General features: G+C 55.8%; 52 protein-coding genes (2 of these 52 cut by a window edge). 15 read left to right on the forward strand and 37 right to left on the reverse strand.

Features of this window, described 5'->3' with window-relative positions:
* On the forward strand, positions 1-2,948 hold the 3' portion of the coding sequence (gene sbcC, locus RDN66_RS14580; RefSeq protein WP_308537946.1) for an exonuclease subunit SbcC. 193 nt of this gene lie to the left of the window's left edge; the window shows 2,948 of its 3,141 coding nt (coding positions 194-3,141); its start codon lies off the left edge, out of view; the stop codon is at positions 2,946-2,948.
* 104 nt (positions 2,949-3,052) lie between these two features.
* On the opposite strand, the gene mak is transcribed toward sbcC, so the two are convergent.
* Positions 3,053-3,955, reverse strand: a complete 903-nt coding sequence (gene mak / locus RDN66_RS14585) for a fructokinase (protein WP_035895641.1) — start codon at positions 3,953-3,955, stop codon at positions 3,053-3,055.
* Between the two features lie 87 nt (positions 3,956-4,042).
* Between mak and rdgC the strand changes: the two genes are divergently transcribed.
* Positions 4,043-4,954 (forward strand): recombination-associated protein RdgC, encoded by a 912-nt coding sequence (gene rdgC / locus RDN66_RS14590; protein ID WP_123649988.1) that lies wholly within the window; start codon positions 4,043-4,045, stop codon positions 4,952-4,954.
* A gap of 40 nt (positions 4,955-4,994) precedes the next feature.
* Here rdgC and ppnP read toward each other — a convergent pair whose 3' ends face one another.
* The 4 genes from ppnP to RDN66_RS14610 form a co-directional block, all read right to left on the reverse strand.
* Positions 4,995-5,279, reverse strand: a complete 285-nt coding sequence (ppnP, locus tag RDN66_RS14595) for a pyrimidine/purine nucleoside phosphorylase (protein WP_035895638.1) — start codon at positions 5,277-5,279, stop codon at positions 4,995-4,997.
* 78 nt (positions 5,280-5,357) lie between these two features.
* Positions 5,358-6,035, reverse strand: coding sequence for an AroM family protein (locus RDN66_RS14600; protein WP_202216357.1), 678 nt, complete (start codon positions 6,033-6,035; stop codon positions 5,358-5,360).
* A 293-nt stretch (positions 6,036-6,328) separates the two neighbouring features.
* Complete coding sequence (gene aroL, locus RDN66_RS14605; RefSeq protein ID WP_202216358.1) at positions 6,329-6,853, reverse strand: shikimate kinase AroL; 525 nt, start codon at positions 6,851-6,853, stop codon at positions 6,329-6,331.
* A gap of 273 nt (positions 6,854-7,126) precedes the next feature.
* The gene (locus RDN66_RS14610) at positions 7,127-7,579 is read right to left on the reverse strand and encodes a YaiI/YqxD family protein (protein ID WP_035895634.1); all 453 of its coding nucleotides are present in this window, start codon (positions 7,577-7,579) and stop codon (positions 7,127-7,129) included.
* A 157-nt stretch (positions 7,580-7,736) separates the two neighbouring features.
* Between RDN66_RS14610 and proC the strand changes: the two genes are divergently transcribed.
* Entirely contained in the window at positions 7,737-8,546 is an 810-nt protein-coding gene (gene proC, locus RDN66_RS14615) for a pyrroline-5-carboxylate reductase (RefSeq protein WP_035895632.1), read from the forward strand.
* Positions 8,547-8,614: 68 nt separating this feature from the next.
* Here the strand turns inward: proC and RDN66_RS14620 are convergent, their stop codons facing one another.
* The 4 genes from RDN66_RS14620 to RDN66_RS14635 all read right to left on the reverse strand — a co-directional run bounded on the left by RDN66_RS14620 (position 8,615) and on the right by RDN66_RS14635 (position 12,325).
* Positions 8,615-8,953, reverse strand: a complete 339-nt coding sequence (locus RDN66_RS14620; RefSeq protein WP_202216359.1) for a PsiF family protein — start codon at positions 8,951-8,953, stop codon at positions 8,615-8,617.
* A gap of 100 nt (positions 8,954-9,053) precedes the next feature.
* Entirely contained in the window at positions 9,054-10,463 is a 1,410-nt protein-coding gene (gene phoA, locus RDN66_RS14625; RefSeq protein ID WP_123649987.1) for an alkaline phosphatase, read from the reverse strand.
* Positions 10,464-10,562: 99 nt separating this feature from the next.
* Positions 10,563-10,823 carry a sigma-S stabilization anti-adapter protein IraP gene (locus RDN66_RS14630; RefSeq protein ID WP_035895625.1) on the reverse strand — a complete coding sequence of 87 codons (261 nt, stop codon included), beginning with the start codon at positions 10,821-10,823 and terminating at the stop codon, positions 10,563-10,565.
* A 302-nt stretch (positions 10,824-11,125) separates the two neighbouring features.
* On the reverse strand, positions 11,126-12,325 hold the full coding sequence (locus RDN66_RS14635) for a multidrug efflux MFS transporter (protein ID WP_035895623.1): 1,200 nt from the start codon (positions 12,323-12,325) through the stop codon (positions 11,126-11,128).
* Between the two features lie 275 nt (positions 12,326-12,600).
* Between RDN66_RS14635 and ddlA the strand changes: the two genes are divergently transcribed.
* Positions 12,601-13,701 carry a D-alanine--D-alanine ligase gene (ddlA, locus tag RDN66_RS14640; protein WP_035895622.1) on the forward strand — a complete coding sequence of 367 codons (1,101 nt, stop codon included), beginning with the start codon at positions 12,601-12,603 and terminating at the stop codon, positions 13,699-13,701.
* A gap of 61 nt (positions 13,702-13,762) precedes the next feature.
* Here the strand turns inward: ddlA and RDN66_RS14645 are convergent, their stop codons facing one another.
* On the reverse strand, positions 13,763-13,957 hold the full coding sequence (locus RDN66_RS14645) for a DUF2754 family protein (RefSeq protein ID WP_035895620.1): 195 nt from the start codon (positions 13,955-13,957) through the stop codon (positions 13,763-13,765).
* A 248-nt stretch (positions 13,958-14,205) separates the two neighbouring features.
* On the opposite strand from RDN66_RS14645, the gene RDN66_RS14650 reads away from it, so the two are divergent.
* A complete protein-coding gene (locus tag RDN66_RS14650; protein WP_035895618.1) occupies positions 14,206-14,508 on the forward strand; it encodes a DUF2755 family protein in 303 nt (100 codons plus the stop codon).
* Here the strand turns inward: RDN66_RS14650 and RDN66_RS14655 are convergent.
* Entirely contained in the window at positions 14,505-15,611 is a 1,107-nt protein-coding gene (locus tag RDN66_RS14655; RefSeq protein WP_035895616.1) for a DUF1615 domain-containing protein, read from the reverse strand. The two genes, RDN66_RS14650 and RDN66_RS14655, sit on opposite strands and share 4 nt — an antisense overlap.
* 25 nt (positions 15,612-15,636) lie before the next feature.
* Positions 15,637-16,866, reverse strand: a complete 1,230-nt coding sequence (sbmA, locus tag RDN66_RS14660; protein ID WP_123649985.1) for a peptide antibiotic transporter SbmA — start codon at positions 16,864-16,866, stop codon at positions 15,637-15,639.
* A gap of 330 nt (positions 16,867-17,196) precedes the next feature.
* Between sbmA and ampH the strand changes: the two genes are divergently transcribed.
* Positions 17,197-18,354, forward strand: coding sequence for a D-alanyl-D-alanine-carboxypeptidase/endopeptidase AmpH (gene ampH, locus RDN66_RS14665; RefSeq protein WP_202216362.1), 1,158 nt, complete (start codon positions 17,197-17,199; stop codon positions 18,352-18,354).
* On the opposite strand, the gene RDN66_RS14670 is transcribed toward ampH, so the two are convergent.
* Together RDN66_RS14670 and RDN66_RS14675 are read right to left on the reverse strand one after the other, a co-directional pair.
* Positions 18,351-18,977 carry a helix-turn-helix domain-containing protein gene (locus RDN66_RS14670; protein ID WP_202216363.1) on the reverse strand — a complete coding sequence of 209 codons (627 nt, stop codon included), beginning with the start codon at positions 18,975-18,977 and terminating at the stop codon, positions 18,351-18,353. The genes ampH and RDN66_RS14670 overlap by 4 nt on opposite strands.
* A 92-nt stretch (positions 18,978-19,069) precedes the next feature.
* Positions 19,070-21,922: an autotransporter outer membrane beta-barrel domain-containing protein gene (locus tag RDN66_RS14675; RefSeq protein ID WP_308537947.1), complete on the reverse strand. Its 2,853-nt coding sequence runs from the start codon at positions 21,920-21,922 to the stop codon at positions 19,070-19,072.
* Positions 21,923-22,451: 529 nt separating this feature from the next.
* Between RDN66_RS14675 and hemB the strand changes: the two genes are divergently transcribed.
* Complete coding sequence (gene hemB, locus RDN66_RS14680) at positions 22,452-23,426, forward strand: porphobilinogen synthase (protein WP_248537609.1); 975 nt, start codon at positions 22,452-22,454, stop codon at positions 23,424-23,426.
* Between the two features lie 159 nt (positions 23,427-23,585).
* Positions 23,586-25,292 carry a GNAT family N-acyltransferase gene (locus RDN66_RS14685; RefSeq protein WP_308537948.1) on the forward strand — a complete coding sequence of 569 codons (1,707 nt, stop codon included), beginning with the start codon at positions 23,586-23,588 and terminating at the stop codon, positions 25,290-25,292.
* 48 nt (positions 25,293-25,340) lie between these two features.
* Here the strand turns inward: RDN66_RS14685 and tauD are convergent, their stop codons facing one another.
* The 8 genes from tauD to RDN66_RS14725 form a co-directional block, all read right to left on the reverse strand.
* A complete protein-coding gene (tauD, locus tag RDN66_RS14690) occupies positions 25,341-26,192 on the reverse strand; it encodes a taurine dioxygenase (RefSeq protein ID WP_035895605.1) in 852 nt (283 codons plus the stop codon).
* Positions 26,189-27,016: a taurine ABC transporter permease TauC gene (tauC, locus tag RDN66_RS14695; RefSeq protein ID WP_035895603.1), complete on the reverse strand. Its 828-nt coding sequence runs from the start codon at positions 27,014-27,016 to the stop codon at positions 26,189-26,191. Before tauC ends, tauD begins: the two co-directional genes overlap by 4 nt.
* A complete protein-coding gene (tauB, locus tag RDN66_RS14700; protein WP_202218157.1) occupies positions 27,013-27,780 on the reverse strand; it encodes a taurine ABC transporter ATP-binding subunit in 768 nt (255 codons plus the stop codon). The genes tauC and tauB overlap by 4 nt, the downstream gene beginning before the upstream one ends.
* 10 nt (positions 27,781-27,790) lie before the next feature.
* On the reverse strand, positions 27,791-28,756 hold the full coding sequence (gene tauA, locus RDN66_RS14705) for a taurine ABC transporter substrate-binding protein (RefSeq protein WP_035896519.1): 966 nt from the start codon (positions 28,754-28,756) through the stop codon (positions 27,791-27,793).
* Between the two features lie 172 nt (positions 28,757-28,928).
* Positions 28,929-29,861: a homocysteine S-methyltransferase gene (mmuM, locus tag RDN66_RS14710; protein WP_035896520.1), complete on the reverse strand. Its 933-nt coding sequence runs from the start codon at positions 29,859-29,861 to the stop codon at positions 28,929-28,931.
* On the reverse strand, positions 29,848-31,257 hold the full coding sequence (gene mmuP / locus RDN66_RS14715) for an S-methylmethionine permease (RefSeq protein ID WP_202216367.1): 1,410 nt from the start codon (positions 31,255-31,257) through the stop codon (positions 29,848-29,850). The genes mmuM and mmuP overlap by 14 nt, the downstream gene beginning before the upstream one ends.
* Before the next feature lie 178 nt (positions 31,258-31,435).
* On the reverse strand, positions 31,436-32,557 hold the full coding sequence (locus RDN66_RS14720; protein ID WP_202216368.1) for a cupin domain-containing protein: 1,122 nt from the start codon (positions 32,555-32,557) through the stop codon (positions 31,436-31,438).
* A gap of 92 nt (positions 32,558-32,649) precedes the next feature.
* Positions 32,650-33,948 (reverse strand): diguanylate cyclase, encoded by a 1,299-nt coding sequence (locus RDN66_RS14725; protein WP_227675107.1) that lies wholly within the window; start codon positions 33,946-33,948, stop codon positions 32,650-32,652.
* Positions 33,949-34,113: 165 nt separating this feature from the next.
* Here RDN66_RS14725 and RDN66_RS14730 point away from each other — a divergent pair, with 165 nt between their 5' ends.
* Complete coding sequence (locus tag RDN66_RS14730) at positions 34,114-34,329, forward strand: hypothetical protein (protein ID WP_202216369.1); 216 nt, start codon at positions 34,114-34,116, stop codon at positions 34,327-34,329.
* 274 nt (positions 34,330-34,603) lie between these two features.
* Here the strand turns inward: RDN66_RS14730 and RDN66_RS14735 are convergent, their stop codons facing one another.
* The 10 genes from RDN66_RS14735 to hpaG all read right to left on the reverse strand — a co-directional run bounded on the left by RDN66_RS14735 (position 34,604) and on the right by hpaG (position 45,109).
* A complete protein-coding gene (locus RDN66_RS14735; RefSeq protein WP_035896532.1) occupies positions 34,604-35,119 on the reverse strand; it encodes a 4-hydroxyphenylacetate 3-monooxygenase reductase subunit in 516 nt (171 codons plus the stop codon).
* Positions 35,120-35,138: 19 nt separating this feature from the next.
* Complete coding sequence (hpaB, locus tag RDN66_RS14740; RefSeq protein ID WP_202216370.1) at positions 35,139-36,701, reverse strand: 4-hydroxyphenylacetate 3-monooxygenase, oxygenase component; 1,563 nt, start codon at positions 36,699-36,701, stop codon at positions 35,139-35,141.
* A gap of 289 nt (positions 36,702-36,990) precedes the next feature.
* A complete protein-coding gene (gene hpaA, locus RDN66_RS14745; protein ID WP_115074539.1) occupies positions 36,991-37,881 on the reverse strand; it encodes a 4-hydroxyphenylacetate catabolism regulatory protein HpaA in 891 nt (296 codons plus the stop codon).
* A gap of 12 nt (positions 37,882-37,893) precedes the next feature.
* Positions 37,894-39,270, reverse strand: coding sequence for a 4-hydroxyphenylacetate permease (hpaX, locus tag RDN66_RS14750; protein ID WP_035897848.1), 1,377 nt, complete (start codon positions 39,268-39,270; stop codon positions 37,894-37,896).
* Positions 39,271-39,381: 111 nt separating this feature from the next.
* A complete protein-coding gene (hpaI, locus tag RDN66_RS14755) occupies positions 39,382-40,173 on the reverse strand; it encodes a 4-hydroxy-2-oxoheptanedioate aldolase (protein WP_202218159.1) in 792 nt (263 codons plus the stop codon).
* A gap of 15 nt (positions 40,174-40,188) precedes the next feature.
* Positions 40,189-40,992 (reverse strand): 2-oxo-hept-4-ene-1,7-dioate hydratase, encoded by an 804-nt coding sequence (gene hpaH, locus RDN66_RS14760; protein ID WP_123649976.1) that lies wholly within the window; start codon positions 40,990-40,992, stop codon positions 40,189-40,191.
* A 133-nt stretch (positions 40,993-41,125) separates the two neighbouring features.
* Positions 41,126-41,506, reverse strand: a complete 381-nt coding sequence (locus RDN66_RS14765) for a 5-carboxymethyl-2-hydroxymuconate Delta-isomerase (protein ID WP_202216371.1) — start codon at positions 41,504-41,506, stop codon at positions 41,126-41,128.
* 9 nt (positions 41,507-41,515) lie between these two features.
* A complete protein-coding gene (gene hpaD, locus RDN66_RS14770) occupies positions 41,516-42,367 on the reverse strand; it encodes a 3,4-dihydroxyphenylacetate 2,3-dioxygenase (RefSeq protein WP_202216372.1) in 852 nt (283 codons plus the stop codon).
* A gap of 1 nt (position 42,368) precedes the next feature.
* Entirely contained in the window at positions 42,369-43,835 is a 1,467-nt protein-coding gene (hpaE, locus tag RDN66_RS14775) for a 5-carboxymethyl-2-hydroxymuconate semialdehyde dehydrogenase (RefSeq protein ID WP_035896718.1), read from the reverse strand.
* On the reverse strand, positions 43,832-45,109 hold the full coding sequence (hpaG, locus tag RDN66_RS14780; protein WP_202216373.1) for a 4-hydroxyphenylacetate degradation bifunctional isomerase/decarboxylase: 1,278 nt from the start codon (positions 45,107-45,109) through the stop codon (positions 43,832-43,834). Before hpaG ends, hpaE begins: the two co-directional genes overlap by 4 nt.
* 264 nt (positions 45,110-45,373) lie before the next feature.
* Between hpaG and hpaR the strand changes: the two genes are divergently transcribed.
* Both hpaR and RDN66_RS14790 read left to right on the forward strand, forming a co-directional pair.
* Complete coding sequence (gene hpaR / locus RDN66_RS14785; RefSeq protein WP_202216374.1) at positions 45,374-45,787, forward strand: homoprotocatechuate degradation operon regulator HpaR; 414 nt, start codon at positions 45,374-45,376, stop codon at positions 45,785-45,787.
* 400 nt (positions 45,788-46,187) lie between these two features.
* A complete protein-coding gene (locus tag RDN66_RS14790; RefSeq protein ID WP_035896722.1) occupies positions 46,188-47,456 on the forward strand; it encodes an MFS transporter in 1,269 nt (422 codons plus the stop codon).
* 90 nt (positions 47,457-47,546) lie between these two features.
* On the opposite strand, the gene nanQ is transcribed toward RDN66_RS14790, so the two are convergent.
* The 4 genes from nanQ to RDN66_RS14810 are packed head-to-tail and all read right to left on the reverse strand — an operon-like array spanning position 47,547 to position 51,115.
* A complete protein-coding gene (gene nanQ / locus RDN66_RS14795) occupies positions 47,547-48,014 on the reverse strand; it encodes an N-acetylneuraminate anomerase (RefSeq protein WP_202216375.1) in 468 nt (155 codons plus the stop codon).
* Positions 48,011-48,886 carry an N-acetylmannosamine kinase gene (locus RDN66_RS14800; RefSeq protein WP_202216376.1) on the reverse strand — a complete coding sequence of 292 codons (876 nt, stop codon included), beginning with the start codon at positions 48,884-48,886 and terminating at the stop codon, positions 48,011-48,013. Before RDN66_RS14800 ends, nanQ begins: the two co-directional genes overlap by 4 nt.
* The gene (locus tag RDN66_RS14805) at positions 48,883-49,572 is read right to left on the reverse strand and encodes an N-acetylmannosamine-6-phosphate 2-epimerase (RefSeq protein ID WP_035896727.1); all 690 of its coding nucleotides are present in this window, start codon (positions 49,570-49,572) and stop codon (positions 48,883-48,885) included. The genes RDN66_RS14800 and RDN66_RS14805 overlap by 4 nt, the downstream gene beginning before the upstream one ends.
* 52 nt (positions 49,573-49,624) lie before the next feature.
* Positions 49,625-51,115: an MFS transporter gene (locus RDN66_RS14810; protein WP_035896729.1), complete on the reverse strand. Its 1,491-nt coding sequence runs from the start codon at positions 51,113-51,115 to the stop codon at positions 49,625-49,627.
* A gap of 321 nt (positions 51,116-51,436) precedes the next feature.
* Here RDN66_RS14810 and RDN66_RS14815 point away from each other — a divergent pair, with 321 nt between their 5' ends.
* From RDN66_RS14815 to RDN66_RS14825, 3 genes are all read left to right on the forward strand, one after another.
* Positions 51,437-52,324, forward strand: a complete 888-nt coding sequence (locus RDN66_RS14815; RefSeq protein ID WP_035896732.1) for a MurR/RpiR family transcriptional regulator — start codon at positions 51,437-51,439, stop codon at positions 52,322-52,324.
* Positions 52,325-52,446: 122 nt separating this feature from the next.
* Positions 52,447-53,337 (forward strand): dihydrodipicolinate synthase family protein, encoded by an 891-nt coding sequence (locus RDN66_RS14820; RefSeq protein ID WP_202216378.1) that lies wholly within the window; start codon positions 52,447-52,449, stop codon positions 53,335-53,337.
* A gap of 320 nt (positions 53,338-53,657) precedes the next feature.
* Positions 53,658-54,989, forward strand: coding sequence for an MFS transporter (locus tag RDN66_RS14825; RefSeq protein WP_202216379.1), 1,332 nt, complete (start codon positions 53,658-53,660; stop codon positions 54,987-54,989).
* Here the strand turns inward: RDN66_RS14825 and RDN66_RS14830 are convergent.
* The gene (locus RDN66_RS14830) at positions 54,961-55,653 is read right to left on the reverse strand and encodes a hypothetical protein (RefSeq protein ID WP_035897827.1); all 693 of its coding nucleotides are present in this window, start codon (positions 55,651-55,653) and stop codon (positions 54,961-54,963) included. The genes RDN66_RS14825 and RDN66_RS14830 overlap by 29 nt on opposite strands.
* Before the next feature lie 62 nt (positions 55,654-55,715).
* Here RDN66_RS14830 and RDN66_RS14835 point away from each other — a divergent pair, with 62 nt between their 5' ends.
* On the forward strand, positions 55,716-57,671 hold the 5' portion of the coding sequence (locus tag RDN66_RS14835) for an FAD-dependent oxidoreductase (RefSeq protein WP_202216380.1). The gene runs 303 nt beyond the window's last position; the window shows 1,956 of its 2,259 coding nt (coding positions 1-1,956); the start codon lies at positions 55,716-55,718; the stop codon falls past the right edge of the window.

Raw genomic sequence — 57,671 nt, forward strand, 5'->3', positions numbered from 1 at the left:
CCCAGTCACAAAACGACCTGATGACCCGCGACACCGCCGAGTGTCTGGCGGAAGTGGAGTTTGAAGTTCAGGGCGTGGCCTATCGCGCTTTCTGGAGCCAAAACCGCGCCCGCAACCAGCCGGACGGTAACCTGCAAGCGCCACGCGTCGAGCTGGCACGCTGCGATGACGGGCAGATTCTGGCGGACAAAGTGAAAGACAAGCTGGAGATGACGGCCTCGCTGACCGGTCTCGACTACGGCCGCTTTACCCGCTCAATGATGCTCTCTCAAGGCCAGTTTGCCGCCTTCCTGAACGCCGAACCGAAAGAGCGTGCCGAACTGCTGGAAGAGCTGACCGGCACCGAAATTTACGGCCAGATCTCTGCGCAGGTATTTGAAAAACATAAACACGCGCGCGGCGAGCTGGAAAAACTTCAGGCGCAGGCCAGCGGCGTGGTGCTGCTGAGTGAAGAGCAGCAGCAGACCTTGTCACAGAGTTTGCAGGCGCTTACTTCTGACGAACAGCAGTGGCAACAGCAACACACCCAGGCCGCCCAGCATCAGCAGTGGCTGGTTCGCCAACAGGAACTTGAGCAGGACGAACGGACTCATCAGCAGGCGCTGATTGCCGCAAAACAGGCGCTGGAAGCCGCCAAGCCGCAGCTCGCCACGCTCAGCCGGGCGCAGCCAGCCGAGGCATTACGCCCGCGTTGGGTCCAGCTACAGGAGCAAGCTGCCACGGTGGCAAAAACCCACCAACTGACAGAGCAAGTAAATACTCGCTTACATGATTCTCGCCGCCTTCGCGACCGTATCCGCCTGAGCGCCGAACGGCAGGCCAGCTCGCTCCAGCACACGCAAAGCCAGATTCAGCAGTGGCTTCAGGAACATGATCATATCCAGCATTGGCAGGGAGAACTGACCGGCTGGCGCAGCGCCTTTAGCCAACAGGCTCGCGAACGTGCTCAGATAGATTCCTCCGCGCAACGTTTGAAGGATCTGGAGAAACAGTTCGCTCAACTGCCGCCGTCAGCCTTAACGCTGACTCAGGAAGAGGTTGCCGGACAAATTGCGCAGCACGCGGCCACCCGCCCGCTGCGCCAGCAATTGAGCGCGCTGCATACCCAGTTCATCCCACTTCAATCGCGCCGCCAGCAGCTTCTGCACGCCCAGCAGCAGCGCCAGCAGCAGCTGGAGAAACTGAACGCCGGACTTACCCAGCTTCGTCAGACCTATAAAGAGAAAAAGCAGCAGCGCGACGACGTTAATGCCATCTGCGAACTGGAGGCGACCATCGTCCGCCTCGAGGCCGAGCGCGCGCGTCTACAGCCAGGCGCACCCTGCCCGCTGTGCGGCTCCACCAGCCACCCGGCGCTTGCGGAATATCAGGCGCTGACTCCAGATGCCAACAAAGCTCGCCGCGACGCGCTGGAAAAAGAGGTCGCTCATCTGGCGGAAGAAGGCGCCACGCTGCGCGGCCAGCAGGCCGCACTGGAAAAACAGCAGCAGCAAGAAAATACGGAGCTAGAGACGCTTTCTGAGCGAGAGCAAGCACTTACATCACAGTGGCAAACCGTCATTCAGGGGTTGAATATCACGCTGCAGCCCGCTGACGACATCAACGGTTGGCTCGCCGCCCAGGACGAGGCAGAACAGCAGCGCTATCACTACAGCCAGCGCCTGACGCTCGACGCGCAAATTCGCGAGCTTCGCGCCCAACAAACCCAATTGCGCGATGAACTCACTCAACGTGCCGCCGCGCTGACCCAGACGTTCTCCGCTTTCGGCCTTCCCCCTGCGCAACCAGGCGAAGAGAGCCAGTGGCTGGCCTCCCGTGAAGCGGATACCCAGCGCTGGCAACAGCAGCAAAAACAGCATCAGGAGATTCAACAGCAGCTCGCGCAAATCCAACCGCTGCTCGAGACGCTGCCTGCGGTACAAGACCCAACTGACGTCGCCCCAATGGCGCTCGACGGCTGGCAGCAGGTGCATCATGACTGCGTGTCGCTGGAAAGCCAATGGCACACGCTCCAGCTTCAGGAGGCGCAGGAGAAACAGCGCTTGCAGCAGGCCGAGCAGGCCTTCGACCAGGCGCTTGCCGAATCCCACTTTAGCGATCGCCAGGACTTCCTCAGCGCCCTGCTGGACAACGAAGAACGCCAGCGTCTGGAACAGTTAAAACAGACGCTGGAGACCCAGCATCAGCAGCGCCAGACCCTGGCCACTCAGGTGCAGGAGGCGTTGCAACGTCATCTAACGTTGCGCCCGGAATCCCTGAATGCCGCGCTAACCCTGACCGATGCTCAGATGCAGCTCCAGCAAATTTCCCGTCAGCTGCGCGAAAACAGCGAGCGGCAGGGCGAGCTTCGCCAGCAGCTTAAGCAGGACGAAGAGAATCGGCAGCAGCAGCAGGCGCTGTTCCTGGAAATCGAAAAAGCCAGCGCCGCGCTGGAAGACTGGGCGCATCTGAACGCACTGATAGGCTCTAAAGAAGGCGATAAGTTCCGCAAATTCGCCCAGGGCCTGACGCTGGATAATCTGGTCTGGCTCGCCAACGAACAGCTTAGCCGCCTGCACGGTCGCTATCTACTCCGGCGTAAGGTCAGCGACGCGCTGGAGCTGGAAGTGGTCGATACCTGGCAGGCAGACGCGGTGCGTGATACCCGGACGCTTTCCGGCGGCGAAAGCTTCCTCGTCAGCCTTTCGCTGGCGCTGGCGCTTTCTGACCTGGTGAGCCATAAAACGCGCATCGATTCGCTGTTCCTTGATGAAGGCTTCGGCACGCTGGATAGCGAAACGCTGGACACCGCGCTTGACGCGCTGGATACGCTTAACGCCAGCGGCAAAATCATCGGCGTGATTAGCCACGTAGAAGCGATGAAGGAACGGATTCCGGTGCAGATTAAGGTGAAAAAGATCAACGGGTTGGGATATAGCCGATTGGATAAAGCGTTTGCGGTTGAGTAAGCCCTCCACCTAATGTAGGCCCGATAAGCGTAGCGCCATCGGGCATTCCGGTGCACATTGCCGGATGGCGGCTACGCCTTATCCGGCCTACAGAAAATACCAACTCACGCCGGCCACAGCCACGCAGCTCCACGCACCCCGCTGGAGTCTCCATGCAACGCCTTTCGAATTGGCGTTTCACACTCCCCGCCGAATACCCACTCTTTCACCAATTCGGGCACCGTCTGGTAAAGGCGCTCAACGTTACTCATCCCGCCGCCCAGCACAATGACATCCGGGTCGAGGATATTCACCACGTGCGCCAGCGATTTCGCCAACCGCTGTTCATAGCGGCCAAGCGCCTGCTCCGCCAGCGCATCCCCTTCGCTCACCAGCTGCATAATTTCACCGCCTTTGAGTGGATTACCGCTCAGGCGGTGATAATCCGTAGCAAAGCCGGTGCCAGAAATAAAGGTTTCAATACAACCCTGCTTACCGCAATAGCACGGCACTTCTGCCCGGAAACGGAGTTCATCGTCGTTCATCCACGGCAGTGGATTGTGCCCCCACTCGCCTGCCGTACCATTGCCGCCAATATGCGCACGGCCGCCCAGCGCCACGCCCGCGCCGCAGCCGGTGCCGATAATGACCGCAAACACCGTCTGTGCGCCCGCTGCCGAGCCATCTACCGCTTCAGATACCGCCAGACAGTTAGCATCGTTGGCCAATCGCACCTCGCGATTCAGGCGACGGCTAAGGTCTTTATCAAACGGCTGGCCGTTGAGCCAGGTGGAGTTGGCGTTTTTCACCACGCCGGTATAGGGCGAGATCGAGCCGGGAATACCCATGCCCACCGTCCCCGTTTGTCCGGTTGCCTCTTCGGCGAGAGCAACAAGATGCGCAATGTTCTCAATGGTTTGCTGATAGTCACGCGGCGTCGGCAAACGGTGGCGATAAAGCTGCTCTCCCTGGTCGCTTAGCGCGATGACTTCGGTTTTCGTTCCACCTAGATCGATACCAATTCGCATTCATTACTCCTGTTTAAAACAATGCAAGGGCGTGGACAATTCGTTATCATTGCCCGCTGATTTAACGACAACACCGTGGAAATTATCATGCTGTGGTTCAAAAATTTAATGGTTTATCGTCTCAGCCGCGACATCTCTCTGCGCGCGGAAGAGATGGAAAAACAGCTCGCTGAGATGACCTTCACCCCATGCGGCAGCCAGGATATGGCAAAAACCGGCTGGGTACCGCCGATGGGCTCACACAGCGATGCGCTGACGCACACAGTAAATGGTCAGATCATCATTTGCGCTCGCAAAGAAGAGAAGATCCTGCCCTCTCCGGTGATTAAACAGGCGCTGGAAGCGAAGATCCAAAAGCTCGAAGCCGATCAGGGCCGCAAGCTCAAGAAAACCGAAAAAGATTCGCTGAAGGATGAAGTCCTGCACTCTCTGCTGCCGCGCGCTTTCAGCCGCTTCAGCCAGACGATGATGTGGATAGACACCGTTAACGATTTGATTATGGTCGACTGCGCCAGCGCCAAAAAGGCGGAAGATACGCTGGCGCTGCTGCGTAAAAGCCTCGGCTCGCTGCCGGTGGTGCCGCTGACGCTGGAAAATCCGATCGAACTGACCCTGACTGAATGGGTACGGTCTGGTTCGGCTGCGCAAAGCTTCCAGATCCTGGATGAAGCCGAGCTGAAAGCGATCCTCGAAGACGGCGGCGTGATCCGCGCGAAGAAGCAGGATCTGGTGTGCGATGAGATTGCCTGTCATATCGAAGCTGGCAAGCTGGTGACCAAGCTGGCGCTCGACTGGCAGCAGCGCATTCAGTTTGTGATGTGCGATGACGGCTCCATCAAGCGTCTGAAGTTCTGCGATGAACTGCGCGATCAGAACGAAGATATCGACCGTGATGATTATGCTCAGCGTTTCGACGCGGACTTTATTCTGATGACCGGTGAACTGGCTGCAATGATTAAAAGCCTGGTTGAGGGTTTAGGCGGCGAAGCCCAGCGTTAAGCGAGATATTCCCTTCCTGCCGCAGCAGGAAGGGAATAGATTACAGATAGCGGCACAGATAAGAGGTTGGTTCTGCAACCTGCAGGTTAAATTCACTGTGGCCCGGCACGTTAAACACTTCCCCTGCGGAATAGACTTTCCACTCAATTTCACCCGGTAACAGCACGTTCAGCGCACCGCTAATCACGGTCATTTCTTCCGGCTGTGCGGTACCGAAGGTGTATTCGCCTTCCGCCATCACGCCCACGCTGGCACGACCCGTGCTGCTGCTGGTGAAGCCAATGGATTTCACTTTTCCCTCAAAGTACTCGTTGCTCTGAAGCATAAACAGGCCCTTATTATCTTGTCGTCAAAAGACCAATATAGAGTTGCAAACAGAAGCCTGTCACGCGAAATCATACGCTTAACACAATAATTCTGCCGCCAGCCTGGCCACCAGCACATTCGACAATAGAACCGGTATATCCAACGCTTTTTGTAACAGATCACGGTGACGCTGGTGATAGCTCAATGAATCAAGCACCAGCACATCAGCGCCTTGTTCCTGCAACGAACTGCCCGCAGAAATCAGATGCTGGTCGGTATCGATGTTCGGGTTTGCCAGCGCGTAATAGGGCAAATTAGACAACATCTGCCACTTCTCCTGCTGGGCATCGAGAATGGCTTCAATGGGGACCAATACCCCAACCTGATGTCCCTCGACGATAGAGGCGACCAACGGTGGAATAATACGCTGAGGCTCCAGCAATATCGCATTGCGCGCCACCATACTGCGTAATTTAAACGTATTCAGTAAAAGAATGACGTCATAAGATTGATTGTCGAGCACCTCAATCACGGCCTGTAGGCTGTGCTCAACTTTCAGACGGGAAACTTCGACAAACTGGTTATCATTTAACAGAACCAGCAAACGGTCTTCACCGGGTTCTGGTGCATACTCTTCCATGACTTGCGCACGGCTCATTTTACCTAAAAGGCTAATGTGGGTGATTTGATCTTCCCTGATGTGCTCGGTCAAAAGCGGCAACACTTCACTGACGGGCACCACCCCTATAGTAAGAATCGCCATCGTTGCACTCATGTTATCTACCTTCTGTTTCTCACATGCTCGTTTTACACATAGCCACCTGGATGGATGAAAAACACCGCTCAGAAGCGTAGCAGTTCAGCCAACGGGTGGAATGTAAAGATTCCAGATGTTTCCAGTACTCTCCTGATATGGTTTGATTTTAACTTTTCTATAACATTAATGATAAGCTAAAAATGTGACTTACGCAGAATATAACCACGAATTAAAAGTGGTTATATCGGCAATCAGAAGAGAAACCTGAGGGGAATAAACGGGATGTAAAACCAGGGAGTAAACGCGCCCTGCTAGCTGGCGGTTGCCAGATGCAGAGCGTCAAGGATCAGCGTCACGACGCGCTCTGGCGCCGCAGAAGCATCAACAACGTAGTGAGCCGTTTCACGGTATAGCGCATCGCGCTGAGCCAGCACTTCTGCCACTTCTTCGCTAATTGGCTTACCGGTCAACGTCGGGCGCTGAGACTCTTCTGGAAATGCTTCCAGACGACGCGCCAGAACTGGCACAGGTGCATTCAGGTAGATAACCACGCCGTTCTGGCGCATAAATTCACGGTTAACCGGCGCAAGGATAATCCCACCGCCCGTCGCCACCACGGTGCCAGGTTGCGTCACCGACATCAGCGTTTGCGTCTCTCTGGCGCGAAAACCTGCCCAGCCTTCAAGGGCGACAATGTCCGCCACGCTCATACCAGACTGCTGCTGCAACGCCAGATCAGTATCAACAAAGTGAAAATGGCAGGCATGAGTCAGCGCTTGGCCTATCGTCGTTTTTCCGCAGCCTCGGGCTCCGATAAGAAAAATAGGCTGTGTCATGACCTGGAATTCCCCTTGATAACGCGTAAATGCGGGATCGGTGATTGAAAAGTGAATGATACCATCAAACTAGTACGCAAGTAAGTGTAAACTTTATATTACATTCTGATGTATTTTGAGACATGCTGCATCGGTATGCATTGATAACAATGGCAACTAAGGCGTAAAAAAAACATGCCACAAAGCGTTGCGCTAACAGTACATGAAAGTATCTTGCTTTGACAAGCCGGATGTCGCGGCAAAAGGTAGCACATTATTGTGACAGAAATCACGTCAGCCGCGTTTTACCGCCAGCAACCATTTATCCAGCTCGGCGGCAAACTGCTGGCGATCGCGCTGAGAGAGCGCAGCCGGCCCGCCGGTCTGAATACCGCTGGAGCGCATGGTATCCATAAAATCACGCAGCGTCAGACGCTCCTTAATGGTCGCGTCGCTGTAGCGTTCACCGCGCGGATTCAGCGCCGCACCGCCCTTTTCCAGAACCTCTGCCGCTAGCGGAATATCCGCGGTGATCACCAGATCTCCAGGCTTGCAAAGACGCACGATTTCGTTATCCGCTACGTCAAATCCCTTCGGTACGACCATCGCACGAATAAAGCGTGACGGCGGCACACGCAAATACTGGTTAGCCACCAGCACCAGTTCAATCTGCGTGCGGTCTGCGGCGCGAAACAGCACCTCTTTAATCACGTTCGGACAGGCGTCCGCATCAACCCAAATGGTCATCGTCACTCCACGGTGAAAATTATCGCAAAGCGTGATTATACAGAGAGCGGAGGTGCGGACGTAATAATTGCCGCCGGAATGATAAAAGTACGTTACCCATCGCCGTGAATCGCCTATAACAGTAAACTACGAAAAAAACAGACAGAGGGAGAGAAAGATGGAGAAGAAAATTGGCTTCATTGGTTGCGGTAACATGGGCAAAGCTATTCTTGGCGGCCTGATTGCCAGCGGTCAGGTACTTCCTGGACAGATTTGGGTCTATACGCCGTCGCCGGATAAAGTGGCCGCGCTGCGCGATGAATTCGGCATTAATGCGGCACAAAGCCCGCAGGAAGTCGCTCAGGTTGCCGACATCGTCTTCGGTGCCGTCAAGCCAGGTATCATGGTTAAAGTGTTGAGCGACATTGCCTCCAGCCTGAATAAAGATTCCCTGGTGGTCTCCATTGCCGCAGGCGTCACCCTGGAGCAGTTGGCTCGCGCACTGGGCCATGACCGTAAAATCGTCCGCGCCATGCCAAATACCCCGTCGCTGGTGAACGCTGGCATGACCTCCGTCACCCCAAATGCGCTGGTGACGCCAGAAGATATCGCCGATGTGCTGAACATTTTCCGCTGCTTTGGCGCGGCGGAAGAGATTTCTGAAGCCATGATTCACCCGGTCGTCGGGGTGAGCGGCTCAGCGCCAGCCTACGTATTTATGTTTATCGAAGCGATGGCCGATGCGGCCGTGCTGGGCGGTATGCCACGTGCTCAGGCCTACAAGTTTGCCGCGCAGGCGGTCATGGGCTCGGCCAAAATGGTGCTCGAAACCGGTAAGCATCCGGGTGAGCTGAAAGATATGGTCTGCTCGCCGGGCGGGACCACGATTGAAGCCGTGCGCGTGCTGGAGGAGAAAGGCTTCCGCTCTGCGGTCATCGAAGCGATGGCGAAATGCATGGAAAAATCAGAGAAGATGAGCAAGTCATAAGTTGCAGGCCCGGCACACTGCCGGGCCTGATTCACTTGCCATAAAAAAAGCGCCCGCGGCGCCATTACTTATTTGTTTTTCAGACAGGTACTCATAAAGGTTTTACGTTCGTCACCTTTTAAGGTTTTGGTTGCCGCCTGTGCGTTACAGTCCTTCATTTTTTGCTGCTGTGGCGTGAGCTTTTTACCATCAGCGGCGGCCGCCCCTTCTCCTTTCAGACAGCTGCTCATAAAGGTTTTACGCTCATCGCCTTTCAGGGTTTTTGACGCCGCTTCGTGATTACACGTGCTCATACGCTGCTGCTGTGGCGTCAGGGTTTTCTCCGTCGCTGCGGCCGTTGTTGCCGCCGACACGGCACCCGCCGTAAACAGACCACACAGTAGAGTAACCAGTAATGTTGTTTTCATTGCACCATCCTTTTGTGAGTAGAACTCTGTAAGTCTGGTCGCTGGAAGGAAAATTACCAACCCGGCGGCAAAATTTTACCGCCGGGTGGTGAGCGTAGGGTTACAGCCCCAGCGCAGCTTTCATCGTATAATACAGATCCGTCTGGTCGGTCAGACCGACGACGTTCGCCGCGTGTGGGCCATAGGCCGCAATGCGCAGCTGCGTGCCGGTATGTTCCATCGACTCTTCTTCCGAGTTGCCGTAGCTCATGACCATTACCGAACCATCTTTCGTGTTCAACGCCTGCGTCAGGCCGGGCGCTTTGGTTTCTGGTGGAATAATCTGGCTTGAGTGCGCGTGGTCAGCCGTCACGATAACCAGCGTATTGCCGTCTTTTTTCGCAAACTCCAGCGCCTTCTGTACCGCTTCGTCCAGATCGACCGTTTCGCCAATCTGCCCGCATGGGTTCGCCGCATGGTCCTGTTTATCAATGGACGCGCCTTCAACCTGCAGGAAGAACCCTTTTTCGCTGGTGCTCAGCAAAGAGATCGCTTTATCGGTCATCTGCGCCAGGGTCGGCACGCTGGCATCGCGTTTCGGGTTAGGCGTACAGGTTACCGCAGGCTTATCCAGATTGCCGTGGTAAGACGCTTTTGGCCCTTCCCAACGCACTGGCATATTGCCGTCAGAGAACAACCCCAGCAGCGGTTTATCCTGATTTGCCTGAGTAATGGCATCAAGCGTCGTCACATTGTCGACGAGCTGATAGCCCCTTGCCTGCGCCTGTTCGCGCAGCGTTTTACCCTGCCATTCGCCCGCGGTCGCGGTTTCAGCAAAGGTCTTTGCGCCGCCGCCAAGCGTCACGTCGGCGCGCGCATTCAGCATCTGTTCAGTGATGGAGCCTTTGCCGCCTTTTTCCAGCGCGTTGGTTGGACACTTCTCGCTGGTAACGCTCGGACCGTAGCATTTACGCGAGGTGACGTGTGAAATCAGCGCCGCAGGCGTGGCATCCTGCAGTTCGGCGGTAGAAACGTTCCCTGTCGCCAGGCCGGCGGCTTTTGCCAGCTCGAGAATGGTCTGATGATCTTTTTCGTGAATATCGACGCCCAGCGCGCCGTTATAGGTTTTCACCCCGGTACTCCATGCCGTTGCGGATGCCGCAGAGTCGGTCACGTAGTCCGGCTTGCCGGTTTTCTTATTCAACGCATAGTGCGTGTACTGCCCGGTTAACGGTAACGCATCGATACCTTTAAAATAACCGCCCGCCCCTTCGGCATAGTTTCGTGCGGCGGTAATTTCAGAATCGCCCATCCCATCGCCAATCAGCAAAATAACGTTTTTGGCCTGCTTATTATTCAAGGAGGCGCGAATAGCTTCGGTTTGATCGGCAGATAAACGACGAGCACCGCCCGGCTGGGTTATATCCCCTTGCGCAGCGCGGTTATCAAGAACGGCAGTAGAAGTATCCGCGTGCGCGGCAGGTAAACCCAGCAGAGGTAATAATGCGGCAAAAATAGCACTGTATTTCACGTTAGTTTCTCCATGTACAAATACTTAAATAATGAAACATGGAGACTGTAAGAAAAGAGCGTTACATTTTAATGACACCATAACCAGCGCCATTACCTACTAATTTTCGGGGTGTAGAAATAACCGTTTAACATGGTTATATAAGAGTTCGCTATTATGATCGCGGACATGTTCAGCAGCAGCGAGCTTATTCAACGTTGCGCTCATTTCATCTTCCAGCGCCGGGCTGGATTCCTGCTTCAAATGCTGTAAAAGTGTGGTCACCACCACTTCAAGTGCATCGACCTGAATGCGTAACGCGTTTGCTTCATCTTCCTTTTCGGCCAGCTTGACCAGCAGTTCTGCAATGAAATTTTTCATCGCGCGTTTTCCTTGTATGACGGCGTGGGCAGAGTTCGGGCTCTGAAAAATAAATAGACCGATAAAACATACGGTTCTATTCCCCCTTTAGCAACATCGAATAGAATTACAATATATTTCGCATTCTGCAATAGCTGATGTTAAAAATATAATCCTCATCAATATCATGGAATTGGCTGTAAATGCAGTCATCGAAACGTTTTTCTCACGATAATAATAGGAAAACAGAAATCGCTATAAAAATCGTTGAGGCAGGAATCAGGGAATAAAAGCAAGCGCATTTATTCCCTGTTGTGGGCATATTACTGTCGTACAGGCTGAGCGCGGCGCAGCATCACCGCTAATTGCCATAGGTTAATCAACACAATCACCGCGGTCACAATAAATACCCAGCGGAAGCCTGCCATGGCGGAAATGGATGCGCCGATCAGCGGACCCGCCACGTTACCCAGATACATAAAGGACTGGTTATAACCAAAAATACGTCCGGTGACGCGTTCGCTAATATACTTCAGCAGCAAGGTTTGTACCGCAGGCAGCATGGCACCATCGGCAAAACCAAGAATAAAACGTAGCACCCCCAACTGGAATGGCGTGGTGACAAACGACATCGCAAAGAACAGTATCACTGCAAACGTCAGCGTGCCTAACAGTATGCGACCCGTACCGATACGGTCGCCCAGTTTACCTAACCGCGGTGCCGATATCAGCGCCGACACGCCGGGGACGGCGGCGATCATGCCGCTTAAGAAGGCAATATTCGTGCTGTCTGGCGACATCGATTTAATAAACAGCGCCAGAATGGGGCTGATAGAACCATTACACAGCTGGATAACCATCGTGGTGACAAACAGGCTGATAACCAGCCCCGGATAAGGCAGTGTTGCAAACACCGCTTTGCCGCTGAGTTTTTCGCTTTTATTAAACTGTGGGCGCGGGCCTTCTTTTATCAAGAACAACGTCACCAGGAAGCTCACCAGCAGCAGGAAGGCGGTGATGTAAAAGACCATTCTCAGACCCACGTGGTCAGCCAGAAAGCCGCCAAGCAGCGGGCCGCCAATCACGCCGGTGATTTGTGCCGTAGAAAGCGTGCTCAATGCCCAACCGCTACGTTCACGCGGTACCTGAGAGGCCACCAGCGCCATCGCGTTTGGGATATAGCCAGACGTTAAGCCCATCACCGCACGCAGGAAAAAAAGCTGCCAGACGTTGGTGGCAAAAGCCTGAAGCAGGATAGCAATCGCCATGCCCAGGGAAGCACGCAGCAGCATCAGCTTACGGCCTTTACGGTCGGCGAGGCTGCCCCACATTGGCGAAACAATGGCAGAAACCAGGAAGGTGACGCTGAACGTTAACCCGGACCACATGGAGAGAGATTCATGGGAGGTGACCCCCAACTGCGCCACATAAAGCGGCAAAAAGGGCAAAATCTGACTGATAGCCAACCCGGTGAAAAAACAACCGAGCCAAACAGAAATAAGGTTAACCTTCCAGGATTCCATAACTACACGTATTGATTCAATTTGCAGGGACGAGTTAACAGGTTAGCAAGATGCGCTTTGCGCCGTATTGTCAGAGATGCTTAATCCATTATTTCAGAATAATATCAGCCACTCAGCGTTTTTGTGTGATAAATATCACGCTTATGATGCCATTACGCAGTCACTTATTCTTAAGCCTTGTCTGTGATTCACTCACTTTAGTATGGAAAAGGCAGATGCCTCACCACGCCCGTGGTATGTTATGTGCTTTGCGTTTGGAATGGATGGAATTTGAGATGGCAAAGTTGCGGGTTGGGATTGTTTTTGGCGGCAAATCAGCGGAGCACGAAGTCTCCCTACAGTCTGCTAAAAATATCGTAGAAGCGATTGATAAAACGCGTTTTGAAGTCGTGTTGCTGGGGATTGATAAACAAGGGCAGTGGCACATCAGCGATGCGCAAAACTACCTGCTAAACGCCCACGACCCGGCACACATCGCGCTACGCCCTTCCGAAATCACGCTGGCCCATATCCCAGGCAAAGAGCATCAACAGATGATCAATGCGGCAAGCGGCAAGCCGCTGGACGCCATTGACGTTATTTTCCCGATTGTCCACGGCACCCTGGGTGAAGATGGCTCTCTTCAGGGCATGCTGCGCATGGCCAATCTGCCATTCGTTGGCTCTGACGTGCTGGGCTCCGCCGCCTGCATGGACAAAGACGTCACCAAGCGTCTGCTCCGCGACGCCGGTCTGTCTATCGCGCCGTTTGTGACCTTAACTCGCCGCACCCGCGACAGCTTCTCCTTCGATGAGATTAAAGCGAAGCTCGGCCTGCCGCTGTTCGTCAAACCGGCAAACCAGGGTTCTTCCGTCGGCGTCAGCAAAGTCAACAGCGCCGAGCAGTATCAGCAGGCCGTAGCGCTAGCCTTCGAGTTTGACCATAAGGTAGTGGTTGAGCAGGGTATTAAAGGGCGTGAAATTGAGTGTGCGGTACTCGGCAACGATGACCCGCAGGCCAGTACCTGTGGCGAGATCGTCCTGAACAGCGAGTTCTACGCGTACGATACCAAATACATTGACGATAACGGCGCAAAAGTGGTGGTCCCGGCAGCGATCTCCGCCGATGTGAACGACAAAATCCGCCATGTTGCCATTGAGGCTTATCAGACCTTAGGCTGTAGCGGAATGGCGCGCGTTGACGTATTCCTGACTGAAAACAACGACGTGGTGATTAACGAAATTAACACCCTGCCGGGCTTCACCAATATCAGCATGTATCCAAAACTGTGGCAGGCCAGCGGCCTGGATTACACCTCGCTGATTACGCGTTTGATTGAGCTGGCGCTGGAACGTCATCAGGCCGATAAGGCGCTGAAAACGTCGATGAACGGCTAAGGCATTTCCCCGGCGTCGCTGTCGGTTGGGCAGCGACGTCGAAATACATTCGCAGAACAAATTACTCTTCCCGACGGCGAATAATAAATCCCGCCAGCCAGAAGCTAATCACCCAGGTCACCATTCCCACGGCATAGGTTTGCCACCCCTTGGCTTCAAACCCGAGCAGCCCGACAATTCCATTCAGAATAAAGATCAGGCCGATGGCAAAAGCATAGTAATGCCAGTCACGGCGAATTTTTACAGGCAGGTTCATAGCAGCTCCAGCAAAAAAAAAGATGATGCCATAAAGCCGCGTCAGCGTCTGTGGTGTGAACAACAATTAGCAGATGTTAATTTAATTAACGTCAAGCCGAAAACCGGCAATGGATAAGCGAGAGTGATATTCCAGGATTATTCTTGCTCAAAATTTACCATAAATCCGATATTGACAATCCCCTTCTGCTGCCACACTCACCCCTGTATCACGAAACAATCTGCATTCACGTTATCCTGGAGGTCTCAATGACAGATTTCACGTTGTCAAAACTCATGTTCAGTGGGAAAAAGAGGGACTCCTCCGCCTCAGGCAATCTGGCCTACGCGCTTTTCGTACTGCTCTGCTTTTCGGTTGGCGCGCAGCTGTTGACTCTGGTGGTTCACGCACCAGGTGTCTATGAACACCTGATGCAAATGCAGGACAGTGGCCGTCCGCGCGTTGAAATTGGCCTTGGCGTGAGCACGCTGTTTGGCGTAGTGCCGTTCCTGGCAGGCTGCGCTATTCTGGGAGTAGTCTCCCTCGTGCACCGCCTGCGTCATCGCGATTAATTGATGGCCATGCATTTGGCCCGACGCTCATCCACTCTTTTTGCAAACCACGCCGTGGTTAATTTGCGGGTGATCTTCGGGCTCTCAAGCTGAATGCCTGGCAGCATCTCTCTCGCCAGCGGTTTACCCGCCTTCTGTTCCGCAATCTTATAAACGCCCTTGTAGAGCGCCGTGGTCTCAAACGCCTGGCTATCGCCTTTTTGTAACTGACGATGGATATCGCTATTACTCAACGATAGCTGATTAGCCAGCTTTCTGACCGCCATCTCCGTGCTCCCCGGCTCATCGCTACCGTAAAGAATCACGTCACCGTCGAGCGCCAGTTTCACGCCGGTGGCCTTGCTAACCGCGTACTGGAATGCCGCATTACGGCTGGCGTACCAGCCGGCATTAAAATCGGCAAAGCGATAAATAGGTGCCGTGTAATTAGCCGGATAGTTCAACAAGTGATAGGTACCAAACCACAGGCCGCCGCGCAGGGTAAAGACCTCCTGACGCACGGTGCCATCCATCTTCCACGGATAGCCGTTCTGGTGCTGTTCGGCAAAGGCGATGCTCACCTGCATTGGCCCGCCGGTATGTACCGGATTCAGTGAGCCAAAGAGCTTCTGCCCCATCGGCACCATACCGATAAAGTCATCAAAGATAGCGCTTAGCTGCTTTTCCGTTTTCACCGCGTCCAGCCGCTCGCTGTAGCTCTTACCGGTTGGCGAATTGATTTTCAGCGCCGTATGCACCAGGAAGACCGGGATATGCATCTTCTCAGCACGACGGTCGATCTCCTGCCAGGCAATTTTGCCCAGTCCCGGTACCGCCGGGTCGGCCTGATAGTTAGACTCCTGCTGAGCCACCGCCAGTACCGAACAGATATTCTCTTCGGTTGGCGCGAGCTTCTGGCTTTCGAACGTTTTCGCCAGCGCCTGCGCCCAGGCATCACGGTCCTTCACGCTGGCGGGCATTTTTTGCCGCACGACGCTTGCCACATCTACCGGTTTTTCTCCCGCTTTCATCTGCGGTGCCTGCTGGCTGGTACAGGCGCTGAGCATCAGGCCGCCAAGCAGAGTAAGAGGTAATGAACGGTAATACGTTGCGGCAGTCGCCATGCGTTTTCCTTGTAAAATTTAATCGTTATGCCTGGCTCTGCGGCTGGGCAAGTTCATCCGTCAGCGGTTTATTATCTAACTCACGCTCGAAGCTGCGCAGACGTTTGTAGATGGACATCAGCTCCACCAGCGTGGTCCAGGAGCTTATCAGGTACTGGAAGGAACCGCGTACCTGGCCGAACACGTTGGTAATCTGCGTCATCAGGCCGAGCGTAATCGTACCGGCAACAATCGACGGAAACAGCAGGAACAACCCGAAAACGTTATCCACCTGCAGATACAGAATACGGGCAATGTTGAAGTACATGTAGTGGAAGTAGAGGCGGAAGTAGTTCTGACGTACCGCGCTGAACAGCTCGCGCACCGTTGGTGGTGTGGCACGGCTGGCGTCATCTTCACCGTATACCAGCTCTTTACGATAGGCCGCTTCAACGCGTTGGTTTTTAAAGTTCAGCCCCGGCAGTTTGATCCCCACCACCGCCAGCATCCCGGTGCCCATCAGCGACCAGACGATAGCCGCAATCACCAGACCATAAGGCACATGACCAATAATCGGCAGGTCAGGCACGTGCGCAGAGAGCGTCACCAGCACCGGCAGGAAGGCAATCAGCGTCATAATGGCGTTGATAAAGCTGGTCCCCATATCTTCCAGCGTCGAGGCGAAACGCATCGTATCTTCTTGCACACGCTGCGCGGCACCTTCGATATGGCGCAGGTGCTGCCAGTGCGTCATATAGTGTTCATTCATCGCGGTACGCCAGCGGAAGACGTAATGGCTGACAAAGAAGTTGTTCAGTACACCAATCACCACGGCGATAAGCGCGATCCCAAGGAAGATACCGATCTCCTGGTAAAACTGGTTAATCGAGACTTTGTTCGGCGTCGCCAGTGCGGTCTGGATAAGGTCGTAGAACGGCGCATACCAGGCGTTTATCGCCACGCCCACTTCCACCATAAACCAGGTGACGAAGATGATAAGTGCGGTGCCCAATATGGACCAATACTGCCAGCGGTGCGGGCTGCGAATAAACCAGTAACCGGCAAACAGGCCAACGCACACCAGGTAATAGGCATAAAAAATCAGGTAGTTCATCGACCAGAAGCGCGCGGCGCTGATCGGAACATCGTTACTCGCGCCGGTCAGGCGAAGTAGCCAGCTACCGCCGCCCACCTGCCAGAAAATGACCGCTATCATTGCCCAAATAAACGCCGAGAGAAAAAAGGGACCCGGCTTAGGGAAAAAAGACTTAAACATAGTGCTCTCCTGCTAACTTCTTATGATTCTGCTTTTGCTGTGACAACAGAATACCGCTACGGATCATTTTTACCGTAAAGAGGTATTAGGCAATGTAACTGTGCAATCAGACCGGAAAACGGCGACAGAGTTCGCCAGACGGCATCGTATGTATCATACGCGCCGGATCACAAAAGTGCGTATCCGCCTTGATGAATAATCATTGCGTTTACGCTCGGTTACGTTTTTCCCGCTATCATACCGTTTAATGGCGCTGCGCCTGATGCCGATTCGTTGTATTTTTAGTATAAATACGCGTTACTTCCTCATTTCAATTCATGGATGCCTCCGTTGAAACGTAGTCTGCTTTTTTCTGCCGCGCTCTGCGTGGCGTCATTGACCTCGGTGCAGGCTGCACAGCCTCTTACCACCCCCGCGTTTGCGTCCGATATCGTTGACCGTTATGCCAACCATATCTATTACGGCAGTGGTGCTACCGGCATGGCGCTGGTGGTTATCGATGGCAACCAGCGGGTGTTCAGAAGCTTTGGCGAGACGCGCCCTGGCAACAACGTGCATCCGCAGCTCGATTCCGTTATTCGCATCGCTTCTCTAAGCAAACTGATGACCAGTGAAATGCTGGTGAAACTGCTCGACCAGGGCGTCGTGAAGCTGAGCGATCCGCTGAGTAAATATGCGCCACCGGGATCACGAGTCCCAACCTATAACGGCGCACCTATTACGCTAGTGAATCTGGCAACCCACACCAGTTCCCTGCCGCGTGAGATGCCGGGCGGTGCCGCAAATCGTCCCGTTTTTGTCTGGCCAACGCAGTCACAGCGCTGGACCTATCTCAGCAACGCCAAGCTGCACGCGGCACCGGGGTCGCAGGCCAGCTATTCAAACCTGGCGTTCGACCTGCTGGCCGATGCGCTGGGTAACGCGGCGCATAAGCCCTACCCACAGCTATTTGAAGAGCAAATTACGCGTCCGCTTGGCATGAAGGACACCACCTTTACGCCATCGCCAGATCAGTGTGGCCGTTTAATGGTGGCTGAGAAAGGCGCGAGCCCGTGTAATAACACGCTCGCGGCGATGGGCAGCGGTGGGGTTTACTCTACACCTGGCGATATGATGCGCTGGATGCAGCAGTATCTTTCGTCTGATTTTTATCATCGCAGCAGCCAGGCAGACCGTATGCAGACGCTGGTCTACAAACGTAACCAACTCACGCGCGTAGTGGGAATGGACGTTCCGGGGCATGCCGATGCGTTAGGGCTTGGCTGGGTCTATATGGCACCCAAAAATGGTCGTCCGGGGATTATTCAGAAAACCGGCGGTGGCGGCGGCTTTATCACCTATATGGCAATGATTCCACAGTCTAACGTTGGTGCCTTTGTGGTCGTCACGCGCTCTCCCCTCACCCGTTTTGTGAATATGAGCGACGGGATTAACGAGCTGGTGACGGAGTTAAGCGGCAATAAAGCGGCTATCATTCCTGCATCTTAATAGTGAGTAGGCAAACGCGTAATATTAACGAGTTTGCCTTTATTCATCTCGATATACTCTCCCTTGCGCAACGCGGATAACACCTCGGCAATGACCGAACGTGAGATTCGCGTACGCTGTTGGATATAGTTCAGCACACCAATCCGCGAGCGGATATCATCACTCCAGTCAATCATCGTTAATAGCGTCGAGCGAATCTGCTGGTAATGGTTTGTACCAATAAGCTGCCTGTCACGCATTTCCAGCATCCGCGTTTGCCATGCCATCCAGTAAAACGCTTCTCGCCATAGCTGATAGCGATCCAAGCATTTGAGCGTTTCTCGCGAAGGAAGATAGAAGCCACGACAGTCGCTTTCTGCGACTAACGTGTAATCGTTACGGATAGCATTAGCGGCAGCAGCGAGTCCAAAAATCGATGGGCTTTGCAGAATGCCATAAAGAATATTCCCCTCGTTGCGATGTAAAGAGACTACCCCCTGCTGAATGACAACGGTGGAATCATTCATGGTGCAATTGGCGGGCAGGATCAACTCTCCCGCAGCAATCTGGAAGCATGTTCCCATTTGCGACAGTTTTTTATCAAGAGCCATAAATTCATCGATCGGCTTGCTTGAAGAAGACATGTTATGCAATCCCTGCAAAAAAGCCCATCATCATGACGGGCGTTGAATAAAGCGTAATATACCGGGAAGTTTCCTTCCCGGTATGATGAGGATTACCAGGTGTATTTCACACCGGCGTTAGCAGCCCAATCCTGATCAACATCGCCGCCGCCGAGGTAGTTCACACCGGTGTAAGCGCTGAAGTTCTTGGTGAAGCTAACCTGGCTACCCACACCCACGCGAACCGCTGAACCTTTCACGCCATTATCGATGTTGTCACCATTGATATTGGCATCGTTGCTTGAGTCGTCATAGACGTAAGCCAGTTTGAAGTATGGAGATACCGCCTGCTCGCCGAAGCCGAAGGTGTAACCAGCATCGAAACCAAGTTCATAACGCATGCTGTCATAATCCTGGTCGCCAACATTCATGTTGTTGCTCAGACGGTAGTTATCACCGGACTGGAACAGACCAGAAATCGCACCGTACGGAGTGACATAGCCAGCGTCGTTGATTTTCCAGTCATAGCCCAGTTTCAGACCGAAGCCCCATGCATCAGAGGTTGTATCGCCATCAACGTAAGTACCATCGCTCATCGTCGCGGTCAGGTCGTTGCTGAAGCGGCTGTAGCTCAGGTTGCCATCTACAAAGATGTTGTTCGCAAAGCGTGCAGAAGAGTAGACGTAGGCAGACTGGCTATCCTGATCAACCTGACCTGAACGTTCGCTCATGTCGCCTTTCGCAAAGCCTGCTGCCGCACCAATGAGCCACTGTGCGTTGTTGCCATCAACTTTGGAGTCCACACCCACCATAATACCGTTAACATCCTGGTCGTATTTGATGGTGTTATTGTCAGCGTTGAAGCTACCGCCGAAGTAGCTCACCCACGCACCACCGTTGTCGGTGAAGCCGTGACGAGAAGCGCTCAGACGGGTATTCAGAGTATCCTGCTGCAGGTTCCAGATATTGGTGTTCGCAGACGGAATGCTCAGCGCCATGTTGGCGTAGTCGGTCAGACGAGTCTGTTCCAGTACAACGGTATTACCAGCCTGTTGAGCCTGATAGGTGTATGCACCCAGGTCAGCTTTGTTTGCCGCAGAGAAGGTCGCCGTACTGTTCTGATCGTTAACATAGATAAGCTCTTTGCCTTTGTAATCAGCGATGGAGCCTTTACCTGTTGAGTTGTTGATACGAACTTTATAGTTACCGCTTGCCGCAACGACGTTATCAGTAGCGTCATCTACGCTGAACTCCTGATCGGCGTTGTTGGTGTTGCCATTACCATTGATAGTCAGGTGACCATCAGCGTTCATCGCAATCACACCGTAGCCGTAGGTTGCATCAGACTTATTGGTGGTGTTGGTATGGCCGTTTACCAGGTCTGCATCTAACACATAATCACTGCTGTTGATGTTAAATACGCCGCCGTTTGTCAGCTCCATGGTATCGGTGCCAAATGCGTTAGCTTCATAAGCGCCCGCGCCGATGCTGAATTCACCGCCGTTAGAAACGGTGATGGTATTCGCATACAGGTAGGTGGTTTCGTTGTTCAGATCCACGGTACTGTAGGTATCAACGGTCAGGTGATCGGTCTCCACCAGACCGCCGGAGCTCAGGTTCATCGCTGAGCCGTTGGTCAGGGTGATGGAGTCAGACAGCAGACTAGAGCCGTTGGCCACGTCAACCTGAGAACCGTTATTCACGGTCAGCGTGTCAATCTTAGATTTATTAACCGTGTTCCACTGTGAACCATTGTTCAGTGCAACGTTGAATACGCCGCTCTGGAAGGTCTGGTCATCAACAACGTTGCCCCACTTGTCTTTAGTCGAGTCAGGGTCAATGCTGTTCACCCCGACGTCATACATATCGGCAGTGCCAATTGCATCGTAGCTAAAGACAGCCGCGCCGGTCCACTTGCTGCCGTTATCCAGGGTAATATTCAGTTCGTCAACGTTCAGACCGTCGTCGACCCAGCCACCGTTAGTATCAACAACACCGCCGTTTACAGAAGCATGACCCGCTGGATCAAAGTTTGCATTCCAGGTGCTGGCGAATACAACATCGCCCGTCAGCGTTGAGTTGCTGAACGCTACGTTGTTTTTCATGGCGTAGTTGGAAGCAGAGCTGTCGTTAAAGGAGAGCGCGACATCGTCTGCACCGCCATTGCCTGTATAATCGCTCGGCTCTGCGGAGTTACCGTAGAAACCGGTGCTTTCCAACGCAGAATAAGCACCGGAGGTGACGGTAGAATTGGTTACAACAATATTGTTGTCCCAGGTGTGGGATTCAGAAGTGTAATCAACGTTGGAAGTGTCACCCTGAGACAGCGCAATACCGGCCACGCGAGAGTTATCGGTAATATTAATATTACTTTCAACGCCCAGATTAACGGCTACACCCTGAGCTGCAATAGACGCGGTACGGTAATCTTCGGTCGCGGTTTTAGCCTCGCCATTCAGATAACTGTCGGTAAAGTAGAAATACTCATAGTCATCATCAATAGTGGAGTTAGCCACATTCAGCGTAAAGACATCGCCATCATGCCATGCATAATCAGCATCGGTACCGTTGTTCCAGGTATAGCTATAGCCAGCATCGTCAACGTAGGCATATGGACGAGCCGAGGTAATCATACCGTGAATGGTTGAATTCTTAATGGTCAGCGAATTATCGGTACTGTCAGCGTAATCGTTATTCAGGTAATACGTTGAAAGAACGCCGTTTACCACATCACCATTGAAGGAGTTACCGTAGTCACTGTCATTGGCGTTGTTGTAGATAAAACCGTAATACGAGACGTAGTCGAGTTTATCTGCGTTCGTCCAGTCGTTCCAGCTGAACGCAGTGTCTGCGTCGTCATGATATCCAAAGGTGTCGTACGTCGCCGCATTTGCCTGAGAAGCGATCGCCAAAGTGCAGGCCAATGCTAATTGTGATACTACGAGTTTCTTTTTCCAGGAGTGCATTTGTCATCCCTCCTCAGGGATATATATGTTGGTCCATCAATTAACAATTGCAATAAAATGTTTTTACGCTATGCGGGAGGAATTATGCGGCGTGCATGACAAATGGTTCAATTATAGTTTACTCACAGTTCGAGTCCGGACAAAACGCCTAACGAAAACACTTACTTTAAAAACAAAAAATAAACATCAAAACCAACAAGTTCAATGCATTACAAAAAAAGAAAAAACCGAAAAACAAATCAATCAACGATTTTAAATACAGATGAGGAATATAAAATTCGCGTATAAAAAACAGAAAAATGAAACATATAAAAGTCACATTTATAAATAAATTAAAATTACAAAAAAAATATATATCTTAGAATAAATAGAATTCTGAGAAATATTACCAACCCTAATTATTATCAAGTAACGCTTTACATACCTGGCAGTCCCATCTCCGCTAGCCCATAAACACCACTTTAGTAAAACATCCACCTCCTGATTCGGTTACACTAGTTGCCCTTGTTTCACAAACATCAGGCATACCATGACAGATTTACTCCATCGCCCCCGTCGCCTGCGCAAATCCCCTGCGCTGCGCGCTATGTTTGAAGAGACAACACTGAGCTTAAATGACCTGGTGTTGCCGATCTTTGTTGAAGAAGAAATCAACGACTACAAAGCCATCGAGGCGATGCCGGGCGTGATGCGCATTCCAGAGAAGCATCTGGCACGCGAAATTGAACGCATCGCTAACGCCGGTATCCGCTCGGTGATGACCTTTGGTATCTCTCACCATACCGATGACACCGGCAGCGATGCCTGGAAAGAAGACGGTCTGGTGGCGCGCATGTCACGCATCTGCAAGCAGACCGTACCGGAGATGATCGTCATGTCCGATACCTGCTTCTGCGAATATACCTCCCACGGCCACTGCGGCGTGCTGTGCGACCACGGCGTCGATAACGATCTGACCCTCACCAACCTCGGCAAGCAGGCCGTTGTTGCGGCGGCGGCAGGCGCAGACTTTATCGCACCTTCCGCGGCAATGGACGGCCAGGTGCAGGCCATTCGCCAGGCACTGGACGCAGCGGGCTTCACCGACACCGCCATCATGTCCTACTCCACCAAATTTGCCTCCTCCTTCTACGGCCCGTTCCGTGAAGCGGCGGGGACGGCACTGAAGGGCGATCGTAAAACCTATCAGATGAACCCGATGAACCGCCGTGAGGCGATTCGCGAGTCGCTGCTGGATGAAGCTCAGGGCGCTGATTGCCTGATGGTGAAACCGGCGGGCGCGTACCTTGATATCCTGCGAGATATCCGTGAACGCACTGAATTACCGATTGGCGCTTATCAGGTGAGCGGTGAATACGCGATGATTAAATTCGCCGCGCAGGCCGGGGCGATTGATGAAGAGAAAGTGGTTCTGGAAAGCCTGGGCGCCATCAAACGCGCGGGCGCGGACCTTATCTTCAGCTATTTCGCGCTCGATTTAGCCGAGAAGAAAATCCTACGTTAATCACGTAGCCCGGACGAGGCGTTTACGCCGACTCCGGGTTTTCCCGGCGGCGCTGCGCTTGGCCGGGCTACTTTCAACACCCTTCAAAACGTCACCAAACCGCCATACAACCGACACATCTCCCTTCTACTGTCACAGCAGGACAGAGGAGGAGCCGCTATGTTTAGTCTCGACAATGTCATCGACGACCTGTGGCCTCAGGCGAGGCCCGCCCCCTGGCAAAAAAAAGTGCTGAAGAAGCTGCTGCACGAGGAAGAATTTCAACAGTTTGCCGCACGCCATCGCCACCTGAAAGGGCTGGATACCGTCGAACAGGTACTTGAACATCTCAATATTGACTGCGCCGTTCCGGTTCGCTGCCTGGAGCAAATCCCCGAGAATGGTCCACTGGTTATCATTGCCAACCACCCTACCGGCACGCTGGATGGTCTGGCCCTGCTCTACGCAGTTTCCCGCGTACGACGCGACATCAAAGTGGTCACCAACCGCATGCTCACCCACCTTGAACCCCTCAGTTCGCTATTTATCCCGGTGGATAACATCAACGGTCGCACCTCAAAAACGGCGCTCCAGCAGATGGACACGCAGTTGCAAAACGGCGGCGTGCTGATTTTCTTCCCGGCGGGGGAAGTATCACGGCTGACGCGCCGGGGGATCCGCGATAAAAAATGGCACTCCGGCTTTATCAAACTTGCCGCAAAATACCGCGCCCCGCTGCTGCCAGCATGGATAGACGGGAGAAATAGCGCCCTGTTCTACGCTAGCGCCATGGTGTCACAGCATCTGCCGCTGCTGCTCTTAATGCAGCAGATGTTCCGCCGCCGCAACGGCAGCCTGCCGTTGACGATTGGCGAGCAGATTGCCTGGTCGGCGTGGTTTAGCCCACAGGCCACACCGCGGGAAATGACCGATAAGTGCTATCGCCACGTCCAGCTGCTGGGCAAAGGCTTGCCCGGTGTGTTTAAAACGGAAAGCGCCATCGCGCGGCCAGAAGCACGCGCCCTGCTGAAGCGCGAGCTGAGCCAGGCCGAGTGTCTGGGGCGCACCGCAGACGGCAAAGTCATCTATCTGTGGCAGCGCAACGGTCAGGAAGATGCGCCGCTGCTGCGCGAACTGGGACGCCTGCGTGAAATCGCCTTTCGTGCGGTGGGTGAAGGAAGCGGTAAACGACGCGATGTCGACGGCTATGACGATGACTATCTACATCTGATCCTCTGGGATGAAGAGGATTTAGAAATCGTTGGCGCCTATCGTTTTATGCCTACCGCGATGCAGCTCGAAAAACGCGGGCTGGACGGCATCTACAGCTACAGTCTTTTCCACTACGACACACGCATGGACGATATTCTGCAACACGGCATTGAGCTTGGGCGCAGCTTTATTCAGCCACGCTACTGGGGCCGTCGCGGGCTGGATTATTTATGGTCCGGCATCGGTGCCTATCTGGCGCGCTACCCGCACTATCGCTACCTGTTTGGCCCGGTATCCATCTCTGGCGGCCTACCGCCGTCGGCAAGGGATCTGCTGGTTGCCTTTTATCGTCTGTGGTTCCCGGCCACGCATCCCCTGGCAGAGTCACGCCGACCGTATCCCGCTTCGCTTCCCGACGTGCTGGCACAGTTTGGCGGTGAGAATTACAGCGAAGACCTGACTCGACTAAAGTCGCTGCTTGGCAACCTTGGCTGCGGCATCCCTCCGCTCTACAAGCAGTATTCGGAAGTCTGCGAGCCCGGCGGCGTGCAGTTTATCGACTTTGGTAACGACCCGGAGTTTAACAACTGCGTGGATGGGCTGGTGTTGGTGGATTTAACCTATCTGAAGGCGAATCGGTATCAGCGGTATATCGGGGCGCATTTGGGGCTATAGGCTCCCTCTCCCCAAAGGGGAGAGGGAGCGGTACGGTGTCATGTTCTTTTATGGCGCACGATAAAACGGCTTATCCCCCAGAATCGTCGCCCGATGCATAATCCGCCGCTGTGGCAAATAATCGGCATTCGCGTAGTGCTGCGTGACTCGGTTATCCCAAATCGCCACATCGTTCGGCTGCCAGCGCCAGCGCACCTGAAACTCCGGCTTGGTGACGTGGGTAAACAGGAAGCTCAGCAGCGCCTCGCTCTCTTTTTCCGTCACGTCGACAATGCGGGTGGTAAACCCTTCATTAACAAACAGCGCCTGCTTACCGGTGACCGGATGGGTACGCACCACCGGGTGCAGCAGCGGCGGGTTTTTGGCGACGGCTTCCTGCCAGCGCTGGTGCTCCTCTTCGGTTTTGCGATACTTGTACTCCTGGAACGATTTGCGGAAATCGTGCTCGGCGCGCAGGCCGCTCAGCAGCGCCTTAAACGGCGCGGAGAGCGCGTCATAGGCCGCAACGCCGCTGGTCCACAGCGTATCACCACCGGTAGACGGCAGCTCTTTCGCCGCCAGAATCGCCCCGGCAGGCGGCGTGTCGATAAAGGTCACGTCGGTATGCCAGTTGTCGTTATCCGGCGGGTTATTGTCGTGCGTATCCAGCACAATAATCTCGTCCACGCCCGGCGCATGTGGGTAAACCGGGTGGATATGCAGGTCGCCAAAGCGTAGCGCCAGTTCGCGCTGTTGCTCCGGGGTAATCAGCTGTTCGCGCAGGAACACCACCTGGTGGCGGAGCACCGCGTGATACAGCTGTTCAAACTGGTTATCGCTCAGCGGACGGGTCAGGTCCGCGCCGGAAATCTGCGCGCCGATATACGGCCCCAGCGGGGTAATTGCCAGACGTTCACTCATTGTATTTCTCCATGCCAGGGGGTCAGACGACGCTGAAGCGCACGCAGCCCTAATTCCAGACTAAAAGCGATAATCGCTATCACCGCGATACCGGCCAGCACCACATCGGTGGCTAAAAACTCCCCGGCGGACTGCACCATAAAACCTAACCCACGGGTGGCGGCGATAAGCTCGGCGGCCACCAACGTCGACCAGCCCACGCCCAACCCAATGCGTAACCCGGTTAATATTTCCGGCAGCGCGCCGGGTAAAATCACCAACCACAGCACCTGGGCACGGTTAGCACCAAGAGACTGTGCCGCGCGAATACGCACCTGCTGCGCGCTTTTCACGCCTGCCAGCGTCGACATCGCTACCGGGGCGAAAATCGCCAGGTAGATCAGCAGGATCTTCGAGGTTTCGCCGATCCCAAACCAAATAACCATCAGCGGCAGATAGGCCAACGGCGGTACCGGACGGTAGAGTTCAATTAAAGGATCAAGGATCCCACGCACCGTCGGGCTTAACCCCATGGCGATCCCCACAGGAATGCCGATAAGCGTTGCCGCCAGCAGTGCCACAACAATACGCCCGAGGCTCGCCGCCAGATGCTGCCACAGCGTGGCATCCATAAACCCCTGCGGGCTGGCGATGGTCAGCAGCTTATTCAATACCTGCCCCGGTGCCGGTAAAAACAGCGGACTCACCCAGTGCGCCGCCGCAACCGCCCACCAGATAACCAGCAGTACCGCCAGCGTGGCGAGGCTCAGCGTCAGGTGGCGCGAGAGGGGCCAGCGTAGCTTCAGCGCGCGCGTCCGCGGTTTATCGTTAATCACCACGCTCATGAGAAGGCCTCCCGTTGCTCAAACACCCGGCTCAGCACGTATTCACGCTGGGCAATAAATTGCGGATCAGACTTGATGCTGCGGCATGATTCCCCGGCCACAAACCGGCGGGCAAAATCGAGGGATAAACGCTCCAGCACGCGACCCGGCCCCGGCGACAGCAGAACCAGCTCGGTTGCCATAAACACCGCCTCTTCAATATCGTGGGTAATCAGCAGTACTTTTTTGCCCGTCTCATGCCACAGCGTGAGCAGCAGGGTTTGCATCTGCTCGCGGGTAAAGGCATCGAGCGCGCCAAACGGTTCATCCAGCAGCAGCAACTGCGGGTTGGCCGCCAGCGCGCGGGCAATGCCGACTCGCTGACGCTGGCCGCCGGAGAGCTGCCAGATAAAGCGCTTCTCAGCGCCCTCCAGCCCGACCTTTTTCAGCATCAGCGCCGCAATATCCCGGCGCTCAGTTTTGTTTACCCCGGCCAGCTGCAGCCCTAGCGCGACGTTATCCTGCACGTTGCGCCACGGCAGTAGCCCTTCATTCTGAAAGACCACACCGCGCTCGGCGCCTGGGCCATCAACGTATTTTCCATCGAGGATGATGCTGCCGTGCTGATACGGCACGAATCCGGCAATCAGGTTCAGCAACGTAGTTTTGCCGCAGCCCGACGGCCCCAGCACTACCAGCAGTTCGCCGCGGTCCAGCGTGAGATTGATATCCGCCAGCGCCGGTTTACCGCCGTAGTCAGCGGAAAGATGCGAGATTTGCAGCATCATGGCCTCCTTACTTCACGAAACGGTCGGTAACGTACTGGCTGTAGTCGGTCGCCACCGCCGGTACTTTGCCCTGCTCTTTGAGGAACTGCGCGGTGTCGACAATCGCCTTATTCACCGGGCCATTAAGTTCCTGCGCCTGCTGTTCGGCGGTGAGATAGGTGTTGCCCTTCACCAGCCCCGGAACGTCCGCTTCCGGTACGCCGCTCAGGCGCGCCAGCTTGCTGATGTTCTCCGGCTGAGCCAGCCATTTGTCCGGGTTGTCGATATAGCCGCGCTGGGCGTCAATCGCGCTTTTAGCAAAGGCTTTCACTACCTCAGGATGTTTGTCGGCAAAGTCTTTACGCACTACCCACACGTCGAGCGTCGGTGCGCCCCACTCGCCCACTTTGGACGAGTCGGTCAGCACGGTGCCGTCTTTTTCCAGTTCGTTCACCGCCGGTGCCCACACATAAGCACCATCAATGTCACCTCGCTGCCAGGCTGCAATAATCGCTGGCGGCTGCAGGTTCAGGATCTGTACCTGACCCGGCTTAATGCCCCAGTGTTTGAGCGCCGCCAGCAGGCTGTAGTGAGTGGTGGATATAAACGGTACGGCAATGCGTTTGCCAATCAGGTCTTCAGGCTTGGTGATGGCTTTTTTCACCACCAGCGCTTCAGAGTTGCCGAGCTTTGAGGCCAGCAGGAAAACTTCAATCGGTACCTGCTGACTGGCGGCCACCGCCAGCGGGCTGGAACCGAGGTTGCCAATCTGAACGTCGCCGGAGGCCAGCGCGCGGACGATGCTCGCGCCGCTGTCAAACTTGCGCCAGTCCGGCTTTGCGCCGCTCAGCTTTTCGAAGGTGTTATCCGCCTGCGCCACTTTGGCGGGCTCGGCGGAAGTTTGGTAGGCGATGGTGACGTCCACGGCCTGCGCCTGGAATGCCAACAGTGCCAGCGTAGCGGCGATAACGGTGAAACGCGATGCGATTGCCATAATGTCCTGCTCCCATGTCTTGTTATGGAGGCAGTATTTCCGGCGCGGGGTATTTGATAAAGGAATTAAAAATGCTTGTTAATTCCAATTCGTTTTTAGAAAAAAAGTGGCAAAAGATAGTTGGGGAGTGGGATTTCCCCGGGGTCGCATGCGACCCCGGGAAAGCACAGAATCAGCAGTGCGCCTTCAGCGCCGCAATATCCTTCGGCGTAGTTCGGCAGCAGCCGCCAATCAGCTTCGCCCCGGCCGCCAACCACTGCGGCAGATAGCCTTCCAGTGTGGCGCAGGCTTCGCCGTGGTGATGCCAGGTTTTGCTTACCGCGTCGTAGTGCTCGCCGGAGTTCGGATAAACCACCAAAGGCAGCGGGGTCAGGCTGTGCAGGTAGGACAGCGCCTCGACGGTATTTTCCAGTGCGATACAGTTAATGCCCACCGCCAGAATCTGCGGATAGTCCGCCAGCAGCGCCAGCACATCGCGCAGCGGCGTACCGTCGCTCAGGTGCTGGGCATCGCGCAGGGTAAACGAGAACCACGCCTGCGCTACCGGGTACGTTTCCAGCAGCTGCGCCAGCGCGCGAATTTCATCAAAGGACGGCAACGTTTCGCAGGCCAGCAGGTCAACGCCCGCCTCCAGCAGCGCTTCAACACGCGGGCGATGGAAATCCTGGAACACCTGCGCACTGCGCTGGTAGTCACCGCGATACTCCGAACCGTCCGCCAGATAAGCCCCGTACGGCCCCACAGAGCCGGCAATCAGTAGCCCTTTTGCCGCCGGATTTTCCGCGTAATACGAGTCGCGAGCCTGCTTCGCCAGCTCCACGCTTTTGGCAATCAGCGACCGGGCCTGCGCTTCATCCAGCCCACGGGCGGCAAAACCGTCCGGCGTCGCCTGATAGCTGGCGGTAATCGCCACCTGCGCCCCGGCGCGGAAGTAGTCGAGATGCACGTCATAAATCAGCTGTGGATTTTCCATCAGCACTTTCGCCGACCACAGGCTGTCGGCCAGGTCGCAGCCGCGCGCCTCCAGCTCGGTGGCCATCGCCCCGTCGAGCAGTACAAACGGGCGATCGGTCAGAATGGACGTTAAGGGATTATTCTGCGGCATGCTGCGGCTCCTGCTGGGTCTGGCGCGAACGCGTTAAATAGTAGGCACCATAACACAGCGCCACGAACGGGATCCCGCACCACAGCGCAATCCGCTGCGAAGGGTCAAACGCCAGGCCAAGACAGGCCACCAGGCAGAGCACAAAGCCCAGCACCGGCACCAGTGGATACCACGGCGCGCGGTAGTGCAGCTCGCTCAGCGCTTTCCCCTGCTGCAAATGACGACGGCGGAACATAAAGTGCGAGGCGCAGATGCTAATCCATACCGCCACCACCGCAAAGCCAGAAATCGCCGATAGCGCGACGAACACGGTATCCGGCGCGACGATGCTGGAAAACAGGGCCAGCAGCCCGCCAAGCATACTCACCGACAGCGCCACCAGCGGCACGCCGTTTTTCGTCACCTGCGAGAAGCAGCGCGGCAGCGTACGCTCGTTAGAAAGCGACCACAGCATACGGCCAGAGGCGTACAGCCCGGAGTTCGCCGCCGACAGAATCGCCGTCAGAATCACGAAGTTGAAAATATCTGCCGCGTAGGGAATCCCCACCTTCTCAAACACCAGCACGAACGGACTTTTTTCCACGCCCGCCTGCTGCATCGGGATCAGCGCCGCCAGCACAAATACGGTGCCGATAAAGAAGATAATCAACCGCGCGATGGTGGTTCGAATGGCGACCGGAATCACCTTGTGTGGGTTCTCGGTTTCACCAGCAGCAATACCGATAAGTTCGGTGCCGGAAAACGCAAAGTTCACCGCCACCATGGTCATCAGAATCGGCAGGCCACCGTGCGGGAACCAACCCTCAGCGGTAATGTTCGACAGCCCCGGCGCGGGTGAGCCGTCCTGCATCGGAATAAAGCCAAAGATAGCCGCACCGCCAAGAATAATGAACGCGATGATGGTAATCACCTTCACCAGTGAGAACCAGAATTCCCCTTCGGCAAAGAAGCGCGTCGAAATAACGTTGAGGCCAAAAATCATCACGCAGAACAGCAGACACCAGATCCACACCGGCACCTGCGGGAACCAGTACTGCATACAAAATCCGGCGGCGGTAAAGCTCGAACCGAGCGCCACCGTCCAGGTCAGCCAATAGAGCCACGCCACGGTGTAACCGGTAGCCGGGCCAATATAACGTGAAGCGTACAGATGGAACGCGCCGGTTTCCGGCATCGCTACCGACAGCTCACCCAGACACTGCATCACCAGCCAGACAACCAGTGCGCCAATCAGGTAGGCCAGCAGCGTTCCTGCCGCGCCGGTGGTGGAGATGATATAGCCGGTATTAAAGAACAGCCCTGTGCCAATAACGCCACCCAGCGACAGCATAATCAGGTGACGGGTTTTCATGGTGCGCTTTAATTGCCCACCTTGTTGTTGTGTTGTGTTTTGCATTATTACCTTCTAAACGTATGGACATCTAAACATCCAAATAAGAAGAAGGTTATACAACGAATGTGCGTCAATTGCAAAGCGGGGGAATCACTAGAAATGAGGGAGGGTGCGGGTTGTTTTCTCCCTCTCCCTTCCAGGGAGAGGGCCGGGGTGAGGGCACAACGCGCACCCTCACCGCTTACTCGTCAAAGAACCAGTACCCCTGATTAATCAACGTCGTCAGTTCCACCACAAACGCCGGATTCTGCAGCGCCTCACCCAGCAGCGTTTTATCCACTTCAGTAAAGCGGCTCAGCGCATCCATCGCCTGCGGCGCACAGGTTTCCACCCGCTCGCTGTTAATAAAGAAGCAACCGCCAATGCTCAGCACTCGCAGCCCGTTCAGACGACGCAGGGTTTCACCGTCTTCCAGCGCGGTAGCAACCTCTTCCGGCTCATACGGCGGCTCGGCTGGCGCAAGATCCAGTTCATGACGCGGCGTGCTGATAAAGCTACCGAACCACTGCTTAAAATCATCCGGTTGGCGGATCATATCGATCATCATGGTGCGCAGACGTTCCAGCTCATGATCTTCCACTTTACCCGCATGTTCGCGACAGGTGAGATCGGGATCGGTGTAATACTTCTCACCCAGATCGTTTTCCAGCGCGTAATCGGCAAAGCTGCTGATAAGATCGCGACCGTTCGGCCCACGGAAGCCAACGGAGTAGTTCAGCGTTGCTTCAAAGGTATAGCCGTCATGCGGGAATCCCGGCGGAATATAGAGAATATCGCCCGGCTCCATTTCCACTTCGATAATCGGCGTAAACGGCTCAACGTGCAGCAGCGCCGGGTGCGGGCAGTGCTGTTTTAACGGTAGGGCATCGCCCACGCGCCAGCGACGACGCCCCATGCCCTGGATAATAAATACGTCGTACGGGTCGATATGCGGCCCCACGCCGCCGCCCGGAACCGAGAAGGAGATCATCAGATCGTCCAGACGCCAGTCCGGCAGCACGCGGAACGGGCGCACCAGCTCAGCGGAAGGCTCATGCCAGTGGTTCACCGCCTGCGCCAGCAGCGACCAGTTTTCCTCGCCCAGATGGTCAAAATCTTCAAACGGGCCGTTGCTGGCCTGCCATTTTCCGTCGGCGTGGCTGACCAGGCGGCTGTCGACTTCCATCTCCATCGCCAGACCGGCCAGTTCGTCCGGGGTAATCGGGTCAACGAAGTTCGGGAAAGCGTTCTTCAGGACAACCGGTTGCTTCTGCCAGTATTTTTCTAAAAATTCCGGCCAGTTGAGGTTCAGCTGATAAGCCATGTTTCGATACCATCACAGTAGAGGAGTTGGCTCGATTATAAAGAGGCTCGTGATGAGCCTCTTTGTGGTGAATCAATTGCCGAACGTTCAGCTTACGCCACCACGACGCGGTTACGTCCCGTCTGTTTGGCGCGATAGAGCGCCGCATCGCTGCTGCTGATAAGCTCGGCACCTATATCAACCACACTCTGGATGCTGCAAACATACCGCGGCGCATCCCAGGTCATCACGCCAAGACTGATGGTCAGCACGCCGCCAATCGGGCTGGTTTCATGCACAATGTTGAGATCCATCACCCGCTCACGCAGACGTTCTGCCACCGCCCGTGCGCCTTCAGCATCGGTATCCGGCAGCATAATCAAAAACTCTTCACCACCGTAGCGGCTGACGCTATCGTCCGGGCGCACTCCCCTTTTGAGCGCATCTGCCACCGCACGCAGTACGCGGTCGCCCGCCTGATGACCGTAGGTATCGTTATAGCGTTTGAAAAAATCGAGGTCGGCCATGCAAAGCGAGAGCGATGAGCCCTCGCGCTGGGCGCGGGTGATTTCATAGTTCAGGCGCTCGTCCATATAGCGACGATTGAAAAGCCCGGTGAGATGGTCCCGCTCGGCGTACTGCAACAGCACCTGGTTGGCGCTGGCGAGCTGCTGTTCCGCCATCTTGCGGTCGGTGATGTCCATCCACGCGGAGGAGATCCCCGCCACATTGCCGCCCGCGTCGTAAACCGGCATCGATTTAATGTAGAAATAGCGCCCGTAGAGGAAAACTTCTTTGCTGGCTATCGTTTCCCCGGCATCAAGCAAGATGAAATCCTGCTGAAACAAGAGATTCCACTCCGGCATAATGTCCCGTAGACATTGCCCAATCAGCGTATCTTCCGGCTGGCCGAGCAGCTCGCCCATCGCTTTATTTGCTTTGGTGAGCTGTCCAAAACGGTTAATCACGCACAGCGCCAGCGGCGTGTTCTGATAGATAGACTCCAGCTGCAATACCCGTTCGCCAAGCTGCGAGATATCGCGGTCAATACCGCGATATCCGGTTAACTGCCCCTGGGCATCAAACAGCGGAATACCGCTAGTTTCGATAATCACCACGCTGCCATCTGCCCGACGGTTGCGGTTAATCATGCCGTTAAACGGTTGCTGAGACGCCAGTACATCGCCAAAATATTTCTGCGCCCGCTCCGATTCAGTGGGCGCCATAAAATCAAACGGCGAACGGCCAAGGACCTCTTCAGGCGAGTAACCCAGCAGGTTATTCACCACGTTGGACACCCAAACGTAACGCCCCTGCACGTCAACTTCCCAGACCCAATCCGAATTGCGGTTAAGAATATCCGCGAGTTTATCGGCTTCGCTCATACTCCCCTGTACGAATTGCTTATCCATCGCTTTCCCGTCCTTTTCCGTTAGCGCGCCACTCGCCTCATGAACAGGTCAAAAAACAACCCATTCATCAACCAACGCCTAATGAGTGGCTATTTAATAATCACAAGTGCTTTAACAATATGTGCTATTGAATTATTTTAGAGCAAGAATAAAGGAGGCCGGTTTGTGATTTTAATTAAATATTCATGCCCTAAATGCAAACATACAACAGAAATCGCTGATGTTGAAAAAATAACGAATTCTGCCGACGAATATCCTTTATCCTGCGCCGGATGCGGTCAGCATTTTAGCAAAACAACGCTGACAAAATTTGCCCGCCAGCATGCGGAAGAGATGATAAATCTCGCATTATCACGTTTGAAAAAAAATACGGAAAAATAATGCCGAAGTACGTATTTTGATTGATTAATAGCACTAATGAATTATTGCGCTGAGCAAATGGCTTTGCGTTAATATAAAGTGGCATGAATAATACTTCGAGCCGTTCCCCTTTCTGCGACCAATATCAATCATTCCTTTATTTCTCCATCCAACGCCTATCCGAGCGCCCGATATTTTATCTATTTATTTGATGCTGATACGCAGAACTGCGTGGGCGACTGAGTAAACCCGGAGTCGGCGCTTACGCACCTCATCCGGGCTACATGGGAGAGGGTTAGGCCAGTGCTTCCGCCTCCATCATCACCGGATGAAAACGGCGTTTGAAATAGATAAGCCCGTGGCTCTCCGCTTCCCCCAATGCAATGTTCTGAATCTCCACCAGGTAGACCAGATGGCTGCCGATGGTCTGTACCTGACGAATTTCACCTTCCAGACTTGCCAGCGCCCCTTTCAGCACCGGTTGTTCCAGCGCGCCACGCTGCCAGCCGGAAAGCCCGAAGCGCTCGTCCATCGCCATGCCGGTCATCCCGGCGAAGTGGCGCGCCATAATCTCCTGCTCGTGGTTGAGCACGTTGATGCACAGCTTGCCGTTACCCTGAAACACCGGATTCATGGCGCTGTTGGCGTTGATACAGACCATTACCGATGGCGGCGTGTCGGTAACCGAGCAGACGGCGGTGGCGGTGATCCCGCAGCGGCCCGCTTCCCCTTCAGTGGTAACGACGTTAACGGCGGCCGACAGGCTGGCCATAGCATCGCGAAAACGCAGACGTTGTTCATCTAATTGCATTTTGACCTCCTGCTGCGAATTACTTCAGCAGCTTATCCAGCAGATTAATATCAGCATTATTGTGCAGGTGTGGCACCGTCCAGCCGTTCTGGTCGTATTCAGACAGGCAGCGATCGACCATCGCCATCATTTTGTCCATATTGCCGGAGGTCTGCGCCTGACGCAGACACTGCAGTCGAATTTCATCCTGGCTACCGGAGTAGTTAATTTCATACAGCTCGTGACGGCCGCCGAACTCGCTGCCGATGGCGTCCCACATCAGTTTGAGGATCTTGATGCGCTCAACGTGATCCATTCCGTTGGAGCCACGCACGTACTTCGCCAGATACTGGTCGATCTGCGGATTGTTCAGATCGCGAGCGCTCGACGGCAGGTAGATCAGGCCGCTGGTGACGTTACGTTCAATAATGTTTTTAATCTTGGCGTAGGCCATCGGGGCCATCACGCGGTAGGTTTGCAGCGCCGCGTGATCCGGCAGGTACGCGCCGTTAACCCACGGGGTCGCTTCAGAACACATGGAGTCGCTCAGCGCCCAGAACATGTTGCGCCACGCCACCACTTCACCGAGGTCCGCCTGCACGCCGCGGAACTCAGAAGTGCCGGTGCACTCCAGCGATTTTTTCAGCAGGCCGGTGATGAAATCGAGCTTCACCGCCAAACGTACGCACGCCTGCAACGGATACATACGGGCGAAACCGCCTTCCATCGTCCAGCGACGGCAGCGATCGAAATCACGGTAAATCAGCACGTTTTCCCATGGGATCAGCACCTTATCCATCACCAGGATCGCGTCGTTTTCGTCAAAGCGGCTGGAGAGCGGATAGTCGTACGGTGAGCCGGTTGCGCCCGCCACCAGCTCGTAGGAAGCGCGGGAAATCAGCTTCACGCCTTCGGCATCCATTGGTGCGACGAACATCAGCGCGAAGTCCGGGTTTTCGCCCATCACCTGCGCGGAGCCGAAGCCAATCATGTTGTAGTGGGTCAACGCCGAGTTAGTGGCCACCACTTTTGCGCCGCTGACGATAATCCCGGCATCGGTCTCTTTTTCCAGCTTGATGTAGACATCTTTTACTTCATCTGCCGGCTTGTGGCGGTCGATTGGTGGGTTAACGATGGCGTGGTTGAAATACAGGCCGGTTTCCTGAATGCGGGAATACCAGTGGCGAGCGTTCTGCTCAAACTGGCCGTAGAACGCCGGGTTCGCCCCCAGCGCGCTGCCGAAAGCTGCTTTGTAGTCTGGCGTACGCCCCATCCAGCCGTAGGAGAGACGTGACCACTCGGCGATGGCATCACGCTGCTGACGCAGGTCGTCGGCACTTTTCGCCACGCGGAAGAATTTGTGGGTGTAGCCGCCGCTGCCGGTATCGGTGTTCCAGCACAGCTTGTCCTGCATTTCTGGTTTGTGCAGCGCATCGTAGAGCTGGCCAACGGAGGCCGCCGCATTGCGGAACGCAGGATGGGTGGAGACATCCTTGACGCGCTCGCCGTAGATATAGATCTCACGGCCGTCCTGCAGGCTTTTCAGGTACTCTTCACCGGTTAACGGGCGTTTGGTGTCTGCGCGGAAATCTTCAGGTTTCATTCGGGTACGCTCCAGTATTCATCGGATTTGTTAAATTTATGTTTTGTTCTTGTTTCTTAATTGAAGCGTTTAAAGGGTGAGCGGTGAAGAGACTTTTGGGTCAACGGCGGGTACTTTTCGGGCGAGGGGCGGTTCTGTGATCTGGGTGGGGTTTGGTGCGCGGTTGCCCCCTCACCCCGGCCCTCTCCCCATAGGGGCGAGGGGGAAAAGCAAAACGGCGGCGCTGTAGGTGAAAACCGCACGGTCGGTCCCCTCTCCCCTATGGGGAGAGGGTTAGGGTGAGGGGCAACTACGACACCGGTACTTTCTGCGCACGAAACGCGCTCGGCGAGCATCCCACTAAGCGGTTAAAAAAACGGGCAAAATAGGCCGGGTCTTTAAACCCAAGCTGCCAGGCAATCTCGCTCACCGCACTATCAGAAAACAGCAGCAGCCGCTTGGCCTCACGCAATTGCCTATCGAAAATCAGCCGCTTCGGCGGACGGTTGGCAAACCGACGGCAGATATCCGTCAGCCGGGATTCCGTCAGGTGCAGTTCGCTGGCGTAGTCCGGCACCGTCCAGTGACGGTGATAGTGGTTATCAATCATCTGGTTAAAGCGCTGGAACAGCTTCAGTTCGCCCCGCACGCCGCTGGCAGCGTGGTCGTCCAGCGGCGCATTACGCAGCAGCAGTGTGAACACCGCCTGCGCGAGCAGCACCAGCGTATGCTCGCGCCCCGGCAGCTCAGACGTCGACTCGCGCTGAATCAGCCGCCAGTAGTGTGCCAGCGCCGCCAGTTCATCGGGCTTATCCGCCAGCGACAGGCACATCCCAGGCAGGCCGAACGCCTCGCGGGTGCCGGGGTACAGCACCTCCAGCAGCGGCCAGACCAAATCTTCCCGCACCGTCAGCACGTGGCCGTCGCTGTCCGACTGGGTAATAAACGCGTGCGGCACCGACGGCGGCGTCAGCACGAACAGCGGTGCCTGCACCGAATAGCGATGATCGTCGAGCTGCAGCTCAATCTGCCCGGTATCAAGAAAGTGCATCTGGAAAAACTGATCGTGTCGATGCGCCTGCATATCGCGACCAAAAAACGCCGCCATGCGGGCGAATGACTGATAGTGCACGTCTTTACTGCCGAGGCTCTCTTCGTACTCGGTACTGATATCGATATTGGTAATCGCACGCTGGCACATGGCGTCGGCTCCTTACGGCGTGGCGCGCGGGCGTGAGGATTTCATCGGGATCGCCCAGATAATCACCGACCCCAGCACCAGCAGCGCGGCGACAAACCACAACCCGCTGTTAAAGCTACCGGTCACATCCTTCAGCCAGCCGATCATAAACGGACTTAATGCCGATCCGATGTTGCCGGTGGCGTTGATCACCGCAATACCGATCGCGCGAGCGCGCAGGCTGATCGATTGATCCGGCGTGGTCCAGAAGATCGCCATCGCACTGAATGAGCCCGTCGATGCCATCACGATCCCCAAAAGTTGGATCAGGCTATGGCTGGTCGCCGAGGCCAGCAGCCAGCCCGCGGCGGCAAACAGGAACGGCAGCGCCGTGTGGTGCTTACGCTCCTGGTATTTATCGGAATGGCGGCTCCAGTAAATCATGCCGAGAATGGTGCACACCTGCGGAATAGCCGCCAGCAAGCCGATGGTGATGTTACTGCTGCCCTCGTTAAAGCTTTTGAGGATCTGCGGCGTCCAGATGCTGATGGCGCTGAGCGTGTTGGTCAGGCAGAAGTAGGCCAGCGTGTACATCAGGACGATCGGCGTAAATACTTCGCGCCACAGGCTGCGCTTTTGCATGGCGCTGTGGCTAACCGCCCCTTCCGGCTGCACTAGCGTCAGATGGTCTTTATCCATCATCTCCTGTAAGCACTTTTTATCCTCGTCGGTCAGCCATTTGGCCTTCGCCGGGGAATCATCAAGCCAGTACCAGACCATCACACCGAGCAGCACCGCCGGGAAACCTTCCAGCAGAAACAGCCACTGCCAGCCGTGCATGTTCAGCAGACCGTCCATCGACAGAATATAGCCCGAGACAATTGAGCCCAGCGCGGTGGTCACCGGCATGGCAATCATAAACAGGGCGTTGGCGCGGGCGCGGAAGAACGCCGGGAACCAGTAGGTTAAATACAGCAGAATGCCAGGCAGGAATCCGGCTTCGGTGATGCCCACCAGCATGCGCAGCACGTAGAGGCTTTTTGGCCCGACGGCGAACATAGTGGCGGTAGAGGCAATGCCCCACAGCACCATAATGGTGGCAATCCAGCGCCGCGCGCCGACGATGCTCAGCATGATGTTGCTGGGAATGCCGAAAATCACATAGGTGGCGTAGAACAGCGTGGTGGCGAGGCCGAACATGGTGGCGTTGAGGCCGAGATCCGCCCCCATCGTCAGCCCGGCAAAGCCGATATTAATACGGTCTAAGAATGAGAAGATAAACAGCACAAACAAAAACAGAACCAGACGACGAAACAGTTTGTTGATAACCGATTGTTGGCCCGCCGTCAGCTGCTTATGCTGGTCGGCCGGGTTGAGTTGCTCCGGAATGGCAGGTGATGTATCGCTCATTATCCTTTCCTCTGATGGGAATTTGCGTAGGGTGAAGCAGGGTTTGCCCGGGGCGCTTTGCTTGCCGGGCTTTCGGGGAGGCCAGATAAGCGCAGCGCCATCCGGCAGGGGTTAATACACGCCGGACGAACCCAGCGAGGTTTTCTCCGCGCCAAAGCGCGCCGCCAGCGCTTCTGCGCCGCGGGCCAGCAGCGTGGTATCGACGCCGACGGCGACAAACAGCGCCCCCAGCTCCAGATAACGCTTCGCCAGCGGTTCATTTGCCATCAGAATGCCCGGCGCTTTCCCCGCCGCACGAATCTGCACGATGGCTTTTTCAATGGTCGCCTGCACTTCCGGGTGCTGCGGATTACCGGCAAAGCCCATATCGGCGCTGAGATCCGCCGGACCGATAAACACGCCGTCCACGCCGTCGACATCGAGGATCTGCGCCAGGTTACTCACCGCTTCGCGGGTTTCAATCTGCACCAGCACGCACATCGCTTCGTTGGCCTGATGGATATAGTCCGGCACGCGGTTCCAGCGGGATGCACGCGCCAGCGCGCTGCCCACACCGCGAACGCCCAGCGGTGGATAGCGCGTCGCCGCCACCGCCGCCCGCGCTTCATCGGCGTTCTGCACCATCGGCACCAGCAGGGTCTGCGCGCCCACGTCGAGCAGCTGTTTAATCTGCACCGCATCGTTCCACGACGGACGCACCACCGGCTGACTGGGGTATGGCGCAATCGCCTGTAGCTGGGTCAGCACCGTCTGGACGTTGTTCGGCGCGTGTTCACCGTCAATCAGCAGCCAGTCGAAGCCCGCCCCCGCCAGCAATTCAGCGCTGTAGCTGCTGGAAAGCCCTAGCCACAGGCCAATTTGCGGCTGGCCTGCTTTCAGCGCATCTTTAAAACTGTTCTTCATCATCGTCATTTCCTTTTAAACGAACCGGCAGGTGATCGCGCCCATGTTGCCGTAATCGACGTGGAAGGTGTCGCCCTTACGCGCCGGAACCGGACGGGTGAACGAGCCACCGAGAATAATCTGCCCCGCTTCCAGCTGAACATCGTACGGCGCCAGCTTGTTCGCCAGCCACGCCACGCCGTTCGCCGGGTGGTTAAGCACGCCCGCAGCGACGCCGGTCTCTTCAATCACGCCGTTGCGATACAGCAGCGCGGAGATCCAGCGCAGGTCCAGTTCATCGGGCTTAATCGGGCGGCCGCCGAGGATCACGCCCGCGTTAGCCGCGTTATCGGAGATGGTGTCGAACACCTTACGCGGGCGCTGAGTTTCCGGGTCCACGTTGTGGCTGCGGGCGTCAATCAGCTCCAGCGCCGGGATCACGTAGTCGGTGGCGTTATAGACATCGAACAGCGTGCAGTTCGGTCCGCGCAGCGGTTTTGCCAGCACGAACGCCAGCTCCACTTCAATGCGCGGCACGATAAAGCGGTCGGTCGGAATATCGCTGCCGTCGTGGAAAAACATGTCATCGAGCAGCGCGCCGTAGTCCGGTTCGCTAATCTGCGAGCTGGCCTGCATCGCTTTTGAGGTCAGGCCGATTTTGTGGCCCTTGAGCGTGCGCCCTTCGGCAATCTTCATCTCAACCCATTCGCGCTGGACGGCATAGGCGTCTTCAATGGTGATGTCCGGGTAATCCAGCGAGACGGCACGGATCTGCTCACGCTGTTTTTCAGCCTGATTCAGCCGCTGGGCAATCAGGGTACGGGTCTGTTTATCGAGCATAGTGATTCCTGTGGCTGTGTTTTCTCCCTCTCCCTGTGGGAGAGGGCCGGGGTGAGGGCATCAGGCCGCAGAGATCTCCCCCTCACCCTAACCCTCTCCCCAAAGGGGCGAGGGGACTGACCGTGCCAATGTTTTATTTAAATAACGCGTGCACGTTGTTCTGTTTGTAATTGAGCGTTGGGTGCAGTTCGTCTATCTCAAACGACAGCGCCAGATAGCGGCTGTCCATCAGCGCGGCGAAGTGGGCTTTAATCAACCCAAACAGCATCTCACCCACCTCCTGACGGCTTTCCAGACAGCGACCGGTGCCAATTTTCAGCGTCATGTGCACAAACGCGTAATCGTGCTTCCCGTCAGCCATCTGCCAGGTATCCAGCCAGTGGGCGCGGCTGCGGATACCGCCGATCGGGAAAATCCCGGTGGCGGCCAGCGCCTCGTTCACCTTGCTGAACAGGCCCGGTAAATCAGCCTGTTCGCGGATGTTGGTCGTGCATTCAGCAATAAAGTGCGGCATGGTCGTTCCTCACGTAGGCAGCGGGAATACGGCGTTCACCTGCCCGGTTCCTGAGCTGGCAAACAGGTCGGTGATAAACTCCACCTTGCCGTCGTACTTATCCCAGCCCAGCATCCCCAGCAGCATCACGGTGTCGTGCATATTGCCTTCGCCGTAGCAGTAGTCGGCGTACTCCGGCAGCATGGTGCAGAACTCTTTGAACTTGCCTTCGCGCCACAGCTTGACCACACGCTCGTCCATCTGGTGGTCGAACTCGCGGGTGTAGCTGTTCATCCCCTCTTCCGCACGCTGGTCATCGATAAAGCGGTGCGACAGCGAGCCGCTGGCAAACACCGCCACCGTTCCGTCGTATTTCTCGATGGCCTTCAAAATGGCTTCACCCAGCCTGCGGCTGTCGGCAAAGTCGTGCACGGTGCAGAACGCCGAGATGGACACCACTTTGAAGTGCTTGTCAGCGTTCATATAGCGCATCGGCACCAGCGTGCCGTACTCCAGCTTCAGGCTCGGAATGTTATGCGCTTTGGCGCGCACGCCCAGCGCGACGGCTTCGTCGGCAATCAACTGACCCAGTTCCGGGTTACCGTCATAGTCGTAGGTCATATCGCGGATAAAATGCGGCAGCTCGTTGCTGGTATAGATACCCTTAAAGCTCTCCGCGCAGTTGATGTGGTAGGCGCTGTTGACCAGCCAGTGGGTATCGAACACGATAATGGTGTCGACGCCCATCTCGCGGCAGCGCTTGCCAATCTCTTTGTGACCATCAATGGCTGACTGACGGCAGCCGAAGTTTTTCCCCGGAATTTCAGAAAGGTACATCGACGGCACGTGCGTGATTTTTGCTGCTAACGCTAACTTACCCATATCAGACTCCCCATTTCGGGATTGGATGATCGCCCATCGAGATGCAGACGTTTTTCATTTCCGCAAACACCTCGAAGCTGTACTCTCCGCCTTCACGGCCCGTGCCAGAGGCCTTCACGCCGCCGAACGGCTGGCGCAGGTCGCGCACGTTCTGGGTGTTGACGAATACCATCCCGGCTTCGATACCGCGCGCCAGACGCAGTACTTTGCTGACGTCCTGGGTCCAGATATAAGAGGCCAGACCGTATTCAATATCGTTCGCCAGACGCAGCCCTTCCGCTTCGTCTTTGAACGGCAGCAGACAGGCAACCGGGCCAAAAATCTCTTCCTGGGCTACGCGCATGCGGTTATCGACATCCGCCAGCACCGTTGGACGCAGGAAGTTGCCGTTCTTAAGATGTGCAGGCAGATCGGTCGGTTTTTCCGGGCCACCGGCCAGCAGGGTCGCGCCCTCTTCGATGCCGAGGCGGATATAGCCGGAGACTTTTTCCCAGTGCTGTTGGCTAATCAGCGCGCCGACCTGGGTATTCGGGTCGTTCGGGTCGCCCACGCGCAGTCGGTTGGCGCGTTCGGCAAAGCGTTTGACGAACTCCGGGTAGATGCTCTGCTGGATAAAAATGCGCGAACCGGCGGTGCAGCGTTCGCCGTTGATGGAGAAGATGGTGAACAGCGCGGCGTCCAGGGCGCGTTCAATGTCGGCATCTTCAAAAATCAGCACCGGTGATTTACCGCCCAGCTCCATCGAATATTTCTTCAGCCCGGCGTTTTTCATGATATTGCGCCCGGTGGCTGTGCCGCCGGTAAAGGAGACGGCGCGCACATCGTGATGACGCACCAGCGCATCACCGGCGCTAGCGCCGTAGCCCTGCACCACGTTCAGCACGCCCGCCGGAATGCCGGCTTCCAGCGCCAGCTCGCCCAAGCGGTCGGCGGTCAGCGGCGACAGTTCGGACATCTTCAGCACCGCGGTGTTGCCCAGCGCCAGGCACGGTGCCACCTTCCAGGTCGCCGTCATAAACGGCACGTTCCACGGCGACACCAGCGCGCATACGCCCACCGGCTGCACGAGGGTGTAGTTGAGCATCTTGTCATCGACCGGGTAGGTTTTGCCGTTCATCTGCTGGCACACTTCGGCGAAGAACTCGAAGTTGTGTGAGGCGCGTGGGATCAGCACGTTTTTGGTCTGGTGAATCGGCAGACCGGTGTCGGCGGTTTCCATCGCCGCGATTTCCGGCACGTTCTGGTCAATCAGGTCGCCCAGACGGCGCATCAGGCGCGCACGCTCTTTCATCGGCAGGTTGGCCCACTTCGGGAAAGCCTCTTTCGCGGCCGCCACGGCCTGGTTCACTTCCGCTTCACCGCCGGAAGCGACTTCCGCCAGCACGTCACCGGTGGCCGGGTTAGTGGTGTGGAAATAGTCCTGGCTGGCGACGTTTTTGCCGTTGATCCAATGGTTAATCTTTTTCATTTTGCAGACTCCTCGCTGACAATCCGGTTCACCAGGCGACCCACGCCCTCCACTTCCACTACCACTTCATCGCCCGGCACCACGTCGGACAGCCCTTTCGGCGTACCGGTGGCGATCATGTCGCCAGGTTGCAGGGTCATAAATTCGCTGAGGTAAGAGACGAGGAACGGCACGCTGAAGATCAGATCCGCCGTGGTGCCTTCCTGACGCAGCTCGCCGTTAACGTAGGTGCGCAGGGTTAAGTTATGCGGGTCGGGAATCGCCGCTTTAGGCACGACGTTAGGGGAAATCGGCGTCAGTCCGTCGCGGCTTTTTACCCGCAGGTTCGGGCGATAGTAGTTTTCCAGATAGTCGCGGATAGCGTAGTCGTTGCAGACCGTATAGCCCGCGACGTAGTCCATGGCATCGGCTTCGCTCACCTTGCGTGCGGTTTTGCCAATCACCACCACCAGCTCAGACTCGTAGTGCATGTACTCGACGTTGTCCGGGCGTACCGAAGTTTGGTTGTCGCCGTTGAAAGTGTTAGGCGCTTTGATAAACACCAGCGGCTCTTCCGGCGGCTTAAAGTCCAGCTCGCTGGCGTGGTCGGCGTAGTTCAGCCCCAGCGCGAACAGGGTGCCGTGGTCGTGCGGACGCGACACCGGACGGGCATCCGCTTCGGCAACCACCGGGTTTTCCAGCGGCGGGAAGCCTTCCGCCAGCACGCGTACCTGGTCACCGGTGCGCAGTGCAACGCGGTTGTGCGGGGTACCGATCAGAATGGCATCGCCTGGGTTCAGGGTAGCGAAATCGCTCAGGGCGCTCAGCAGCTCGGCGGCGCTGCGCTTGAGGTCGGCGGTGTTCCACTGGTCGGCGTGACGACCGTTAATTTCGGTGATGATGGTCAGGTTGTCGACGTTAGCCACGCTCACCACGTCGCCCAGCGGGCAGAAACCATCGCGGCATTTGGCTTTAATCGCCGGGCGGTAGAAGCTCTCTTCCGGCAGGCTGACTTCATTTGCCAGCGCGTAACCGGCGATATAGTCGGCGGCTTCCTCTACGCGGACTTTACGGGCCGTTTTGCCCACCACCAACGCTACCGTCGCACCGCTTAATACCGTCTCACCCTGCGGGAACGGGATCGGCTGACCGCCTTCGGTGACGGTATTGTGCGGTTTGATAAACCAGACGGCGGTTTTAGGCGGTGCCTTATAGGGGGCCTGCTCGAATGCGTCGCGCCAGGCATCAAGCTGGCTGCGGTGGTTGAGCGCCACGGCGAAAACGGTACCTTTCATTTACAGCTCCTCAGGACAGCGAACAGTTCATTAATATGTTAATGATGTGTTTTATGCTTCCGCTGCTCATTTAGCAAACGCATGTCATTTTTTTGTGACTTGATTAACAATAATTTCACACAAAATAAATGTAGTTATTATTTATCAATAAGTTATAAAAACAACGTTGCGTTAATGACTGGTTTTAGGTAAAAATTACCTGTTGATAAAAGCAACATTGCTTTATTGTTCATATATTAATGATGAGAAGGCTGGAGAGGCAGAATGCACGATTCTTTAACCATCGCCCTGATGCAGGCGCGGGAAGTGGCAATGACCTATTTTCGGCCGATCGTAAAGCAGCACAACCTGACGGAGCAGCAGTGGCGCATTGTCCGCGTGCTGGTCGATAACCCGTCGATGGATTTCCACGACCTGGCCGCCGCCACCTGTATTTTGCGCCCCAGCCTGACCGGGATCCTCACGCGCATGGAGCGCGATGGTTTGGTGCTGCGCTTGAAGCCGATTAACGATCAGCGCAAGCTGTACGTTTCGCTAACCAAAGAAGGGTATGCGCTTTACGAGCGCGCGCAGGCGAAAGTGGAAGAGGCCTATCAACAAATTGAAAAGCAGTTCACGCCAGAAAAAATGAAGCAGCTCACCGCCCTGCTGCACGAATTCATCTCCCTGAGCAAATAATCCGCACGCCCCCTCCGGCAATCTGTGCGCGGTCGTCAGAATGGCGCTTCGCTTACCCGGCCTACCGCTGCAAAAATAATTTCCGAAACCTGCCTGTTTATTGATGTAAATCAGGCAGTACCACGCTCTCTTCACGCCTCATTACGCTATTACTTACCTTGATACACTTAGGTGGTATGCCATCTTAATTATTTTGAATTGGATCACAAAAAATTCTGAAACATAGGTTTAGTATTCGGAAAAAATGTGACACGGATTCACAAAATCTCATAAATGGACCGCAGTACGTTGCTCCAGCCTCTTTCTGGCCCGGCAAATTATCTTCTCTCTGTATGACCAAAACTGTGCCTGTCTACCCAACACAGGCCGTTTCATATTCTAAGAAGTAAAGGAAAGTTTTATGCGCACCACTGGTCATACGCGCTGGTTTATGGTGGCTCTTGTCACGCTTGGCACGATTCTGTGTTACTTAACCCGCAATACTATTTCTGCCGCAGCGCCAACGCTGCAGAGCGATCTTCACGTTACTACCCAGCAGTACTCCTGGATTGTGGCAACCTTCTCCGCTTGTTACACCATCGCACAGCCTATCGCGGGCTATGTGCTGGATACCCTTGGCACCAAAGTCGGCTACACCCTGTTTGGTGCCATGTGGGGCATTTTCTGCATTGGCGCAGCCTTCACCAATAGCTGGCAGGGTCTGGCGCTGTTCCGCGGCCTGGGCGGTTTTGCCGAGAGTGCGATGATCCCCGCCGGTCTGAAATCCGTCACCGAATGGTTCCCGGATAACGAGCGCTCCGTCGCCGTCGGCTATTTCAACGTTGGTTCTTCCATGGGGGCGATTATTGCGCCGCCGCTGGTTGCATGGGCCATCTTCATTCATAGCTGGCGTCTGGCGTTTATCATCGTCGGTATCGCCAGCATGGTCTGGGCGCTGGGTTGGTATCTGGTTTATAACCGCCCTGGGCAGTGCAAAAGCCTGAGCAAAGACGAATTCGACTACATCACCAGCGGACAGCCGGAGCGTAAGGTGGTGGATAAGGTGCACATCGGCCAGCTGCTGCGTCAGCGTAAATTCTGGGGTATCGCCCTGCCGCGCTTCCTGGCTGAACCGGCATGGGGGACGTTTAACGCGTGGATCCCGCTGTTTATGGTGCACACCTACGGTTTTAACCTGAAAGATATCGCCATGTTCGCGTGGATCCCGATGTTGTTCGCCGATATGGGCTGCATCATTGGCGGCTATCTGCCGGGGATTTTCCAGCGCGTCTTTGGCGTGAATATCGTGGTATCCCGCAAACTGGTCGTCACCATGGGCGCGGCGCTGATGATCCTACCGGGTATGGTTGGCCTGTTCAGCAGCCCGTTTGTCGCGATCGCCCTGCTGTGCGTCGGCGGCTTTGCCCACCAGTCGCTGTCTGGCGCGCTGATTACGCTCTCTTCCGATATGTTCGACCCGGGCGAAGTGGCCACCGCCAACGGTTTTACCGGCATGGCAGCATGGACCGCGAGCACGCTGTTCGCCTTAGTGGTTGGCGCACTGGCCGACACCTTAGGCTTCAGCCCGCTGTTTGCGGTACTGGCGGCGTTTGACGTGATTGGGGCGATTATTCTGTGGACGCTGCTGCGTTCGCCAGAACCTGAGCTGGAAGTGAACCCGGCAAGCTGACCGGCTCCCCCCAGCGGCGCTTCGCTTGGCCGGGCTACTTCTCCTGTAGCCCGGTCGAGGTGCCAGCCGGCCCTGAGGTGGCTCGAAAGCCTACCGCTCAAGCAGCTTTCGATGCACTTTCACTACTGCTTTCTTTATCTCTGCGGGAGCCGTCCCCTGAACGCCCGGCTTATGCGGCTCGCCGGGGAAAAACACCGCAAACATCCCGGCCTGCAACGTGACAGACTGCATCACCGCAATCTCATCACACAGCTGGTAATCCTCTTCGCGGTGCCATTCATCGCACTGCCGGGCGCTGTCGACAAGCCCAAAATCAATGCGTTCTTCTCCCGCCAACAGGATCTGCACATCAATATATTCCGCGTGCAGTTCGGCTCGCTTAGCCTGCGCAGGCTGCGTCATAAACTGCATCACATTCATAAAGATATCATCGTCTTGTAAAACGTGGCAGCCCGGTTCGCACTCTTGAGGATTCGCCTCTAATGCAAGCTTCAGCGCCGCCAGCAGCGTGGGAGATAACCCCGCCTTTTCGGGGTTACGGCTATCGCCAATAATCATAATGGAAACTCCTCTGCCCACAGCGCCGCGCCGCGTAAACCAGCATCGTGCTGGTAATGAGCTGCGAAAACAGGGGTATGAAACGCCGCCGGTTCCTGCGCCAGCCGGGCGCAAACCAACGACAGATAACCGTCGGCCAGACCGACGCTGCCGCCAAGCACCACGCATTCACAGTCGTTGCTGGCCTTAAGATCGGCAATCAGCTGCGCCACGGCGTGGGCCGAACGTTCAATCAGTCTTATCGCCTGCGGATGGCCCTGCTGATAATGCGCGTAGAGGGCTTTGGCATCCAGCCCCTGTAAATCATCTACGGCCTGAGCGGCAATCGCCCGGCCCGATGCCACCGCCTCTACGCAGCCTCTACGCCCGCAGCCGCACATAGGCCCGTGCGGGTCTGCCAGCGTGTGGCCGATATGCCCCGCCAGCCCCTGACGACCCGAAAGCAGCTTGCCATTGCTGACAATACCGCCTCCCACGCCGGTGGAGACGGTAATAAACGCCATGTCGCGAACCTCGCCCGGCAGCGCGCAATACTCCGCCCATGCCGCCGCCTGCGCGTCATTGATTGCCAGACACGGCAGCCCGCTGAGCTGTTCCAGCGTCGCTACCAAAGGAAACTGCGCCAGCCCGCCGAGGTTATCCGGGTTAAGCGCCGTCAGTACGCCGTGGCGAATAATACCGGTTGAGGCGACGGCGACACGCTCGGATCGCCCCACGAGCGGATCAATCAATGACTGAAGCGCCTCACGCAGCGCGCCCGGTGTCTGGCTAGCTGGCGTCGGTAGCATCTGACGTTCGACTATCTGCCGCTGTGCGTTGATAAGCGCTGCGGCGAGTTTGGTCCCGCCAATATCAATCGCCAGCGTGTTCATACTGCGCCCTCGATTATCGCGTCGCGATACCACTGGCAAATGTGCTCAAGACGAGTAATCGCCGACCCCACGGTCACCGCCCAGGCGCCGCGCGCCATTGCCTGCGCCGCCTGCGCCGGAGCGTTAAACCGCCCTTCGGCAATCACCCGATAACCCTTCGCGCTGAGCGCGGCCACCAGCGGTAGATCCGGCTCCTTTGGCACCACGTCGCAGGTATAGCCAGAGAGCGTGGTACCGATAATATCCGCCCCCAGCTGATGACAGAACGCCGCATCCTGCTGCGAGGAGCAGTCGGCCATCGCCACGCGCTGATGGTGGTGGATCCGGGCGATGGTTTCCGCCACGGCAACCGGGCGGACGCGTTCGGTGCCGTCGAAAGCAATAATATCGGCCCCGGCCTGCGCGAGTGCATCGACATCTTCGAGATACGGCGTGATGCGTACCGGGGAGTCGTCGAGGTCGCGCTTCACAATCCCGATAATCGGCACCGCAATCAGCGGGCGCGTTGCCTTCAGGTTTTCAATCCCCTCGATTCGCACCGCCACGGCACCCGCCTGTACCGCCGCCAGCGCCATTGCCGCGACGATATCGGGTTTATCTAACGGGCTGCCGGGCACCGGCTGACAGGAAACGATAAGCCCACCGTGCTGTTTAATTGCTGCATCCATCTTCTCTAACAACGACATAAGTACATCCTTAACTTCAATATGACCGCCCGGCGCGTCCGGGCGCCTTGAATTAATGCTTACCGCAAACCGGAACGGATTTTTCACTCTGGCGCGTCACTGCGCCGCTGAACGGCTTACCGTCGATAGCATCATGCGTGCGCAGCGCTTCCGGGCGCAGCCAGCGCTGAACGCGGGACGGCATATCCAGACCAATGAGCAGGATCACCACGAAGGTCAAACCAAAGGAGAGCGAGCAAAGCGCGGAGCCAAGGCTCAGGTGCTGCGCCACCAGCGCACCGATGACCGGTGCCGCTGCGCCGCCGAGCGCACCAACGTTGTAGGTAAAACCCAGCCCCGCCGCACGCTGGTCGGTATCGAAATAACCGCCAATCAGCTTTGGCAAAATCCCGGCAATCCCCTGTCCCAGCATCTGCTGGAAGAACAGCAAGACACCGAGCCCCCAGATGCTGGAGCCGCCAATAGCAAAAACGGGAATAATCAAAACCTGGGAAGCCAGCAGGCTGTATACGTAGGCTTTGCGGGTACCAAGCCAGTCGCCAAGGAAGCCGCCAACGATGCAGCCCACCGCCGCGCCAAAGCCGCTAAAGAACAGCACCTGCGCCACGGTCGCCGGGTTGTAGCCCAGTTCGCTTTTCAGATAGGTTGGTAACAGTGCCTGAATAGGCCAGGAATAGAGGAAGGCAAACAGCACCACCACCATCAGCATCACGCCCGTCGGCCAGCGCTTGCCGCTGCTTTGCACCATAAAGCTGACAAAGATGACGGTACATACCAGCGCTAACAGCATAACGATCGCCGGGTTATGCAAATTACCCGCGAAGCAGAACCACAGCGCCGCGATAGCCATACCGCTCATCACAATATTCAGCACGCGAAGCCGACCGCGATAGAGGATATCGACCATGGTGCGCACCGGGGTTTTACTCGCCTGACGCGCCTTCCAGTCGTCGGTTTCGGGGATATTTTTCCGCAGCCACAGCGCGAAGATAATTGGCAGAATGCCAATGAAGAACAGCGCGCGCCAACCCCAGAGCGGCACGATCAGACTGTAAGCCTGCGCCGCCACCACCGCGCCGACGGAAAAGCCAGAAATCAGGAAGCCGCTGGCCTTATTACGTAAATGCTTTGGCCAGCTTTCAATCACATAGGTGGCGCTGGAGCCATATTCCCCCGCCATCCCCATACCGATAACCATACGGGCAATAAACATCGAGGCGTATCCCGGTGCGAGGCCGCAAGCCAGCGTGCCGACCGAGAAGAGAATAATGCTGGTGACCATTGAGAGACGACGGCCATAGCGGTCGCCCATCGCGCCCAGCAGCAGGCCGCCAAACCAGCGAGAGATAAACGCCGCAGAAATAATGCTCGCCGCCTGAACGGTGGTGAGCTGAAACTCGCTCTGTACTTCCGTCAATACCAGGGCAATTAAGACAAAATCAAAACCATCAAGCAAATAGCCAAGCCATGCGGCAGAGAAAGCCCGCCACTGGGATTTATTAAGGTGTTTGTACCATGGAATGGCCTTTGTAATTCCACTCATGTTGCGCTCCTGTGATGAGCAAATTTCACGACCTAAGTGCCAAGAGGAAGAGTGCGTCGCACCCAAATGAAGTAAAACTCCATTTAATTTATTTACAAGAAGCAAAGCACCACAAGTGAGCATAATGAAATGTGTGAACAACGTCATAGGGGTAAGCGTAGATGAGGAGGAAAAGTCGATCTGGGTCACAACATTCCCAATATTCGCCAACGGAGCGGGTAAAATGGCGGCGATTACGCGCTTTTTACGCCGATTTTCTTGCCTGACAACAGGCGCTGCCCCATCATGAATGCCCACAGTCAGCGTGAAGAGCAGGAAGCAATGGAGAGTCCGAACTCACCGGTCAAAGCCGGAAAAATACTTGATACTCTGGGGGCCATGCAGAGCAGTCTGACCCGCGTCGGACAACGTATTGCCCACTACATCATGACTTCCCCTCACAAGGTGACGCAGCTTTCCATCGCCGATCTCTCACAGGAGATCAACGCCGGTGAAGCCTCGGTGATCCGCTTTTGTCGGCTGCTCGGCTACAAAGGGTTTCAGAACTTCAAAATGGAGCTCGCCATTGAGCTGGCGATGGTCGACAGCGACGACAGCAGTACCCTGCTGGATGCCGAGGTAGTGGAAAATGATGATGCCCATACCATCGGCCTGAAGCTGCAAGGGGTGATTGCCAACGTACTTTCCGAGACGCTAAATCTGCTTGATATGCAGCAGGTCGAGCAGGTTGTTGATGCCTTGTACACCTGCAATAGCACCTATATTTTCGGCGTGGGTGCCTCCGGTATCACCGCTGAAGATATGAAGCACAAGCTGATGCGTATTGGCATGCGCGTGGACGCGCTGACCAACAACCACTTCATGTATATGCAGGCCTCCTTACTGAAACCGGGCGACGTCGCCGTCGGCATCAGTCATTCGGGCCACTCGCCGGAAACCACTCACGCGCTGCAGCTGGCCAAAGATGCCGGTGCCACTACCGTTGCGCTGACCCACAACCTCGGTTCTCCGCTGAGTAAAGTGGCTGATTTCACGCTGATTAACGGTAATCGACAAGGGCGGCTACAGGGCGACTCTATCGGCACCAAAACCGCGCAGCTGTTCGTGCTGGATCTGATCTACACCCTGCTGGTGCAAAAAGATCCGGAACGCGCAAAGGCCAATAAGCTGCGGACCATGGATGCGCTGACGGTGCCTCGCCAGGCCTGATTTAGTGCTATCGATCACACTCTGATACTCTCGCTTTTCGCCATGGGTATCATTTAATCGCAAATTGGAGTTATGCTTCACTTGACTTTTAATTAAGAAGAAAAACACCAATTGAGGTTTACATGGAAAAGCTAACAGGTCTTATCGCCGCACCGCATACCCCTTTTGATGCCCATGGTGAAGTGAACTACCCGGTCATTGACCAGATTGCCGAGCATCTCATTGGCCAGGGCGTCAAGGGCGTGTACGTTCTTGGCACCACCGGCGAAGGCATCCACTGCTCAGTTGCCGAGCGTAAAAAGGTTGCCGAGCGCTGGGTTGCGGCAAGCCACGGTAAGCTCAGCATTACGCTGCATACCGGCGCACTGAGCATCGCCGACTCGCTGGAGCTAAGCCGTCATGCGGAGACGTTAGATATTTTCGCCACCTCGGTCATTGGTCCTTGCTTCTTCAAGCCCTCAAACGTGGACGACCTGGTGGAATACTGCCGACTCAACGCCGCTGCCGCACCTTCGAAAGGTTTCTATTACTATCACTCGGGGATGTCCGGGCTGAGCCTGGACATGGAACAGTTCCTGATTGCCGCAGCGGATAAAATCCCGAATCTATCCGGGATGAAGTTTAACTCCAGCGACATGTACGAATTCCAGCGCTGCCTGCGGGTCAATAACGGCCAGTTTGATATTCCGTTCGGTGTGGATGAGTTTTTACCCGCGGGTCTGGCCTGCGGCGCGGTCGGCGCGGTCGGCAGCACCTATAACTATGCGGCACCGCTGTATCATCGCCTGATCGACAGCTTCAATCAGGGCAATCATCAGGACGTTGCAGCCTGCATGGATAAAGTGATCGCCATTATTCGCGTGCTGGTGCAGTACGGCGGCGTGGCGGCTGGGAAGCTGGCGATGCAGCTGCACGGTATTGACGTTGGCGACCCGCGTCGTCCGCTGCGCCCGATGACGGCGGAGCAGAAGCAGGATGCGCTGGCGAAGTTTCGCGCCGCTGAGTTTATCTAAATGTGAGGGTTCGGCACGTGCACCCCGGCCCTCTCCCTGAAAGGGAGAGGGAGAACATTTGAGTACCGCAGCATCCGCCCGCACATTCAGTCCCCTCTCCCCTGCGGGGAGAGGGTTAGGGTGAGGGGGATGCACTAAACCCCACATCCATTCCCTCCCCCAAAACCTGAAACCGGTTTTATTCCTGTACAAATCTAAGACAGATCACACTTCTTAATATCTCGCTTTGCATCCCACTAAGTGTTTCTATAAAAGAAACAATAACAACAATGATATTACGCTTCGTACCCTTTAAAACCTCACATGATGAGAACACCACTATGTCAGAACAACCGATAACAGGATCTGCCACCCGTTCAACCGGACGGGTACGCTTCTTTGTGCTAGGCCTGGTGTTTATTAATATTATTATCAATTACATGGATCGAACCAACCTCTCGGTTGCCGCCACGCAAATGTCCGGAGAATTGCAGTTTACTCCGCTACAAATGGGGCTAATTTTTTCTGCTTTCGGCTGGATCTACGCCGCGCTACAGATCCCCGGTGGCTTTCTGATTGACCGCCTTGGCTCTCGCCTGGTTTATGGCGTTGGGCTGTTTATCTGGTCGCTGATTACCGCGCTGCACGCCGTCGCCAATAGCTTTGGTTCACTGGTCGGCCTGCGTTTAGGGGTGGGGGCCTTTGAAGCACCGGTCATGCCGTCTAACAACCGCGTCATCTCTAGTTGGTTCCCGGAGCAGGAACGCGCGACCGCTATCGGCATCTACTCTTCTGCTCAATTTGTCGGGATGGCGCTGATGACGCCAGTGTTGTTCCACGTGCAGGATCTCTTCGGCTGGCGAGGTCTGTTTCTGATTACCGGCGTGGTGGGGATGATCTGGGGCGTGCTGTGGTACTGCGTCTACCGCGACCCGCTGGATCATAAATCGGTATCGAAAGCCGAACTGGATCACCTGCGCGAGGGCGGTGCCGTGATGGAAAGCCGCGAGAACGCCGCGAAGCGCCCGTTCAGTTGGCAGGATCTGGGGCTGATGTTCAAAAGCCGTAAGCTAATTGGCATCTACTTCGGCCAGTTCACCATCTCCGCAACCTTCTGGTTCTTCCTGACCTGGTTCCCGACGTACCTGGTGCAGTATCGCCATATGGACTTCATTAAATCTGGCTACGTGGCCTCCGTCCCTTACCTTGCAGCCTTCGTCGGCGTGCTGCTGGCAGGATTTGTTTCCGACCGACTGATCCGGCGTGGCGTCTCCACCAGCTTTGCCCGCAAAGCGCCGGTAATCCTCGGCATGGCGCTGACGCTGTTTATTCTCGGCGCCAACTACACCGATAACCCAACGCTCATCATCCTGTTTATGTCCATCGCCTTCTTCGGTAACGGCCTGGCGACAATTACCTGGGTGTTTGTGACCGCTCTCGCGCCACGTCATCTGATTGGCCTGGCAGGCGGCGTATTCAACTTTACCGGCGCACTCTCGTCCATCGTTGTACCGATTGCCATCGGCGCGCTGATCGAAGGACACAACTTCGCCCCAGCGCTTGGCTTCATCGCCGTATTGGCCTGTCTGGGGATCTGCTCTTATCTGTTCGTGGTCGGAAAGATTGACCTCGACGGCGACAGCGCTATGCCGTCAACCGGTCGCAAAGCGTGACAAGTTCAGCCAGCCGCGAAGCCGTTTGCTCTGGGGTGACGTCGTACATCCCGGCAAAGGCCAGCGCGGCTTTATGCGAACCGAACTGGATAGGCTGTGCGAGGGACAACTCACCGTCATCGTGCGGCCAGACCACGTGCCCCTGCTGGCGCTGCTGCTGAAGAAACGGCGCAATACGTGCCATTTCATCGGCACTGAAGCGCGCAGCTAGCACCTCATCGCTTTCTGCTGCCAGCAGCGCAATACCGATGACCGACTGACAGGCCGGCATCATATGGAATCCCGCCAGCGCTTGGCTGATATGACTGCCGGGGCGGGAGTGGAAGATGTAGATAACCTGGTCCTCCCATAGGACACCCATGGCCACCACGATATCTTTCGGGGCATAGGTTTCCAGCAGAGGGAGGGCCTTTGAGAACAGCGTGGAACCGCGGATCGCCTGTGCCGCCAGCGCGTGGATACCAGGCCCTGGCAGGTAGCGACGCTGCTCATCCTGGGTAGTCAGACCGATAGCGGCCATGGTCATCAGCAGGCGATTCACGCGGGTTGGGTTAATGCCCATCAGGCGCGCCAGTTCGCGACAACCAATAGCCCGATCGCTGGAGACCAGATATTGCAGGCAGCGAATGCCGTCGATAAGGCTTTGATTAGGTTGAGACGACATAGCGGGATCCCATTTTTTTAAAGACTATTATTTTATCGCCAGAAAGGCAGGAATTACAATTTATGCAAATTTTTCAGCAAACCTATGAACGAGATTTTCCCCACCAAACGCTGCGTACCGATCTTCTGGTCGCTGGCGGCGGTCTGTCTGGGCTTTGCGCCGCCCTCGCCGCCGCCCGTGACGGTTTGCAGGTGGTCCTGGTGCAGGACCGACCGGTGCTCGGCGGCAACGCCTCCAGTGAAGTTCGTCTATGGGCTAACGGCGCTACTTCGCATATGGGCAACAACAACCGCTGGTCGCGTGAGGGGGGTATCATGGGCGAGATCCTCGAGGAGAATTTATGGCGTAACAAAGAAGGCAATCCGATGATGTTCGACCTACTGCTGCTGGATTTGGCGCAGCGCGAGAAGAACCTTACTCTGCTGCTTAACACCGCCATTTATGCCGTGAACCGCGAAGGCCAGCGGATTACCGAAGCAACTGGTTTTAACGCCGTCAACGAAACCTTCTACCATATTCAAGCCACGCAGTTTTGCGATGCCACGGGTGATGGCGTGCTGGGGCATCTCGCTGGGGCAGAATACCGCATCGGTGCGGAAGATGCCGAAGAGCTGGGCGAAAAAATGGCTCCTGGCGACAATTTCGGTCACAAACTCGGTCACTCCATCTATTTCTATACCCGTAAAAGCAGCGAAGCGGTGAAGTTCGTGCCCCCCTCATTTGCCCTCCAGGATATTGAAGCTATTCCGCGCTACAAACGCTTGACCTCAACGCTTAACGGCTGCGATCTATGGTGGCTGGAGTGGGGCGGCCGACTTGATACCGTTCACGACAGCGAACAAATTAAGTGGGAGCTGTGGAAAATCGTCTGGGGCGTCTGGAATTACATTAAAAACTCCGGCGAGTTTCCGGAAGCTGAGAATTTGACCATCGAATGGGTTGGTTCTATTCCCGGTAAACGTGAAAGCCGTCGTTTTATCGGCGACCATCTGCTGTGCCAGCAGGATATCATTGAGCAGCGCGACCATTACGATGCGGTGGGGTACGGGGGCTGGTCCATCGACCTGCACCCGGCAGACGGCGTCTACAGCCAGCACGATGGCTGCCGCCAGTTCCACAGTAAAGGCACCTACACTATTCCCTATCGCAGCCTTTACAGCCGCTCGCTGGACAATCTGTTCCTGACCGGCCGCCTGATTTCGGCTTCTCACGTAGCCTTCGGCAGCGCCCGCGTAATGTGTACCTGCGGGCTACTCGGCGAAGTCGTTGGCCGCGCCGCCGCGCTGTGCCAGCAGCATCAGCTCAGCGCGCCGCAGTTGGCGGAAGCGAATCACATCGGAAAGTTACAGCAGCATTTGCAGCAGTCCGGCTGCTATATCCCACGCCAGCAGCTACGCGATCCGTCGCGCGGCGCGCGGGTCTCCGCCAGCAGTGAAATGGCGTTGAGCGAACTTCCCGCCAGCGGTCGCTGGATGGCGCTGGATGAACGCATGGCGCTGTTACTGCCAGTGAAGGCAGATGAGTCGCTTCCGGCGCTGCATTTTACCCTGCGGGCAGCGGCCTCTCAGACGGTAAAAATTAGCCTGTTGAGCAGCCAAAAGGCCGCCAACTATTGCGCCGACACGCTGCTGGACGAACGTACGCTGTCGGTTCAGCAAGCTGGCGAATACCGCGTGGAATTTAACGGCAAGTGCGATGCCGACCGCTACCTGTTTATCGCCTTTGAGCGCAACAGTGACGTTGAGATCGCGCTGAGCGATTTAATGCTACCGGGCATAATGACGGTCTTCAACAGCCAGAATGCTCGCGTTGCGAAGCACCCTCGTCAGGTGGTTGACGGTGATTTCGGCGTTGAGGCATTTGATTTCTGGGTGCCGCGCCGCCGCCCTCATCAGGTGATGCCCGCCCTGCGTTTCGCCACACCGCTGCGCTGCTATAACGTGCAAAATCTGCTCAACGGCCGCCTGCGCCCGGAACTGCAGACTAACGGCTGGGTACCCGCACCGGATGACGCCGCA

The sequence above is a fragment of the uncultured Kluyvera sp. genome (assembly GCF_902485085.1).
Taxonomy (GTDB): Bacteria; Pseudomonadota; Gammaproteobacteria; order Enterobacterales; family Enterobacteriaceae; genus Kluyvera; species Kluyvera ascorbata.

Bases quoted from the DNA above. Each gene is read 5' to 3' on its own strand.
- RDN66_RS14830 (WP_035897827.1), bottom strand. From the start codon at position 55,653: ATGTCGTCTCAACCTAATCAAAGCCTTATCGACGGCATTCGCTGCCTG.
- hpaH (WP_123649976.1), bottom strand. From the start codon at position 40,992: ATGCTCGATAAACAGACCCGTACCCTGATTGCCCAGCGGCTGAATCAG.
- nanQ (WP_202216375.1), bottom strand. From the start codon at position 48,014: ATGATTATTGGCGATAGCCGTAACCCCGAAAAGGCGGGGTTATCTCCC.
- RDN66_RS14790 (WP_035896722.1), top strand. From the start codon at position 46,188: ATGCGCACCACTGGTCATACGCGCTGGTTTATGGTGGCTCTTGTCACG.
- hemB (WP_248537609.1), top strand. From the start codon at position 22,452: ATGACAGATTTACTCCATCGCCCCCGTCGCCTGCGCAAATCCCCTGCG.
- RDN66_RS14685 (WP_308537948.1), top strand. From the start codon at position 23,586: ATGTTTAGTCTCGACAATGTCATCGACGACCTGTGGCCTCAGGCGAGG.
- RDN66_RS14645 (WP_035895620.1), bottom strand. From the start codon at position 13,957: ATGAACCTGCCTGTAAAAATTCGCCGTGACTGGCATTACTATGCTTTT.
- hpaE (WP_035896718.1), bottom strand. From the start codon at position 43,835: ATGAAAAAGATTAACCATTGGATCAACGGCAAAAACGTCGCCAGCCAG.
- aroL (WP_202216358.1), bottom strand. From the start codon at position 6,853: ATGACACAGCCTATTTTTCTTATCGGAGCCCGAGGCTGCGGAAAAACG.
- mak (WP_035895641.1), bottom strand. From the start codon at position 3,955: ATGCGAATTGGTATCGATCTAGGTGGAACGAAAACCGAAGTCATCGCG.
- RDN66_RS14600 (WP_202216357.1), bottom strand. From the start codon at position 6,035: ATGAGTGCAACGATGGCGATTCTTACTATAGGGGTGGTGCCCGTCAGT.
- ppnP (WP_035895638.1), bottom strand. From the start codon at position 5,279: ATGCTTCAGAGCAACGAGTACTTTGAGGGAAAAGTGAAATCCATTGGC.
- rdgC (WP_123649988.1), top strand. From the start codon at position 4,043: ATGCTGTGGTTCAAAAATTTAATGGTTTATCGTCTCAGCCGCGACATC.
- RDN66_RS14635 (WP_035895623.1), bottom strand. From the start codon at position 12,325: ATGGAATCCTGGAAGGTTAACCTTATTTCTGTTTGGCTCGGTTGTTTT.
- hpaB (WP_202216370.1), bottom strand. From the start codon at position 36,701: ATGAAACCTGAAGATTTCCGCGCAGACACCAAACGCCCGTTAACCGGT.
- hpaG (WP_202216373.1), bottom strand. From the start codon at position 45,109: ATGAAAGGTACCGTTTTCGCCGTGGCGCTCAACCACCGCAGCCAGCTT.
- RDN66_RS14725 (WP_227675107.1), bottom strand. From the start codon at position 33,948: ATGGATAAGCAATTCGTACAGGGGAGTATGAGCGAAGCCGATAAACTC.
- hpaX (WP_035897848.1), bottom strand. From the start codon at position 39,270: ATGAGCGATACATCACCTGCCATTCCGGAGCAACTCAACCCGGCCGAC.
- RDN66_RS14630 (WP_035895625.1), bottom strand. From the start codon at position 10,823: ATGAAAAATTTCATTGCAGAACTGCTGGTCAAGCTGGCCGAAAAGGAA.
- sbmA (WP_123649985.1), bottom strand. From the start codon at position 16,866: ATGTTTAAGTCTTTTTTCCCTAAGCCGGGTCCCTTTTTTCTCTCGGCG.
- RDN66_RS14805 (WP_035896727.1), bottom strand. From the start codon at position 49,572: ATGTCGTTGTTAGAGAAGATGGATGCAGCAATTAAACAGCACGGTGGG.
- RDN66_RS14820 (WP_202216378.1), top strand. From the start codon at position 52,447: ATGGAAAAGCTAACAGGTCTTATCGCCGCACCGCATACCCCTTTTGAT.
- tauB (WP_202218157.1), bottom strand. From the start codon at position 27,780: ATGCTGCAAATCTCGCATCTTTCCGCTGACTACGGCGGTAAACCGGCG.
- mmuM (WP_035896520.1), bottom strand. From the start codon at position 29,861: ATGCCGCAGAATAATCCCTTAACGTCCATTCTGACCGATCGCCCGTTT.
- tauA (WP_035896519.1), bottom strand. From the start codon at position 28,756: ATGGCAATCGCATCGCGTTTCACCGTTATCGCCGCTACGCTGGCACTG.
- RDN66_RS14765 (WP_202216371.1), bottom strand. From the start codon at position 41,506: ATGCCGCACTTTATTGCTGAATGCACGACCAACATCCGCGAACAGGCT.
- hpaI (WP_202218159.1), bottom strand. From the start codon at position 40,173: ATGAAGAACAGTTTTAAAGATGCGCTGAAAGCAGGCCAGCCGCAAATT.
- RDN66_RS14620 (WP_202216359.1), bottom strand. From the start codon at position 8,953: ATGAAAACAACATTACTGGTTACTCTACTGTGTGGTCTGTTTACGGCG.
- RDN66_RS14675 (WP_308537947.1), bottom strand. From the start codon at position 21,922: ATGCACTCCTGGAAAAAGAAACTCGTAGTATCACAATTAGCATTGGCC.
- tauC (WP_035895603.1), bottom strand. From the start codon at position 27,016: ATGAGCGTGGTGATTAACGATAAACCGCGGACGCGCGCGCTGAAGCTA.
- proC (WP_035895632.1), top strand. From the start codon at position 7,737: ATGGAGAAGAAAATTGGCTTCATTGGTTGCGGTAACATGGGCAAAGCT.
- RDN66_RS14825 (WP_202216379.1), top strand. From the start codon at position 53,658: ATGTCAGAACAACCGATAACAGGATCTGCCACCCGTTCAACCGGACGG.
- RDN66_RS14735 (WP_035896532.1), bottom strand. From the start codon at position 35,119: ATGCAATTAGATGAACAACGTCTGCGTTTTCGCGATGCTATGGCCAGC.
- hpaD (WP_202216372.1), bottom strand. From the start codon at position 42,367: ATGGGTAAGTTAGCGTTAGCAGCAAAAATCACGCACGTGCCGTCGATG.
- ddlA (WP_035895622.1), top strand. From the start codon at position 12,601: ATGGCAAAGTTGCGGGTTGGGATTGTTTTTGGCGGCAAATCAGCGGAG.
- RDN66_RS14720 (WP_202216368.1), bottom strand. From the start codon at position 32,557: ATGGCTTATCAGCTGAACCTCAACTGGCCGGAATTTTTAGAAAAATAC.
- RDN66_RS14800 (WP_202216376.1), bottom strand. From the start codon at position 48,886: ATGAACACGCTGGCGATTGATATTGGCGGGACCAAACTCGCCGCAGCG.
- RDN66_RS14655 (WP_035895616.1), bottom strand. From the start codon at position 15,611: ATGGCGACTGCCGCAACGTATTACCGTTCATTACCTCTTACTCTGCTT.
- tauD (WP_035895605.1), bottom strand. From the start codon at position 26,192: ATGAGTGAACGTCTGGCAATTACCCCGCTGGGGCCGTATATCGGCGCG.
- RDN66_RS14815 (WP_035896732.1), top strand. From the start codon at position 51,437: ATGGAGAGTCCGAACTCACCGGTCAAAGCCGGAAAAATACTTGATACT.
- hpaA (WP_115074539.1), bottom strand. From the start codon at position 37,881: ATGTGCCAGCGTGCGATTACCAATATCGATATCAGTACCGAGTACGAA.
- RDN66_RS14610 (WP_035895634.1), bottom strand. From the start codon at position 7,579: ATGACCATTTGGGTTGATGCGGACGCCTGTCCGAACGTGATTAAAGAG.
- mmuP (WP_202216367.1), bottom strand. From the start codon at position 31,257: ATGCAAAACACAACACAACAACAAGGTGGGCAATTAAAGCGCACCATG.
- RDN66_RS14670 (WP_202216363.1), bottom strand. From the start codon at position 18,977: ATGTCTTCTTCAAGCAAGCCGATCGATGAATTTATGGCTCTTGATAAA.
- RDN66_RS14810 (WP_035896729.1), bottom strand. From the start codon at position 51,115: ATGAGTGGAATTACAAAGGCCATTCCATGGTACAAACACCTTAATAAA.
- RDN66_RS14650 (WP_035895618.1), top strand. From the start codon at position 14,206: ATGACAGATTTCACGTTGTCAAAACTCATGTTCAGTGGGAAAAAGAGG.
- hpaR (WP_202216374.1), top strand. From the start codon at position 45,374: ATGCACGATTCTTTAACCATCGCCCTGATGCAGGCGCGGGAAGTGGCA.